The 57,188-nt window shown below is 64.2% G+C and carries 51 protein-coding genes (2 of these 51 cut by a window edge); 29 read left to right on the top strand and 22 right to left on the bottom strand.

Annotation, left to right across the window (positions count from 1 at the left end; translation table 11 throughout):
• Positions 1-1,005 carry the 3' portion of a zinc-binding dehydrogenase gene (locus tag AB7532_RS10175; RefSeq protein ID WP_441234660.1) on the top strand. 75 nt of this gene lie to the left of the window's left edge, so the window shows 1,005 of its 1,080 coding nt (coding positions 76-1,080); its start codon lies beyond the left edge, outside the window; its stop codon occupies positions 1,003-1,005.
• 16 nt (positions 1,006-1,021) lie between these two features.
• Here the strand turns inward: AB7532_RS10175 and AB7532_RS10180 are convergent, their stop codons facing one another.
• The 3 genes from AB7532_RS10180 to AB7532_RS10190 form a co-directional block, all read right to left on the bottom strand.
• Complete coding sequence (locus tag AB7532_RS10180) at positions 1,022-1,975, bottom strand: IS481 family transposase (RefSeq protein WP_441232939.1); 954 nt, start codon at positions 1,973-1,975, stop codon at positions 1,022-1,024.
• A gap of 175 nt (positions 1,976-2,150) precedes the next feature.
• The gene (gene ppk2 / locus AB7532_RS10185; RefSeq protein WP_441234661.1) at positions 2,151-3,071 is read right to left on the bottom strand and encodes a polyphosphate kinase 2; all 921 of its coding nucleotides are present in this window, start codon (positions 3,069-3,071) and stop codon (positions 2,151-2,153) included.
• A 77-nt stretch (positions 3,072-3,148) separates the two neighbouring features.
• Positions 3,149-3,610, bottom strand: a complete 462-nt coding sequence (locus AB7532_RS10190; protein WP_441234662.1) for an Lrp/AsnC family transcriptional regulator — start codon at positions 3,608-3,610, stop codon at positions 3,149-3,151.
• A 135-nt stretch (positions 3,611-3,745) separates the two neighbouring features.
• On the opposite strand from AB7532_RS10190, the gene AB7532_RS10195 reads away from it, so the two are divergent.
• Positions 3,746-6,109, top strand: a complete 2,364-nt coding sequence (locus tag AB7532_RS10195) for a transketolase (RefSeq protein ID WP_441234663.1) — start codon at positions 3,746-3,748, stop codon at positions 6,107-6,109.
• Positions 6,110-6,118: 9 nt separating this feature from the next.
• Here AB7532_RS10195 and AB7532_RS10200 read toward each other — a convergent pair whose 3' ends face one another.
• Positions 6,119-8,140, bottom strand: coding sequence for an FG-GAP-like repeat-containing protein (locus AB7532_RS10200; RefSeq protein WP_441234664.1), 2,022 nt, complete (start codon positions 8,138-8,140; stop codon positions 6,119-6,121).
• A 289-nt stretch (positions 8,141-8,429) separates the two neighbouring features.
• On the opposite strand from AB7532_RS10200, the gene AB7532_RS10205 reads away from it, so the two are divergent.
• Positions 8,430-9,860 (top strand): aldehyde dehydrogenase family protein, encoded by a 1,431-nt coding sequence (locus AB7532_RS10205; protein ID WP_441234665.1) that lies wholly within the window; start codon positions 8,430-8,432, stop codon positions 9,858-9,860.
• Positions 9,861-10,062: 202 nt separating this feature from the next.
• On the opposite strand, the gene AB7532_RS10210 is transcribed toward AB7532_RS10205, so the two are convergent.
• Positions 10,063-11,040: an SMP-30/gluconolactonase/LRE family protein gene (locus tag AB7532_RS10210; protein ID WP_441234666.1), complete on the bottom strand. Its 978-nt coding sequence runs from the start codon at positions 11,038-11,040 to the stop codon at positions 10,063-10,065.
• Positions 11,041-11,129: 89 nt separating this feature from the next.
• Between AB7532_RS10210 and AB7532_RS10215 the strand changes: the two genes are divergently transcribed.
• Complete coding sequence (locus tag AB7532_RS10215) at positions 11,130-11,954, top strand: NAD-dependent epimerase/dehydratase family protein (RefSeq protein ID WP_441234667.1); 825 nt, start codon at positions 11,130-11,132, stop codon at positions 11,952-11,954.
• Between the two features lie 178 nt (positions 11,955-12,132).
• Here the strand turns inward: AB7532_RS10215 and AB7532_RS10220 are convergent, their stop codons facing one another.
• Together AB7532_RS10220 and AB7532_RS10225 are read right to left on the bottom strand one after the other, a co-directional pair.
• Entirely contained in the window at positions 12,133-12,963 is an 831-nt protein-coding gene (locus tag AB7532_RS10220) for a potassium channel family protein (RefSeq protein WP_441239232.1), read from the bottom strand.
• A 33-nt stretch (positions 12,964-12,996) separates the two neighbouring features.
• Positions 12,997-13,902, bottom strand: coding sequence for a transglutaminase family protein (locus AB7532_RS10225; RefSeq protein ID WP_441234668.1), 906 nt, complete (start codon positions 13,900-13,902; stop codon positions 12,997-12,999).
• Between the two features lie 187 nt (positions 13,903-14,089).
• On the opposite strand from AB7532_RS10225, the gene AB7532_RS10230 reads away from it, so the two are divergent.
• Both AB7532_RS10230 and AB7532_RS10235 read left to right on the top strand, forming a co-directional pair.
• Positions 14,090-14,353, top strand: coding sequence for a GlsB/YeaQ/YmgE family stress response membrane protein (locus AB7532_RS10230; RefSeq protein ID WP_441234669.1), 264 nt, complete (start codon positions 14,090-14,092; stop codon positions 14,351-14,353).
• A 23-nt stretch (positions 14,354-14,376) separates the two neighbouring features.
• Positions 14,377-14,763, top strand: coding sequence for a hypothetical protein (locus AB7532_RS10235; RefSeq protein WP_441234670.1), 387 nt, complete (start codon positions 14,377-14,379; stop codon positions 14,761-14,763).
• Positions 14,764-14,885: 122 nt separating this feature from the next.
• Here the strand turns inward: AB7532_RS10235 and AB7532_RS10240 are convergent, their stop codons facing one another.
• The 3 genes from AB7532_RS10240 to AB7532_RS10250 form a co-directional block, all read right to left on the bottom strand.
• Positions 14,886-15,569, bottom strand: a complete 684-nt coding sequence (locus AB7532_RS10240; protein WP_441239233.1) for a nitroreductase — start codon at positions 15,567-15,569, stop codon at positions 14,886-14,888.
• A gap of 189 nt (positions 15,570-15,758) precedes the next feature.
• A complete protein-coding gene (locus AB7532_RS10245; RefSeq protein ID WP_441234671.1) occupies positions 15,759-16,175 on the bottom strand; it encodes a DUF1236 domain-containing protein in 417 nt (138 codons plus the stop codon).
• Between the two features lie 103 nt (positions 16,176-16,278).
• Positions 16,279-16,980 (bottom strand): GntR family transcriptional regulator, encoded by a 702-nt coding sequence (locus AB7532_RS10250; protein ID WP_441234672.1) that lies wholly within the window; start codon positions 16,978-16,980, stop codon positions 16,279-16,281.
• A gap of 174 nt (positions 16,981-17,154) precedes the next feature.
• On the opposite strand from AB7532_RS10250, the gene AB7532_RS10255 reads away from it, so the two are divergent.
• From AB7532_RS10255 to AB7532_RS10270, 4 genes are all read left to right on the top strand, one after another.
• Positions 17,155-18,873, top strand: a complete 1,719-nt coding sequence (locus AB7532_RS10255; protein WP_441239234.1) for an IlvD/Edd family dehydratase — start codon at positions 17,155-17,157, stop codon at positions 18,871-18,873.
• Between the two features lie 60 nt (positions 18,874-18,933).
• Positions 18,934-19,941, top strand: a complete 1,008-nt coding sequence (locus AB7532_RS10260) for a TRAP transporter substrate-binding protein (RefSeq protein WP_441234673.1) — start codon at positions 18,934-18,936, stop codon at positions 19,939-19,941.
• A gap of 195 nt (positions 19,942-20,136) precedes the next feature.
• A complete protein-coding gene (locus AB7532_RS10265) occupies positions 20,137-20,712 on the top strand; it encodes a TRAP transporter small permease (protein ID WP_441234674.1) in 576 nt (191 codons plus the stop codon).
• A complete protein-coding gene (locus AB7532_RS10270; protein WP_441234675.1) occupies positions 20,709-22,049 on the top strand; it encodes a TRAP transporter large permease in 1,341 nt (446 codons plus the stop codon). The genes AB7532_RS10265 and AB7532_RS10270 overlap by 4 nt, the downstream gene beginning before the upstream one ends.
• On the opposite strand, the gene AB7532_RS10275 is transcribed toward AB7532_RS10270, so the two are convergent.
• Positions 22,042-22,623: a histidine phosphatase family protein gene (locus tag AB7532_RS10275; RefSeq protein WP_441234676.1), complete on the bottom strand. Its 582-nt coding sequence runs from the start codon at positions 22,621-22,623 to the stop codon at positions 22,042-22,044. The two genes, AB7532_RS10270 and AB7532_RS10275, sit on opposite strands and share 8 nt — an antisense overlap.
• A complete protein-coding gene (locus AB7532_RS10280; RefSeq protein WP_441234677.1) occupies positions 22,620-23,414 on the bottom strand; it encodes an enoyl-CoA hydratase/isomerase family protein in 795 nt (264 codons plus the stop codon). The genes AB7532_RS10275 and AB7532_RS10280 overlap by 4 nt, the downstream gene beginning before the upstream one ends.
• A gap of 249 nt (positions 23,415-23,663) precedes the next feature.
• Here AB7532_RS10280 and AB7532_RS10285 point away from each other — a divergent pair, with 249 nt between their 5' ends.
• Positions 23,664-24,884 carry an NAD(P)/FAD-dependent oxidoreductase gene (locus tag AB7532_RS10285; protein ID WP_441234678.1) on the top strand — a complete coding sequence of 407 codons (1,221 nt, stop codon included), beginning with the start codon at positions 23,664-23,666 and terminating at the stop codon, positions 24,882-24,884.
• On the opposite strand, the gene AB7532_RS10290 is transcribed toward AB7532_RS10285, so the two are convergent.
• Both AB7532_RS10290 and AB7532_RS10295 read right to left on the bottom strand, forming a co-directional pair.
• The gene (locus AB7532_RS10290; protein ID WP_441234679.1) at positions 24,885-25,799 is read right to left on the bottom strand and encodes a ribokinase; all 915 of its coding nucleotides are present in this window, start codon (positions 25,797-25,799) and stop codon (positions 24,885-24,887) included.
• Between the two features lie 75 nt (positions 25,800-25,874).
• Positions 25,875-26,768 carry a sugar kinase gene (locus AB7532_RS10295; protein ID WP_441234680.1) on the bottom strand — a complete coding sequence of 298 codons (894 nt, stop codon included), beginning with the start codon at positions 26,766-26,768 and terminating at the stop codon, positions 25,875-25,877.
• Between the two features lie 209 nt (positions 26,769-26,977).
• Between AB7532_RS10295 and AB7532_RS10300 the strand changes: the two genes are divergently transcribed.
• The 9 genes from AB7532_RS10300 to AB7532_RS10340 all read left to right on the top strand — a co-directional run bounded on the left by AB7532_RS10300 (position 26,978) and on the right by AB7532_RS10340 (position 36,722).
• Positions 26,978-27,826: a VOC family protein gene (locus tag AB7532_RS10300; protein ID WP_441234681.1), complete on the top strand. Its 849-nt coding sequence runs from the start codon at positions 26,978-26,980 to the stop codon at positions 27,824-27,826.
• 209 nt (positions 27,827-28,035) lie between these two features.
• Entirely contained in the window at positions 28,036-28,743 is a 708-nt protein-coding gene (locus AB7532_RS10305) for a TetR family transcriptional regulator (protein ID WP_441234682.1), read from the top strand.
• 337 nt (positions 28,744-29,080) lie between these two features.
• Entirely contained in the window at positions 29,081-29,890 is an 810-nt protein-coding gene (locus tag AB7532_RS10310; RefSeq protein ID WP_441234683.1) for an ABC transporter permease, read from the top strand.
• Positions 29,891-29,947: 57 nt separating this feature from the next.
• Positions 29,948-30,940 (top strand): ABC transporter substrate-binding protein, encoded by a 993-nt coding sequence (locus AB7532_RS10315; RefSeq protein WP_441234684.1) that lies wholly within the window; start codon positions 29,948-29,950, stop codon positions 30,938-30,940.
• 151 nt (positions 30,941-31,091) lie between these two features.
• Complete coding sequence (locus tag AB7532_RS10320; protein ID WP_441234685.1) at positions 31,092-31,937, top strand: ABC transporter ATP-binding protein; 846 nt, start codon at positions 31,092-31,094, stop codon at positions 31,935-31,937.
• Positions 31,938-31,941: 4 nt separating this feature from the next.
• Positions 31,942-33,348: a hypothetical protein gene (locus tag AB7532_RS10325; protein WP_441234686.1), complete on the top strand. Its 1,407-nt coding sequence runs from the start codon at positions 31,942-31,944 to the stop codon at positions 33,346-33,348.
• Positions 33,345-34,496, top strand: coding sequence for a Gfo/Idh/MocA family protein (locus AB7532_RS10330; RefSeq protein WP_441234687.1), 1,152 nt, complete (start codon positions 33,345-33,347; stop codon positions 34,494-34,496). Before AB7532_RS10325 ends, AB7532_RS10330 begins: the two co-directional genes overlap by 4 nt.
• A gap of 172 nt (positions 34,497-34,668) precedes the next feature.
• Positions 34,669-35,859 (top strand): dihydrodipicolinate synthase family protein, encoded by a 1,191-nt coding sequence (locus AB7532_RS10335; protein ID WP_441234688.1) that lies wholly within the window; start codon positions 34,669-34,671, stop codon positions 35,857-35,859.
• Entirely contained in the window at positions 35,859-36,722 is an 864-nt protein-coding gene (locus tag AB7532_RS10340) for a sugar phosphate isomerase/epimerase family protein (RefSeq protein ID WP_441234689.1), read from the top strand. Before AB7532_RS10335 ends, AB7532_RS10340 begins: the two co-directional genes overlap by 1 nt.
• A gap of 137 nt (positions 36,723-36,859) precedes the next feature.
• On the opposite strand, the gene AB7532_RS10345 is transcribed toward AB7532_RS10340, so the two are convergent.
• Positions 36,860-38,092, bottom strand: a complete 1,233-nt coding sequence (locus AB7532_RS10345) for a cytochrome P450 (RefSeq protein ID WP_441234690.1) — start codon at positions 38,090-38,092, stop codon at positions 36,860-36,862.
• Positions 38,093-38,198: 106 nt separating this feature from the next.
• Between AB7532_RS10345 and AB7532_RS10350 the strand changes: the two genes are divergently transcribed.
• From AB7532_RS10350 to cnbZ, 9 genes are all read left to right on the top strand, one after another.
• Positions 38,199-38,741: a phosphonopyruvate decarboxylase gene (locus AB7532_RS10350; RefSeq protein WP_441234691.1), complete on the top strand. Its 543-nt coding sequence runs from the start codon at positions 38,199-38,201 to the stop codon at positions 38,739-38,741.
• Positions 38,738-39,328 carry a thiamine pyrophosphate-dependent enzyme gene (locus tag AB7532_RS10355; protein WP_441234692.1) on the top strand — a complete coding sequence of 197 codons (591 nt, stop codon included), beginning with the start codon at positions 38,738-38,740 and terminating at the stop codon, positions 39,326-39,328. Before AB7532_RS10350 ends, AB7532_RS10355 begins: the two co-directional genes overlap by 4 nt.
• Positions 39,329-39,470: 142 nt before the next feature.
• Entirely contained in the window at positions 39,471-40,172 is a 702-nt protein-coding gene (locus AB7532_RS10360) for a TetR/AcrR family transcriptional regulator (RefSeq protein ID WP_441239235.1), read from the top strand.
• A gap of 1 nt (position 40,173) precedes the next feature.
• Positions 40,174-41,367, top strand: coding sequence for an efflux RND transporter periplasmic adaptor subunit (locus AB7532_RS10365; protein ID WP_441234693.1), 1,194 nt, complete (start codon positions 40,174-40,176; stop codon positions 41,365-41,367).
• Positions 41,368-41,443: 76 nt separating this feature from the next.
• The gene (locus tag AB7532_RS10370; RefSeq protein WP_441239236.1) at positions 41,444-44,539 is read left to right on the top strand and encodes a MexW/MexI family multidrug efflux RND transporter permease subunit; all 3,096 of its coding nucleotides are present in this window, start codon (positions 41,444-41,446) and stop codon (positions 44,537-44,539) included.
• Positions 44,540-44,678: 139 nt separating this feature from the next.
• Complete coding sequence (locus AB7532_RS10375) at positions 44,679-46,724, top strand: sensor histidine kinase (protein ID WP_441234694.1); 2,046 nt, start codon at positions 44,679-44,681, stop codon at positions 46,722-46,724.
• Entirely contained in the window at positions 46,721-47,110 is a 390-nt protein-coding gene (locus AB7532_RS10380; RefSeq protein ID WP_441234695.1) for a response regulator, read from the top strand. The genes AB7532_RS10375 and AB7532_RS10380 overlap by 4 nt, the downstream gene beginning before the upstream one ends.
• The gene (locus AB7532_RS10385) at positions 47,107-48,357 is read left to right on the top strand and encodes an adenylate/guanylate cyclase domain-containing protein (RefSeq protein ID WP_441234696.1); all 1,251 of its coding nucleotides are present in this window, start codon (positions 47,107-47,109) and stop codon (positions 48,355-48,357) included. The genes AB7532_RS10380 and AB7532_RS10385 overlap by 4 nt, the downstream gene beginning before the upstream one ends.
• Before the next feature lie 9 nt (positions 48,358-48,366).
• Complete coding sequence (cnbZ, locus tag AB7532_RS10390; RefSeq protein ID WP_441234697.1) at positions 48,367-49,113, top strand: 2-amino-5-chloromuconate deaminase CnbZ; 747 nt, start codon at positions 48,367-48,369, stop codon at positions 49,111-49,113.
• On the opposite strand, the gene AB7532_RS10395 is transcribed toward cnbZ, so the two are convergent.
• The 7 genes from AB7532_RS10395 to AB7532_RS10425 form a co-directional block, all read right to left on the bottom strand.
• On the bottom strand, positions 49,110-49,997 hold the full coding sequence (locus AB7532_RS10395) for an ABC transporter permease (protein ID WP_441234698.1): 888 nt from the start codon (positions 49,995-49,997) through the stop codon (positions 49,110-49,112). The two genes, cnbZ and AB7532_RS10395, sit on opposite strands and share 4 nt — an antisense overlap.
• A 3-nt stretch (positions 49,998-50,000) precedes the next feature.
• A complete protein-coding gene (locus tag AB7532_RS10400; RefSeq protein WP_441234699.1) occupies positions 50,001-50,942 on the bottom strand; it encodes an ABC transporter permease in 942 nt (313 codons plus the stop codon).
• Positions 50,943-51,099: 157 nt separating this feature from the next.
• Positions 51,100-52,611, bottom strand: coding sequence for an ABC transporter substrate-binding protein (locus tag AB7532_RS10405; protein ID WP_441234700.1), 1,512 nt, complete (start codon positions 52,609-52,611; stop codon positions 51,100-51,102).
• 23 nt (positions 52,612-52,634) lie between these two features.
• Positions 52,635-53,738, bottom strand: coding sequence for an ABC transporter ATP-binding protein (locus AB7532_RS10410; protein ID WP_441234701.1), 1,104 nt, complete (start codon positions 53,736-53,738; stop codon positions 52,635-52,637).
• 175 nt (positions 53,739-53,913) lie between these two features.
• A complete protein-coding gene (locus AB7532_RS10415; RefSeq protein ID WP_441234702.1) occupies positions 53,914-54,903 on the bottom strand; it encodes an ABC transporter ATP-binding protein in 990 nt (329 codons plus the stop codon).
• The gene (locus AB7532_RS10420) at positions 54,900-55,610 is read right to left on the bottom strand and encodes a DUF1028 domain-containing protein (RefSeq protein WP_441234703.1); all 711 of its coding nucleotides are present in this window, start codon (positions 55,608-55,610) and stop codon (positions 54,900-54,902) included. Before AB7532_RS10420 ends, AB7532_RS10415 begins: the two co-directional genes overlap by 4 nt.
• A 9-nt stretch (positions 55,611-55,619) precedes the next feature.
• On the bottom strand, positions 55,620-57,188 hold the 3' portion of the coding sequence (locus tag AB7532_RS10425; protein ID WP_441234704.1) for a gamma-glutamyltransferase family protein. It continues 237 nt past the right edge of the window; 1,569 of the gene's 1,806 nt are visible here — the last part of the coding sequence; its start codon lies off the right edge, out of view; the stop codon is at positions 55,620-55,622.

Here is a 57,188-nt window from a genome sequence, read left to right on the forward strand (position 1 = left end):
GTGCTGGTCAAGACGCTCGCCTGCGGCATCTGCGGCTCCGATCTGCATGCGCGTCAGCACGCTCCTCGCATGGTGGAGATGGCCAAGAAGACCGGGCGCGCGCCAATGGACCTTTCGCGCGACGTTGTGTTCGGTCACGAATTCTGCTGCGAGATCGTCGATTACGGCCCCGGCACTGAACGCAAATTCAAGCCGGGGACGCATGTCTGCTCGCTGCCCGCGCTGGTGACGCCGGAGGGCATCAAGGGGATCGGCTATTCCAACGATTTCGTCGGCGGCTATGCAGAGCAGATGATTTTGAGCGAGCCGCTGCTGCTGGAAGTGCCCAACGGTCTTGCGCCGGAACATGCCGCACTGACCGAGCCGCTCGCGGTCGGCGTTCATGCCGTCGCAAAAGCCAATATCGGGGGCGGTGAGGTGCCGCTGGTGATCGGCTGCGGCCCGGTCGGGCTTGCGGTGATTGCCGCACTCAGGATCAAGGGCCTGCACCCGATCGTCGCTGCCGACTATTCGCCGGCGCGTCGCGCGCTCGCGGCCAAGCTCGGCGCAGACATCGTCGTCGATCCCAGGGTGTCGCAGCCCTATGCGACCTGGGCCGAGCACGCGCAGATGTCGGACTCCGAGAAAGCCGCGCGCCCGCCGTTCCAGGCCATGCTGCCGGCGCTCAAGCCCGCGATCATCTTCGAATGCGTCGGCGTGCCCGGCCTGTTGCAGCAGGTGTTCGAGGGCGCCCCGCGCGATGCGAAGGTCGTAGTGGTCGGCGTCTGCATGGAGAGCGACAGAAACGAGCCCATGCTCGGCATCATGAAGGAGCTCAACGTCCAGTATGTGCTCGGCTACACACCGGACGAATTCGCGGGCTCCCTGCGGCTGATCGCGGAAGGACAGGTGGATGCGGCTGCGATGGTGACGGCGGAGGTGGGGATCGACGGGGTGGCGAAGGCGTTTGCCGACTTGGCCAATCCGGAGGCGCACACTAAGATCATCGTGCAGCCTTGGCGGTAGGGATGCGTAGGGTGGGTTAGCTGTGGAATCTCAGGAGGTCGTCCATCGGTAGGCCGAGGCGGCTGATGGGTGGTTTGGCTTGCAGACTGCCGTGCGGGCGATGCCAGTTGTAGTGATGAAGCCAGATTGGCAGGTTTTTGGCGCGCTGATCTGAGGTGTCGTAGGCCCGAGCATAAGCCCACTCACGGAGCACTGTCTGGATGAAGCGCTCGGCCTTGCCGTTTGTTTGCGGTCTGTAGGGCCTGGTGAAGATGTGCTTGAGGCCGAGCTTGCTGCACGCTCTGGCAAAGGCCTTGGCGCGGTAGCAGGAGCCGTTGTCGGTCATGATGCCGGTGACCTTCATGCCGAGGCTGCGGTAGTAGGTGACGGCCTCCTTGAGGAAGGCGATGGCGCTCTCCTTTTTTTGATCTTGCCGGATCTGGGAGAAGGCCAGGCGCGATGCATCGTCGATGGCAACGTGGACGAACTCGTGGCCGGCGCCACGGCTTTCGCCCATCTGGCGATCGTGTGTGATGCGGTGGCCTGGTCTGACGAACCTGCCGAGCTTCTTGATGTCGATATGGATGAGTTCGCCGGGCTGCTCGCGTTCGTACCTGCGCACCGGTTCGGCGGGCTCCAGATCGCGTATCCGGCTTAATCCCAAGTGACGAAGGATGCGGCTGACAGTGGCCGGCGACACCTTAACCTCGGCTGCGATCTGCTTGCCGGTGTGGCGCTGCCGGCGCAACGTCTCGACGGCGGCGCGCGTGGCTGGCGGGGTTTGGCTTGGCGATGAAAGAGGCCTCGAGGAGCGATCCCGCAACCCTTCGACACCCTCCGCGCGGAACCGCTTGACCCATTTGGCAACGGTCTTCGCTGTCGTGTTGAACTGGTGGGCCGCGTCGGCTGGGCTCAGCCCGCCCTCGACGACGCTGCGCACCATCGCCTCTCGACCTTTGGGCGTCAAAGGCGCATTCTTGTGGACGTTCATCTGGTCTTTCCTTGGAATACTGAAGCTTCGCAACCTCAGCTTCCTCGGTTCAGACCAGATGGACAACCTCCTGAGAGACCAAAGTTAGCCGAAGGCGTAACCCACCTCGTCTGCCTCCGCGGATATTGACAGCGGTGGGTTACGCCTTCGGCTAACCCACCCTACGAGACCTCCTTCAATATTTCGACGGCACATACATCTCCGGCGGGATCGGACCGCGGTGATAGTCGGGATTTCGCACGCGGGGCGGCAGCACGACCGGCACGCGCGCGACCTCCTGGTACGGCATCTGGCTGAGCAGATGCGCGATGCAGTTGAGCCGGGCGCGCTTCTTGTCCACGGCATCGACGATCCACCACGGACTGTCAGGCAGATGCGTGTGCTCCAGCATCGTCTCCTTGGCCTTGGTGTACTGCTCCCAGCGGCTGCGGGCCTCGACGTCCATCGGGCTCAGCTTCCACTGCTTCAAGGGATCCTTGATGCGCATAGTGAAGCGGAGCTGCTGCGCGTCGTCGGTGATCGAGAACCAGTATTTGATGAGGATGGTGCCGGATCGGATCAGCATCCGCTCGAACTCCGGCACCGACTGGAAGAACTCCTGGTACTGCTCGTCGGTGCAGAAGCCCATCACGCGCTCGACGCCGGCGCGGTTGTACCAGCTGCGGTCAAACAGCACCATTTCGCCGCCGGCCGGCAGATGCGCGACATAGCGCTGGAAGTACCACTGCGTCCGCTCGCGCTCGTTCGGCGCCGGGAGCGCCGCGACACGGCAAATGCGGGGATTGAGACGCTGGGTGATCCGCTTGATGACGCCGCCCTTGCCGGCGGAGTCGCGGCCCTCAAAGAGTACGACGACCTTCTTCTTCTCGCTCTGCACCCAGTCCTGGAGCTTGACCAGCTCGCCCTGAAGCCGTAGCAGTTCCCGGAAGTAGAGCCTGCGGTCGACCGCCGGGTTCAGCGTGCCGGTTTCGTCCAGCAGCTCGTCGAGACGGGCGTCATCCAGCTCCATCTCCAGCTCTTCGTCGAGATCGTCGGCCATTTCCTGAAGGATGCGCTCGCGCTTGGCGGTTTCGGAGGTGCGGTCGGCGTCGGTCATGGCTAGGGCTCTCACGTGGGGACGATTGTCAAATGACCATCCCCGGCGTTTGTTTCATCCATGTGACACGATCGCCGTCAGACCGGCAGCGCGATCGAGTATTTCACCTGGCTGAGCGCAAAGCTCGACTCGATCGAGGCGATGCCGTCGAGCCGGGTCAGCTTGGTCTTGAGGAACGTCTCGTAGGAGGCGAGATCGGCGGCGACGACACGCAGCAGATAGTCGCGGTTGCCGGTCATCAGATAGCACTCCAGCACCTCGTCCCATTTCGAGATTGCGCGGGCGAAGCGGTTGAGATCCTCCTCCTTCTGCCGCGCCAGCTTGATCGAGATGAACACGCTGACAAGCAGGCCCAGCGCCTTCTGGTCCACGGTCGCGATGTAACGCGAGATGACGCCGCGCTCCTCCAGCAGCTTGACCCGGCGATGGCAGGGCGAGACGGAGAGCCCGACCTTGTCGGCGAGCTCCTGCATGGTCAGCCGGCTGTCGTTCTGGAGGTAGCTGAGGATTTTGCGGTCGATGGCATCGAGGTCGGGCATTGGGATGGAACCTATAATATTGGGCATTTCATTGGTAAATTATCCCAATATTCGGAAGTATGGCGCGAAAAATTGAGAAATTTGGCTTCGCCCGCAGGCGTATCATCGTGCGACCTGTTTCCGGGAGCATTTGCCATGCCCGTCGATTCCGCCCGTCTCGACATGTTGACCGCCCTGAGCCGCAAGGCCCTGTGGCTCTCGTCGTGGACCATCCACCACGCCAACCACGTGCGTCCGAACTCGGACGGCCTCAAGGTCGGGGGGCATCAGGCCTCGTCCGCTTCGCTGGCGACCATCCTGTCGGCGCTGTACTTCCATGTGTTGAAACCTGAGGATCGCGTCGCGGTGAAGCCGCATGCGAGCCCGGTGTTCCACGCCATCCAGTATCTGTTTGGCCGGCAGAGCCGCGAGAAGCTGGAGAATTTCCGCGGCTTCAAGGGCGCACAGTCCTATCCCTCGCGCACCAAGGACGTCGACGACGTCGATTTCTCGACCGGTTCGGTCGGCCTGGGCGTCGCGCAGACGCTGTTCTCGTCGCTGGTGCAGGATTACGTCAAGGCGCACGGTTGGATGAAAGATCGCCGCGAAGGGCGGATGATCGCGCTGGTCGGCGATGCCGAGATGGACGAGGGCAATATCTGGGAAGCGCTTGCCGAGGGCTGGAAGCACGGCCTGCGAAACACCTGGTGGGTGGTGGACTACAACCGCCAGTCGCTCGATGCCGTCGTGCGCGAAGGTCTCTGGGAAAAGTTCGAGACCATGTTCCGCAATTTCGGCTGGGACGTCGTCATCGTGAAATACGGTCGCCTGATGCGCGAAGCGTTTGCCGAGCCCGGCGGCGAGGCGCTGAAGCGCTGGATCGACAATTGCCCGAACGCGCTCTACGCCGCGCTGTGCTTCCAGGGTGGCGGCGCGTTCCGCAAATATCTGCATGACGAGATCGGCGACCAGGGGCCGATCACGAAGCTGATCGACAAGCGCAGCGACGAGGAGCTGCTGGCGCTGATGTCGAACCTCGGCGGCCACGACATGGCGAGCATGCTGGACGCCTTCGAGTCCATCGATCACGATCGCCCGGTCTGCTTCATCGCCTACACCATCAAGGGCGTCGGCCTGCCGTTCCAGGGCCACAAGGACAACCATGCCGGCCTGATGACGGTCGCGCAGATGGAGAAATATCGCGAGAGCCAGAATATCCGTCCCGGGCACGAATGGGACAAGTACGAGGGGCTGACGCAGGGTGCTGCCGAGCTCGATGCCTTTCTCGCGCGCGTGCCGTTCAACCAGAATGGTCGCCGGCTGACCGCACCTGTTATCGAGGTGCCGCAGCAGCTCGCCTTCAAGCCGTCGGCGCAGATGTCGACCCAGCAAGGCTTTGGCCTGGTGCTGAACGAGATCGCGCGCGGCGACAGCGAACTGGCCAGGCGCATCGTCACGACATCGCCCGACGTCACCGTCTCGACCAATCTCGGTCCGTGGGTGAACCGCCGCGGCCTGTTCGCACGCGCCGAGAAGGCGGATTTGTTCCGCAGCGAGAAAATTCCGTCCACCTTCAACTGGGACTTTTCGCCAAAAGGCCAGCATCTCGAGCTCGGCATTGCCGAGATGAACCTGTTCATCATGCTCTCGGCGCTCGGCCTGTCGCACCAGATCAACGGTGAGCGGCTGCTGCCGGTCGGCACGCTCTACGATCCCTTCATCGAGCGCGGCCTCGATGCGCTGAACTATGCCTGCTACCAGGATGCGCGCTTCATGGTGGCGGCGACGCCGTCCGGCATCACGCTCGCGCCTGAAGGCGGCGCGCATCAGTCGATCGCGACACCGCTGATCGGCATGGCGCAGGACGGGCTCGCCTCGTTCGAGCCGGCGTTCGTCGACGAACTCGCGGTGATCATGGCTTTCGGTTTCGAGCACATGCAGCGTGATCCGGGCGAGGGCGGTTCCGTGTATCTGCGTCTCTCGACGCGCAGCATCGAGCAGGCGCAGCGCATCATGACACCGGAACTGGTGCAGGGCATCACCGATGGCGCCTATTGGCTGCGCAAGCCGGGCCCGAATGCCGAGGTCGTGATCGCCTATACCGGCGCGCTGGCGCCCGAGGCGATCGAGGCGACCGGCTTCATCGGCGAGAGCCGCCGCGACGTCGGCCTGCTCGCGATCACCTCGGCCGACCGCCTTCATTCGGGCTGGACTGCGGCGCGAAAATTGCGGCGCGACCGGCGCGGCGTGCAGCATCTCAGCCATATCGAAAAGCTGCTGGCACCGTTGTCGCGCGACTGCGGCATCGTGACCGCGATCGACGGCCATCCCTCCGCGCTCGGCTGGCTCGGCAGCGTCCGCGGCCATCGCGTCGAGGCGCTCGGCGTCGAGCAGTTCGGCCAGACCGGCACCATCGCCGATCTCTATCGGCACTATGGTCTCGATGCCAATGCCATAATCGACGCGGCGGAAAGCCTCACCGCGGGCGCACCGATCGCCCATCGCAAGATGGCGGTGTGACACGCCAGCTCAGGTCACGAGATGCCAGTCGGCTGCGGCGTTGATCGTGCCAATCTGGGCGTCGGTCGTGACTTGCGTGCCGTTCAGCTCCCAGACCGACACCGCATGGGTGGTGTCGTTCGCGAACAACAGGTCGGACTTGCCGTCGCCATTGAAGTCGCCCTGGCCGACATAATGAAAGCCTGGGTCGAGGATGCCGATCTGCGGCGCGGCCGTAACCTGCGTCCCGTTCATCTGCCATATCGCCACGCCGTGAGTCGTGTCGTTCAGGAACAGCAGGTCTGATTTTCCATCGCCGTTGAAGTCGCCGGTATCGGCGAAGTGCCAACCGCCCGCTGCATTGATGGTGCCGATCTGCGGACCGGCCGTGATCTGCGTGCCGTCCATCTCCCAGACGGCCAAGCCATGGGTATTGTCGTTGAGGAACAACAGATCGGTCTTGCCGTCGCCGTTGAAGTCGCCGGTGGTCTGGAAGTGCCAGCCACCGGCGGTGTTGATGGTGCCGATCGTGGCATTGTCAGCGACCTCCGTGCCGTTCATTTCCCAGATCGCAGCGTCGTGCGTGGTGTCGTTGATCTCGAGCAAATCGCTCTTGCCGTCGCCGTTGAAATCCCCCGTCGTCGCAAAATGAAAGCCGGCCGCCATGGTGCCGATCTGAGGCGCGGCCGTAACCTGTGTTCCGTCGATCTGCCAGACCGCGACGCCTTCGGTGCTGGCGTTGAGAAACAACAGATCGGTTTTGCCGTCGCCATTGAAATCGCCGGTGCCCTGGAATGCCCAGCCACCGGCTGCGTTGATGGTGCCGATGGTGGCGTTTTGAGCTACTTGCGTGCCGTTCATCTCCCAGATCGTAACGTCGTGGGTGGTGTCGTCGATGCTGAGAAGATCGGTCTTGCCGTCGTCGTTGAAATCGCCCGTGCCCGCGAGGTGAAAGCCCGCAGCCTCCACGCCGACTTGCGGGCTCGCCAGCAATTGCGTGCCGTTGACTTCCCAGACTGCGACGCCGTGAGTGGTGTCGTTCTGGAACAGCAGGTCCGACTTGCCGTCGCCGTTGAAGTCCTGCAATTGAGGCGACGAGGGGGAAGGCGGAGATGCGGCCGGCGTGCCGACGAATCCGTGCTGGCCGCCGGCATCGTTGTAGTAGCCGAAGATCTCGCCGCTGTCGGTGACACCAAGGATGTTGGTATAGATGGAGCCGGCCACGTCGACCGTCGTCACGACGCCGGCGATATCCACGAAACTGTGAAGGTGGTTCGTGCCATCGATGTAGTTGCCGACGATTTCTCCGGATGCGTTGATGGCGGCAATGGTCGTATCGGTCGCGCCGGAAACATCGAAGGCTGTTGTCGTGCCGTTGGCTTCGATGAAGCCGTGCTGATGGTTGGCATAGTCCTGGTAGTTGCCGACCACCGTGCCGCCGGCGCTTACACCGACGACGCTGGTGGAATAGGCGCCAGGTGCGTCGAAGGTCGTGGTGACGCCGTTCTCGATCACAAACGCGTGCTGGATGTAATTGGCGTCGGAATAGGTGCCGACGATTTCGCCGGCGGCATTCATGCCGGCGACGGACGTGGCCTGGGATCCGGCAACGTCGATGACGGAAAACGTTCCGTTGATATCGACGAAGCCCTCGACCGAAAAGCCGCCGGAGAAGTCGCCGAACATGTTGCCGGCGTCGTCGAGACCGGCAAGGATGGTGTACTGGTTCGGAATGAAGTCGAAATTGGTCACATTGCCGGCGGCGTCGATGAAGCCGTGCTGCCTGTTGGCATAATCGACATAGTCGCCGTAGATTTCGCCGCCCGGCGTGATGTACATGCCGTTGGTATTGCTGGAGCCGGGCGGGTCGAAGGTGACCGCGGAGCCTGATCTGTTTGCGGTGAAGCCGTGAAAGGTCGAGTCGCCGTCGCCGTCCGAGGTGCCGTAATAGCCGACGATATCGCCGGCGGCATCGACGACCGAGACACCGATATAGGTGTAGGTGCCGGCCGCGGCGGGGACGTCGATCGAGCGGAAGCTGAAGGCTGGCATTGTCAACTCCTGATCTGTCGTCTCGACAGACAGTCGCTCGCAAATCCGCGTCGGTTCGAGTCCCAGCCGTGAACTCTTGGTAATGCCGGCTATGCGTCGGGCCGTTCCGCGTGGCGGACAGTTGCCCCGGGGCGCGACGACGTCTACCTTGCCGCGCTCGCAGGCCAGCCCCTATATTCGGGATGCGCTGTCGTGCTGCGCCCCGCATATGGCGGGTTCAATTGGACCCGCTTTCGTGCAAGGATGCCTGCCGAAACGCCCCACCATGCCCCCCAAGAAGAGGTTAACGATGGTCAATCGCATGCAATTCTACATCGACGGCGCCTGGGTCGATCCCGCCGTCAAGAAGTCCACCGCCGTTGTGAATCCGGCGACGGAAGAGGCGATGTACGAGATTGCGCTGGGCTCCAAGGCCGACGTGGACAAGGCCGTTGCCGCCGCCAAGCGCGCCTTTGCAACTTTCTCCCAGACCAGCCGTGACGAGCGCGTCGCGCTGCTCACCAAGGTGATCGAGATCTACAAGGGCCGTCTCAAGGAGATCGGCGCTTCCGTCTCCGACGAAATGGGCGCGCCGCTCCCGATGGCCGAAAAGCTGCAGGCCGGCGCCGGCCTCGGCCATCTCATGACCACGCTCGACGTGCTCAAGAACTATCATTTCGAGGAGCCGGTCGGCACCGCCATGGTGCTGCGCGAGCCGATCGGTGTGGTCGGCATGATCACGCCCTGGAACTGGCCGCTCAACCAGATCGCCTGCAAGGTCGCGCCCGCGCTCGCCGCCGGCTGCACCATGATCCTGAAGCCATCGGAGTTCACCCCGACCTCGGCGCTGATCTTCGCGGAAATCCTCCATGAAGCCGGCGTGCCCAAGGGCGTGTTCAACCTCGTCAACGGCCTCGGCCCCGAGGTCGGCGCCGCCATGAGCGAGCACCCCGACATCGACATGATCTCGTTCACCGGCTCGACCCGCGCCGGCATCGACGTCGCGAAGCGCGCAGCTCCCACCGTGAAGCGCGTCAGCCAGGAACTCGGCGGCAAGTCGCCGAACGTCATCCTCGAAGGCGCCGACCTCACGAAGGCGGTGACCGGCGGCGTGATGCACATGTTCAATAACTCCGGCCAGTCCTGCAACGCGCCCTCGCGCATGATCGTGCCGCTGTCGAAGATGAAGGAAGTCGCCGCGATCGCGAAGGCCGTCGCCGACAAGACCAAGGCGGGCGATCCGCGCGCGGAAGGCACCACCATCGGTCCGGTCGTCAACCGCGGCCAGTGGGACAAGATCCAGGGTCTGATCAAGAAGGGCATCGACGAGGGTGCAACGCTCGTGTCCGGCGGACCGGGCCTGCCCGAAGGTGTCAACAAGGGCTTCTACGTTCGCCCGACCATCTTCGCCGACGTGACGCCCGACATGACGATCGCCCGTGAAGAGATCTTCGGACCGGTGCTCACCATCATCGGCTCCAAGGACGAAGCCGACGCGGTGCAGATTGCCAACGACACGCCCTATGGCCTCGCCGGCTACGTCACCGGCGCTTCGGTCGAGGACGCCAAGCGCGTTGGCCGTCAGATCCGCGCCGGCAACGTCAACCTCCAGGGCGTGCCCAACGACCGCACCGCGCCGTTCGGCGGCTACAAGCAGTCGGGCAACGGCCGCGAGTGGGGCAAGTACGGCCTCGAGGACTTCCTTGAAGTGAAGGCCGTCGCAGGCTTCAACGCGGCGTAAGTTCTAGCACGTAGAACAAACATGACGCCGGAGCGGGAAACCGCTCCGGCGTTTTTGTTTTGGCTAACGTGTCGCGACAATGCGAGGTGCTGTAGGGTGGGCAAAGGAGCGAAGCGACGTGCCCACGATTTTGCGCGACAAGTAAGAGATGGTGGGCACGCTTCGCTTTGCCCACCCTACGAGACCGTCCGCTGCGGAGACCCTATCCCCCCACCGCGCCCTGCGTGTTCACATACAGCGCGTAGATCGACTGGCTCGCCGCCATGAACAGGCGGTTGCGCTGGACGCCGCCGAAGCAGAGATTGGCGCAGCGCTCGGGTAGCGCGATGCGGCCGATCATGACGCCGTCGGGCGCGAACACGACCACGCCGTCGAGCTCCGGATCGCCCATGCCCCAGCCGCACCAGAGATTGCCGTCGATGTCGCAGCGCATGCCGTCGGGCGTTCCCGGGCCTGCATCGATGTGGACGCGCTTGTTGGAAATCGTGGTGCCGTCCACTGATACGTCATAGGCGAGGATCTTGCGGTTCGGCACGCCGCGGGATTCCACGACATAGAGGATCTTCTCGTCGGGCGAGAAGCAAAGCCCGTTCGGCCCCAGCACGCCCTCGGCGACGATGGTCGACTTGCCGGTCGCGGGATCGAGCCGGTAGACGTTCGGCTCGATCTCCGGCTCGGCCTTGTAGCCCTCGTAATTGCCGAGCAGGCCGAAGGTCGGATCGGTGAACCAGATCGTGCCGTCGGACTTCACCACCACGTCGTTCGGCGAGTTCAGCCGCTTGCCGTTGAACTGGTCCATCAGCACGGTGATGCTGCCGTCATATTCGGTGCGGGTTACGCGGCGCCCGCCATGCTCGCAGGTGACCAGCCGGCCCTGCTGGTCACGCGTGTTGCCATTGGCGAAATTCGAAGGTTTGCGGAAGACCGAAACCGCGCCGGTCTCTTCCTCCCATTTGACGATGCGCTGGTTCGGGATGTCGCTGCACAGCAGATAGCGCCCGTCGCCGACCCACACCGGCCCCTCGGCCCAGCGCAGGCCCGTCGTCAGCCGCTCCACCGCCGATAGTTTCAGCCAGTATTTTTCGAAGCGGGGATCGAGCGCGTGAATGGCTGGATCGGGATAATAGGTCGCCGGCCGCCAGCCTGGCCGTTCCTGGGTGTGGGACGATGCATCATTCATGTCGGTTCTCTCGTTTCGTTCCCTCTGGACAATGCTGCTATCATTAGAGACACGTGACGGCAAATGGGTCACCAACGGCGAGGAAAGACATGGCGCGCATCTTGATGACGGGAGCTTCGGGCGGGATCGGAACGCGCCTGCGGAAACTGCTGCCGCCGATCTATCCGGACCTGCTGCTCTCCGACATTCGCAAGCCGGCCGATCTCGGCCCCAACGAGCATTTCAAGGCGGCGGACCTGTCCGACCTCGCGCAATGCGAGGCGCTCTGCGAGGGCGTCGACGGCATCATCCATTTCGGCGGCTATTCGGTCGAGGGTCCCTGGGACGACATCCTCCAGGCCAACATCATCGGCGGCTACAATCTGTTCGAGGCCGCGTACCGCAAGGGCGTCAAGCGCGTGGTGTTCGCGTCCTCGAACCATACGGTCGGCTTCTATCCGCGCCACCACAAGATCGGCACCGACGTCACCGTCCGTCCCGACGGACGCTACGGCGTCAGCAAGGTGTTCGGCGAAGCGGTAGGCTCCCTCTATGCCGACAAGCACGGGCTGAAGGTCACCTGCATCCGCATCGGCAATTGCGACGAGCGGCCGCTCGATCATCGCCGCATTGCGATGTGGCTGAAGCCGGAGGATTTGGTGCAGCTCTGCCAGATCGGGCTCGAGCATCCCGACATCCATTTCGAGGTGTTCTACGGCGTGTCCCTGAACGAGCGCGCCTGGTGGGACAACCACCGCGCCTACGAATTCGGCTATCGCCCCACCGGCCGCTCCGAGGATCACGTCGCGCACGCAATGGCCGAGCAGGCCAAGCTGAAGCCGGACCCGATCGGCGATCACTTCCAGGGCGGCGCGTTCTGCAGCAACGAGTTCGATGGCGACGCGAGCCGCATCATCGACTGGAATAAGCGCTAACGCTGACGTGTTGCTGCGGGGGCGATGAAAGTTGAACCCGCAGCAATTTACCACCGTCATTGCGAGCGCAGCGAAGCAATCCGGAATCTTTCCGCGGAAGCAGTCTGGATTGCTTCGCTGCGCTTGCAATAACGTATTGAGGGAGCGCCGCGCTCCGGCAGCATGCACCTCCCGGTGCCTAGCCCATCCCCTCATCCGGAATGTTCAGGACGGTTCCGCAGGCCTTGCAATGGACCGCATCGACGTCATGGCGTTGCAGAGCGCAGACCGGACAGGGGAAGCGAACCTTGGAGGGCGCGAGCAAGGACTTGGCGAGATTGAGGAACAGGGTTACGCCAAAAATCATGATGACGACGGTGATCAGGCGCCCGAGGGTGCCGGGCAAGGTGATGTCGCCGAAGCCGGTCGTCGTCAGCGCGGTGACCGTGAAGTAGAGCGCATCGGCATAGTTGGCGATCTGATGGTTGTGGGCGTGCTGGGTCTCGTAGACGATCCCGGTCATCACGAAAATGAACACGCCGAGATTCGCGACGGCAAAGACGACCTCCTCGTTCCGCCGGAAGAAGGAGCTGTCGATGCGCAGGCGCGCCACCATCTGATAGTCGCGCAGCAGTCGCAACGTTCGGAACGCGCGCAGGAAGCCGCCGGCCTCTCCGGCGAGCGGCGCAAGGAACGAGATGATGACGACGATGTCGGTCCAGGTCGACAGGCGCGTAAGGTCGCGCAGCGGCTTACGGCTGATGATCATCCGTGCGGAGAAATCCGCAAGGATCAAGACACCGAACACGACATCGAGCGTCTCGACGGCCCTGTTGCGCGGCAGGAACGACGTCGCGATGATGAACAGGACCGTGACGACATCGAGCACGAGCAGGGCGTATCGGAATTTGATGCAGCCGAACGTGTCGCCTTCGTAAAATTGCCGGATCCTGCCCTTCAGGACCTCGAACGGGCCGGCGATGGTTCCAGACAGCCGATGTCCCTTTGCGTTGTTGCGATAAACCATCATGGTCAACGGCCGCCGCTCTTCCTTCCCGGCAGTCTATTCCTCCGAAGGATCTAGCATTTCGCCGATCTTGTTGACAGCGACGTTGATGGACATGCCGAGATAGTCGCCGGGATCGCCGAACCACGAGCCGGCCAGCGGCACAGCCTGGCCCGGATGCCGTGCAATGGCAACCGGGATGAGGTCGAAGCCGGCGCTCAGGCTGTTGGTGGGGTCGTAGTCCAGCCAGCCGGCGCCGGGCAGGAACACCTGCACCCAGGCGTGGGTCGCGCCGGAGCCGGTCATGCCCACGGCGCCGCCATCGAGCGATGCGTCGTAGAGATAGCCGCTGACGAAGCGGGCGGCGAAGCCGAGCCGGCGCAACGTCTCGATCATCAGCCAGGCGAAGTCCCGGCAGGTGCCGGATTTGGTGCGCAGCGTTTCGCCGGGGGACTGGGTGCCTTCGGCGTCTCTTCCGCGATAGTTGAACTCGCTGCGAAACAGGCCGAGCATTCGGCGCAGCACGTCGGCGGTCCGGTCCTGATCGCCGGCAACGAAGCTCTTGGTCCAGGCCGCATGGCTGCCGTCCGCGTCGTCGGCATGCGGACGAAGGTAACCGGAAAGGTCCGTCCACTCGTCCGGCGTATATTGCACCGGGACGTGTTCGGCCCGGGACTCCAGCGGAAACGCTTCCAGACCCTTGATGCCGAAATAGACGCCGCGAACTTTGAACGTGAATGTCAGCTCGCTGCCGGGTTCGTTGAAGTCCATGACCGTGACGGCATTGGAGCGGGAGTCGGTGACCCAATGCACCTTCGATGGCAGGCTGGTGGAAGCGGACCAGCGAAGCAGCCGGTTGGAGGCACCGCGGCGCGGCAGGAACATGGCCCGGTGCGTGCCGAACCTCACCGGCTTGGCATAGCGGTAGGTCGTGGTGTGGGTGATCTCGCCGATGATCGCCATGCATCGATCCGCTTCGCGCTGCCGAACTCGAGCGCTTTCCTCGCGCAAGCAATGGACTCCAGCTTTCGGGCTGGCCGCGTTTGCCCATTGATCTAGATCAACGCCGGTCCGGGGATCGTCGGGCTCTTCAGGCGACACGCGTTCCGTCAGACGTCGATGCGCGAATAGGCCCAATGGAGCGATGGATATGGGTATCCTCTGGACGATCATCATCGGATTCATCGTCGGACTGGTCGCGAAGTTCGTCATGCCCGGCGACAAATCCGAGCCCAGGGGATTCATCCTGACAACGGTCCTGGGCATCGTCGGTGCGTTCGTTGCGACCTGGCTCGGTCAGGCCGTGGGATGGTATCGGTTCGGGGAGGGCGCCGGCTTCATCGGAAGCGTGGTCGGCGCGATCATTCTGCTCTTTCTGTATGGGCTTGTCGTCGGTCGTCAGGAGCGCGCTTGAAAGTCCAATTGCGAGCCGTCGCGATGCTCGCGATGATCGTGTCAGGACCGGCGCGAGCCGCAGCGCTGAGCGATGCCGAGGCGGCGTTTCTCGACCAGCTCGTCACCGCATCCGCGGTGCTGGAGCAGCGATGCGACGGTTACGAGGTCGATGGGGCCGGCGGTGTTCAACTCGGTGCCCGGCTGCTCGGCAGCCCCGATGCCGCGATGGCCATGATCGATGCCTATTCGGCGGCCATCAAAGCACGCAATGGCGAGAGCTACGACACCGGTAAATTCCGCCCTGAAGTGTCCGAGGTCGCTGGCAAAACATTCAGGCGGGTCCGGGCGGATCTGATCAAAGACCCGAAAGCGGCTTGCGCCGACTATGGCGATGCCGGTGTGGATCGCGGTCTGCTGCGACGGTATTGAATGAGTCCGGCCCACACGCGCACGCTGGCGCGTAGGATGGGTAGAGCGAAGCGAAACCCATCATCTCGTCCATGGCATGAACGATGGGTTTCGCTTCGCTCTACCCATCCTACTGCCTGCGTCTAAGCCCCACCCCCAAATCCAACGAACGTCGTCGCTTCATCGACCGACTTGCGCTCGGATATGACGGCGTTGGCGGGAAAATCGTGATCCGGCCAGCCCAGCGCGATGCTCTTCATGATCACCTGATCATCAGCGATTCCGGCATGCTCGCGCACGACGGGGGATTGCATGATCCCCTGGCTGTTGATCACGGCGCCAAGCCCGCGCGACCAGGCCGCATTGACCAGCGTGGTCGCCACCGCGCCGCAGTCGAAGGCCGTATCGTCACTGGAGGCAAGGCCGCGATCGTATGTGATGATCACGCAGACAGGCGCATCGAACTGGCGAAAGCCGCGCAGGACCCAGTCCTGCCGCTGCTGCTTGTCGTCCCGCGCAATTCCCATGGCGCTGAACAACTGCTTGGCAACGCCGATCTGGCGCTCGCGATGCACGCCCTCGAAGGCCTGGCCGGTTCGAAATTCGCGCGAGTGCGGCACGCCCGCCAGATTGCGCTCGGTATTGCCCTGACGGATCCGATCCAGCGGCTCTCCGGTGATGACGTAGAAATTCCACGGCTGGGTATTCATCGACGATGGCGCGCGCATCGCCAACGCCAGGATTTCCTTGATCAGCTCCGGCGCGACAGGCTCGGGCTTGTAACCGCGAATGCTTCGCCGGCCGAGAATGACATCATCAAATTCCATTGTGCGGCATCCTGAAATTGGCACGATGCCGCGTTCTCCCTCACGGTTTTGATCATGTCTATAGAATTTTGAAGAGCGGGCCGAGCTGAAACCCGACCCGATCGCGGGGCGACGCGTTCTGTTCAATGGTGACGCAAGCCGCATCAGCGGCAAAACGAAAGGGCCGTCTCGAAAGACGGCCCTTTGTTGTTATTCGACGATCTCGACGATCCGGCGTGTTCGCGGTTCGACCAGGACCGTACGCCCGTTGACCACTGTGTATCGATACTCACGGGCGCCATACTCGGACGGTACCTCGTAATAGGTCACGCCCTCTTCCGGAAGAACTGCCCCGACTCTCACATCCTCACGATACTGATACGAGGGGCGTCGCTGCTCGACGACGTAGGAGTGAAAGCGAGGACGCTGATCGACACCAAGGACTCCCGCGACGCCGCCAACGACGCCACCGACGACGCCACCCACAACCGCTCCAACTGGGCCTGCCGCTCGCTCACCGTCCCGCGCACCGCGTTCGACTCCGCCGGGGACGCCTTGCGCTTGGGTCGTTACGGGAAGCAAGACGGCGACGGCAACAGCAACAGCTCCGACAAAACGGCGAATCATGGCAGCTCCTATGGTGGGGGATTGGTGCAAGACCAAGTACCAAGCCGATCATAGGTTCCAGGACATTACGACATTCGTCACCACTGGCAGCGACATCTCACATCTATGAGCGCGCAGCTTGGCGTTCAGCGTCGTCCCCCGCAATCCTTGACAGATAATCCGACTTGCTGAACTGCATGTGATCCACACACAGCTGCGCCAGCGCCCAGCTGTCGCGGCCCCTCAGCAGCTCGATCATCAGCTCGTGCTGACGCCGCGATTGCGCCAGCCCATCGCGGTCGGCGAGGTTTTTCGCGCGCATCGGCAGCGTCAGGTTCATGTAGTCCTGGAGCGAGCCGACCAGATAGGGATTGCCGCAGGCCGAAAACAGCGCGAGGTGGAAAGCGTCGTTGGCCTCGTGGATGCCACGCAAATCTCGGATGTCGGCCTTCGCGCAATACTGCGCTTGCAGCGCGGTCAGTTCGTCGATCAGGCCTTGCGGCGCGGGCAGGGGGATCATCAGCGCGGCTTGCCGGGTCAGCATCTCCCGGACCTCATAGATCTGCCGGACTTCCTCCGCCGAATAGAACCGCACGGTGGCGCCGACATTCTTCTCGCGGCGGACGATGCCGCGGCGCTCGGCATCGACCAGCGCCTGCCGCACGAAATGCCGGGAGGTGCCGTAGCGCGACATCAGCGCGTCTTCGGTGAGGCGGGCGCCCGGTGGCAGGCGGCCGAAGATGATGTCCTCCTCCAGCCGCGCGACGACGTCGTCCGGGTCGTCGCGCCGGACTGGCACTGCCTCTGCGGTGTGAGTGTCGGACATACCCTCAGCCTTCCGGCGTCTCGCCGGTCCCCTCTGTGGAGCAGGGAAGGGTCAGATTGTCAATAATCTGGGGCATGGGCGACCGCGCAGGCAGGAAAGCGCGACAATATGGACCAATCTTATTGACAATCGGAGGGCAGCCTGTACCACAATGGCGACTTCAGGAGTGGCATGATGACGAGTGGTTTGCGCAAGGGTCTGACGAGCTATGGCGATGCCGGCTTCTCGCTGTTCCTGCGCAAGGCGTTCATCAAGGCCATGGGCTATTCCGACGACGCGCTGGAGCGCCCGATCGTCGGCATCACAAATACCTATAGCGACTACAATCCCTGCCACGGCAACGTCCCGCAGATCATCGAGGCCGCCAAGCGCGGCGTGATGCTGTCGGGCGCGATGCCGTTCGTGTTCCCCACCATCTCGATCGCCGAGAGCTTTGCGCATCCCACCTCGATGTATCTGCGCAACCTGATGGCAATGGACACCGAGGAGATGATCCGGGCCCAGCCGATGGATTCGGTGATCGTGATCGGCGGCTGCGACAAGACCCTGCCGGCGCAGGTGATGGCCGCGATCAGCGCCGACCTGCCGACCGTGGTCATTCCCGTGGGGCCGATGGTTGTCGGTCATCACAAGGGCGAGGTGCTCGGCGCCTGCACCGACTGCCGCCGTCTCTGGGGCAAGTACCGCGCCGGTGAGATCGACGACGTCGAGATCGAGGCTGTGAACGGCCGTCTCGCGCCATCGGTCGGCACCTGCATGGTGATGGGTACGGCCTCGACCATGGCCTGCATGATCGAAGCCATGGGGCTGTCGCTGCCGATGAGCGCGACGATTCCGGCGCCGCATGCCGAACGATTCCGTCTCGCCGAGGCCAGCGGCAAGGTGGCCGCCGAAATGGCGAAGACCAAGGGACCGAAGCCGAGCGAGTTTCTGACGCCGGCCTCGTTCAAGAACGCGCAGGTCGTGCTTCAGGCGATCGGCGGATCCACCAACGGCCTGATCCATCTGACCGCGATGGCGCACCGCTCGCCCCACCGCCTCGATCTCGGAGTGTTCGACCAGATCGGCCGCGAAGTGCCGGTGCTGATCGACCTCAAGCCGTCCGGCGAGCACTATATGGAGCATTTCCACCACGCCGGCGGCGTGCCGAAATTGCTGAAGCAGCTCGGGGACCTCGTCGATCTCGACGCCAGGACCATCAGCGGCCAGACGCTGCGCGACGTGGTCGCCAATGCCGAGGACGTGCCCGGCCAGGACGCGATCCGCCCGCGCGACAATCCGATCAAGAAGGAAGGCGGCCTTGCCGTCCTGCACGGTAATCTCGCGCCGCGCGGTGCCGTGATCAAGCAGTCGGCTGCGAGCCCCAAGCTGTTGAAGCATACGGGGCGCGCGGTGGTGTTCGAATCCGTCGAGGACATGACCTTGCGGGTGGACGATCCCGAGCTCGACGTCACGGCCGACGACGTGCTGGTGCTGCGCAATGCTGGCCCCAAGGGCGCTCCCGGCATGCCCGAGGCGGGCTATCTGCCGATCCCGAAGAAGCTTGCGCGTGGCGGCACCAAGGACATGGTGCGCATTTCCGACGCGCGCATGAGCGGCACCGCGTTCGGCACCATCGTGCTCCATATCACGCCGGAATCCGCCGTCGGCGGACCGCTGGCGCTGGTGAAGAACGGCGACATGATCAGCCTCGACGTGGCCAGGCGCAGCATCGAGCTGCTGGTCGATGCGGCCGAGCTCGAACGGCGCCGCGCTGCATCGAAGCCGGCTCCGGCGCCCGAGGAAGCGCGGCGCGGCTACGCCTGGCTGTTCAACGAGACCATCATGCAGGCCGACGAGGGCTGCGACTTCGATTTTATGCAGAGGACTGGGAAGAAGACCGAAACGGGCTGACAACTAAGCGATCGAACGCCCAGACCGCACAAGCGGCGGGCGATAAAACAGGGGGAAACGATGATTGCGCGATCCATGCCAAGATTCTTGCATGGCTTGGCGGCTGCGGCCGCTATGCTTTTCGTCACCGGGGCCGGGGCGCAGGAGGTGAAGCATTATCGCTTCGCCTACGATCAGCCGCGCAACACCGGCTATTCCATCGCAGGCGACCTCTTTGCCGAGAAGCTCAAGGAATTGAGCAAGGGCACCATGCTGATCGACCAGTATCCGGGCGCGCAGCTCGGCCAGGAGCCGCAATTGCTCCAGCTCGTGAAGGCCGGTGACATCGAATTCGCGATCATCTCCTCGGCCAACACCGCAACCATCTCGCCGCAGGCCGGCGTGATGTCGCTGCACTTCCTGTTCCGCGACGAGAACCACGTGATCAAGGGGCTCGCCGACCCCAAAGTGTTCGAAGCGCTCAAGAGCATGATCGACGAGACGACGCAGGGCCTGCATGTGATCGCGACGGGCTCGCAGGGCGTGCGCCACATGTACTCCAAGAAAGAGATCCACAACGTCGGCGACATCAAGGGCGCGAAGATCCGCGTCCAGGCAACCGCGACCGAGGACACCATGTTCCCGGCCTACGGCGCCCAGACCGTGCACATGCCGTTCGGGAGCGTCTATACGAGCTTGCAGACCGGCGTGATGGACGTCGCCGAGAACAGCATCAACGTCTACCTCGTCAACAAGCATTACGAGGTTGCGCCGGTGCTCAACATCACCGAGCACGAGGCCAACAACGCGCTGGTCTTCATCTCCGACAAGCTCTGGCAAAGCCTCTCGGCCGAGCAGAAGGGGTGGGTGCAGACCGCAGCCAACGAGATCAGCACCAGGGAGCCGGCGAAGGCCTTCGACCTCGAGCGCAGCGCGGCCGAGAAGCTGAAGAAGATGGGCGTCAAGATCGTCACGGACGTCGACAAGAAGACCTTCACGGCGATCGCCGATCCCTATCTCGACAAGCTCGCCAAGGATCTCGGGCCGCATGCCGAGAAGATCAAGAATCTGATCCGGTCGGTGAACTGAGGCGGTGCGCTCCCTCTCCCGCTTGCGGGAGAGGGTCGGGGAGAGGGTGCCTCCCCGGAGAGACTCCCCAAGAGGAGAGAGCCCTCACCCGCGCCTGCGGCGCGACCTCTCCCGCAAGCGGGAGAGGTGAAGACAACTCGCAATCATGTTCCACTTGAGTTCACCCCGCTACAGAGCGGGACGACGGGGGACTAAATGATCGCCGACAAACTGCTGGTGCAACGGCAACGTCACCTGAAATGGCGCGGGCTCGACTGGCTCGAGATTGCGCTGATGATCCTGTGCGGGGTGCTGTGCTTCGGCTTCTCGCTGTCGGTGACCGCCGACATCGTCACGCGCACCATCGGCCATCCCTGGCTGTGGCTCCAGGAGGTCACCTCGACGCTGTTCATCTACGCGATCTTCGTCGGAACGGCGGCGGCGACCCGGCGTAACGACCACCTCTATCTCACCGCGATCTCCGAGGCGATGCACGGGACGTCGCGGCTGATCGTCGAAGTCATCATCCGCGTCGTCGTCCTCGGGGTTGCGTTCTGCCTGATCTGGTACGGCTACCAGAACTATCTGCGCGGCTTCGGCAGTTTCCGCCTGCCGTCGGGCACGCCGATCGCTTCGCTCTATGCGATCATCCCGCTCTCTGGCGTGCTGATCGGCCTGTTCACCATCGAGCAGCTCGTCAACGGCCTGCGCAATGGTTTCGACCATCCAGAACCGCCCGAGGAGGATGGGGCGCCCGTCATCACCGACGCACAGATGAGGGCGCAGCCGTGAGCGCACCCATTGTCCTGGCATTGATGACGATCTTCTTCCTGTCGTTCGGCTATCTCGGCGTGCCGGTGCCGTTCTCGCTGATGGCCGGCGTCTTCATCGGCGCGCTGCTGTCGGACGTCTCGCTGGCCGCGATCATCCAGAAGATCTTTGACGGCGTGGACTCCGAAGCGCTGCTGGCGATCCCGTTCTTCCTGCTGGTCGGCGAGCTCATGAGTTCGGCGAATGTGGTGGTGCGAATAGCCAATCTTTCGGTGTCGCTGGTCGGACACATCAGGGGCGGGCTGTCGCAGGTCGTCGTCGTCTTCAGCATGTTCTTCTCGGAAATGTCGGGCTCGACCACGGCCGATGTCGCGGTGATGAGCCGCGCGCTCGGCGGCCCGATGAAGCGGGAGGGGTATGAGCCCGCGTTCATTGCCGCCATTATCGCGTCCGCCTCGACCATTGCGGCGCTGGTGCCACCGAGCATCACGGCGGTGGTCTACGGCGCGGTCGGCAACGTCTCGATCGCGGGTCTGTTCATGGCGGGCGTGGTGCCGGGCCTGATGATCGGCTTCGGCCTGATGATCTATTGCTACTTCTTCGGCCCCTCCGGCCTGCGCAAGCCGCGCGCGCCGTTGCGGCAGGTGGTGTTTGCCGCCGGCGATGCGGCGCTGCCGATGATGATCCCGGTGATCCTGCTCGGCGGCATTCTGACCGGCTGGTTCACGCCGACGGAAGCGGGGGTCGTCGCCGTGGTCTGGATCGTGCTGGTCGTGATCCCCGCGCTGAACCGCGGACACATCAAGAATATCCCCTACGATTTCTGCATTGCCGGCCTGATCTTCTCGCTGCCGCTGGTCACCATCGGCGCGGCCAACGCCTTTGGCTGGATGCTCGCTTATCTGCGCGGCGCGAGCTACATCGCCGACGTCATCACCTCGATGGCGGGTAATGATCCGCATCTGATCATGCTGCTGATGGTGCTGCTCTTCACCGTGGTCGGCGACTTCATCGAGCCGGTGCCGACCATCATCATCTTCATGCCGCTGGTCAACACGCTGACGGAGGCGGGCGACATCAATGCCGTGCATATGGGCGTGGTGCTGATCGCAACGCTCGCCTTCGGCCTGATCACGCCGCCTTACGGGCTGGTGTTGCTGATGGCGTCGAAATTCGTCGGTGTCAGTTTCGCAAAAGCCTTACGCGCCGCATTGCCGATCTATCTGGTGTTCCTGGGGACGATCGCATTCGCGATCTATTTCCCGAGCGTGGTGTTGTGGCTGCCGCAGAAGGTTCTGCCGGAATCGGTGGGCTGCTTCAAGTCGCCTGCGGGGACGGGTTACATCTGTCCTAAATAACGAATTGCTCGACGCGCCATTGCGCTGCGTCGCGGACATAGCGAAACGGTGTGCCGTGGCTGTTCTTGAAGTAGCTGCCGGTTAGCGCGTTGGCCATGCCCTGCATCACGGCGTCATGGCAGACGAACAGGAAATGGTCGGCAGGATGGCGCTCGAGCCAGCCTGAGACGCAGGCCAGCGACCGTTCGGTCATGGCCTCCCAGCTCTCGCCGTCGGCGGGCAGGATCGAGACCAGGCCAGTTGCGGAATTGACGCCGTGCTTGACCATGAGGTCGCGGACGGGAAGCCCCTCGAAGCTGCCGAAATCGAACTCGACGATGCCGTCGTCGATCGTGAGCGGCACCGAGATCGCGTCGGCGATAATCGCGGCCGTTCGCGCCGCGCGCACCAGCGGGCTTGCGACGATGCGGCTGATGCCGGCACCGCGCAACACGACCGCGGCCTCGTGCGCTTGCCGCAGGCCGTCTTCGTTCAGCGGGTTGTCGGTCCGTCCCTGAAAAAGTCCCTGCCGGTTCCAGTCAGTTGCGCCATGGCGGAGGCCGCAGAACGAGCGCGACGGCGTCAAGGCGCTCACTTGCCCTTGCTCGTGAATTTCTTCACGGCTGTGCGAAACTCCTCCGTGTTCATCGCCATGATGATCTTGTGCTCCTCGGCATCGAGCTGCTGTTTTACGGGCGTGGTGACGGCCTGGTAGACCAGTGACTTGGTGCCTGATATCGCCGCCGACGGGTTCTGCGCCAGCCGCTCGGCGAGTTGTCGCGTGGCTGCCTTCAGCTCGGCGGCGGGAACGGTCTTCGCAACCAAGCCCCATTCATAGGCCTGCTGCGCGGTAAAATTGTCCTCGGCCAGAAAGATCTGGAGCGCGCGGCGGGAGCCGACCGTGCCGACGATGCCGACCGTCGAGCCGCCGTCCGGCGACACCCCGATCTTGGCATAGGCCGGCGTGAACTTGGCGTCGTCAGCGGCGATGCAGAGATCGGTGACGAAGGCGAGGCCCATGCCGGCGCCGGCGGCCGAGCCGTGCACGCTGGACAGCGAGATTTTCGGCATGCGCCTGACCATCTCGATGAAGGCGTGATAGTGCTTCAGCAATTCGCCGACGACCGGCGTGACCGTGTTGGCTTCGGCGGCGGCGCCGATCGTCTGCAGATCGCCGCCGGCCGAGAATGCGCGGCCTTCGCCTTCGAGCACCACGACCTTGATGGCGTCATCGGCTTCGATGTAGGCCGCGAGCTGTTCGAGCTTCTGCGCGATCGCGAGGTTGATCGAGTTGAACGCGGCGGGGCGGTTGAGCGTGATGGTTGCGATCGGGCCGTCGATCCGCAGCAGCGCGGGATCATCGGGCTTTGAGACGGGAGCTGGCATCTGGAATATCCCCGGCATGAGAGGTGGTTGCTGCAACTAAATCGCAGAAGGCGGGGCGAGACAATCCCCGGCCGCCAGTGCCCCGCAGGCCGCTCTTGCGCAAGACGGAACGATAGGCTCAAATGGCGTCGCCTTGGTTGAGGGACGGACACGAGCGCCGGCTCCTCCCAAGGCAAGCAAAGCCAAGCCAGATTCAGCGAGAGGAGACGACATGGGTGACGCTCGTGTCTTGCGGAAATGGGCTGTCCAATGACGGACGGTCCGGTGATCATTGTCGGCGCCGGCCACGCCGGCTACCAGGTCGCGGCATCCCTGCGGCAGGCGGGTTTTGCCGATCGCATCTGTCTGATCAACGACGAGGCGCACCTGCCCTATCAGCGGCCGCCGCTGTCCAAGGCCTATATCAAGGGCTCGGCCGGGCCGGAGAGCCTGATGTTCCGGCCGGAGAAATTTTACCACGACCAGACCATCGAGCTGATCGCGGGCCGCGTGGTCTCGATCGACCGCGCCAAGCGTGCAGTCCTGCTCGCTGCGGGCGAGACGCTGCCTTACGGCCACCTTGTGCTGGCGACGGGCGCGCGCAACCGGCTGCTCGATCTGCCCAATGCCAATCTGCCCGACGTGAAATATTTGCGCATCCTCGACGACAGCGAGGCGCTGCGTCAGATCATGCCGTCGAAGACGCGCGTCGTGGTGATCGGCGCCGGCTTCATCGGCCTCGAATTCGCGGCCACCGCGCGCATCAAGGGCCTCGAGGTCGACGTGCTCGAACTCGCCCCGCGCGTGATGGCGCGCGCGGTGACGGCCGAAGTCTCCGAATATTTCCAGGCGCGGCATCGCGAGGCCGGAATCCGCATTCATCTGGGTGTGCAGGCCACCAGCATCGAGGCGGAGCGGGGCAAGGTCACCGGCGTCAGTCTCAGCGACGGCCGGCATTTGCCCGCCGACCTCGTCGTGGTCGGCGTCGGCGTGCTGCCGAACATCGAGCTCGCCGCGGAGGCGGGATTGCCGGTCGCCGCCGGCATCATCGTCGACGAATATCTTGCGACGGCTGACCCGAACATTTCAGCGATCGGCGATTGCGCGCTGTTCGCAAGTCCGCGCTTCGGCGGATCGCTGCGGCTGGAGTCCGTGCAGAACGCTACCGATCACGCCCGCTGCCTCGCCGCGCGGCTGACCGGCGACAGCAAGGCCTATGACGGCCATCCCTGGTTCTGGAGCGACCAGGGCGACGACAAGCTCCAGATGGCGGGGCTCACCACCGGCTACGACCGTGTCGTGCTGCGCGGCGACCCCGCGAAAAAAGCGTTCTCGGTGTTTTGCTACAAGGGCGACGAGCTGCTTGGCATCGAATCGGTCAACCGGGCCGGCGACCACATGTTCGGCCGCCGCCTGTTCGGCATGGACCGCGCGATCACGCCGGAGCAAGCCGCCGATGAGAGCTTCGATCTGAAGAGCGCGCTGGCGTGATCAGCCGGCCTTGACCACGGCTGCCACTTCCGCCGCCGTCGGCATCGACGGTCCGGCGCCCATCCGCTGCACGCTGATCGAGGCGGCGGCGTTGGCGAAGGCGAGGGCTGCGCGCAACGCGACACCGTCGGCCAGTTGCGAGGCGAGTGCGCCGACGAAGCAATCGCCGGCGCCGGTCGTGTCGACTGCCTTCACGGCGCGCCCCGGCACCGCAAATTCCTCGCTGGCCGCGAGCGCCAGCACGCCGCGCTTGCCGAGCGTGACGCAGATGGTCTGATCCGCGCGCGCCTGAAGTTGTCGCGCGACGTCGATGATCTTTGCGGCCTCGTCGCTGTCGGAGAGCTCGCTGCCGGCGAGAAAACCAAGCTCGGTCTCGTTCAGCACGAGGATGTCGACGAGCGCGAGCAGCTCGCCCGACATCTCTTGCGCCGGCGCCGGGTTGAGCACCGTGGTCGCGCCAGCGCTGCGCGCGCGCGCGAAGAACGCGGCAATCGTCGGCAGCGGGATCTCGAACTGGCTGACGGCAACGTCGCCCTTGGCGAGCGGAACGTCCGCGACGTCGTCCGCGCTGACCAGCGCATTGCTGCCGGGAATGACGACGATGGTATTGTCTGACTCAGCCACCGTGATGATCGCGGTGCCGCTATGGGTGTCGGCATCGCGGACCGAACCGAGATCGATGCCCTGAGCGCCGAGGAACGTTCGCAGCTCGGCCCCGAACGAATCCTTGCCCAGCCGTCCGATCAGCGTGGTCTTCACGCCGAGCCTCGACGACGCGACCGCCTGGTTCGCGCCCTTGCCGCCCGGGAAATACAGCACCTGCTTTCCCGCGACGGTCTCGCCGACCTTCGGGTGGCGATCGGCGGTCGCCACCACATCCATGTTGATGCTGCCGGCGATGAAGACGCGCCCCATGATAAATCCTCTAGAGCATGATCCGGAAAAGTGTGAAGCGGTTTTCCGAAAAGACCATGCTCAAACAAAGAGTCCCTAGACCCTGACTTCGAACTCGTGCCTGACTTTGGCGATGTCCACAAGGGTCGGCAGGCCGGCCTCGTTGCCAAGGCGCTGGATCTTGAAGGTCGAGGCGGCGCGGGCGAAATCGAAATGCTCGCGCCAGCTTTTGCCGGGATGGGCAAGGTAGGAATAGACATAGGCGCCATGGAAGACGTCGCCGGCACCGTTGGTGTCGATCACGCGCTCGCGCGGGATCGGCATCGCGGGCATGATCTCGACCGCGCCTGTCTCGTTGTACCAGAGCAGGCCCTTCTCACCCATGGTGATGCCGCCGATCTTGCAGCCGCGGCTCTTGAGGTAATCGAGCATTTTCTCCGGCGTCAAATCCATCTGCTCGCAGAGGCGCTCGGCGACGATGGCGACGTCGATGAATTCCAGCAGCTCATGCGTGTTGGTGCGCAGGCCGCCGCCGTCGAGCGAGGTCAGAATGCCGGCTTCGCGGCAGACCTTGGCGTAGTGGAGCGCGGCATCGGGCTGGTGGCCGTCGATATGCAGCGCGCGGCAGCCGCCGAGATTGAGCATCGGGAACGGGTGGATGTGCTCGTCGTCACGGCAGCGGACGATGGCGCGCTTGCCGTCCTTGGGCATGATGAAGGACAGCGAGGACTGGTTCACCTTCCGCCCGTGCAGGGAGATCGCGTATTTCGCGCACATGTCCATGAACATGCGGCCGAGCCAGTCATTGGCTGCGGTGGCGACGAGATCTGGCACGATACCGAGCTTGGCGCAGCAGAAGGCCGCCGTCACCGCATTGCCGCCGAAGGAAACCGCGTAATCGGTTGCCACGTGCTTTTCGTCGCCGGTCGGCATGTGGTCGGTGATGAAGACGACGTCGATATAGGTCTGTCCGATAAAGAGAGCCTGCATTGGTTGTCCGTGATGCGCTGGGTGGTCCCGGCCGGCGGGCTTACTCTAACACCGGTTCCGCTCCTGGGACGCTGAAATTATTCGCAAAACTGCCGCCCGAGCGCTTGAGGTCGGCATAGGGCCGGAATACGACCATGTCAGGCTCATGCCAAGCCCGGACAAACGCTGATTTTCGGCTTCTGGTTCCAGCTCGCTCAAAAGGGAAGAACATGATCACCGGCCTCGATCACGTCGTCGCTCTGGTCAGGGATATCGGTGCGGCCAAGGCGGCCTATCAGACGCTGCTCGGGCGCGCGCCGGCCTGGCAGAATTCCGGCGAGGGCGCGGACCGTGTGCTGTTCACGCTCCAGAACATGACGATCGAGCTGATGGCGCCGAGCGGCTTCAATGTTGCTGCGGACCGGATCCGTGCGCTGCTCGACGACCGCGAGGGCGTGCTCGCCAGCCTGTGCTTTCGTGTCGCGGACATGGGCAAGATGCACCGGCGGCTGGAGCGGGTGGCCCTGGGGCCGGATCCGGTCGCCGAGGTCGAAAGCAATGACGTCGAGAGCGGCGCGGTCCTGCACTGGAAGCGTACGCGCGCCGCCACCGAGCTGACGCGCGGCGTGCGCATGTTCTTCCTCGAACTCGCCGAGGAGCGGCCGTTGTCGGCGGTGACCGACATCGCGCCGATCGACGGGCTCGACCATGTCGTCATCACCACCGAAGAGTCCGACCGCGCCGCGGCGCTCTATGGCGCGCGGCTCGGCCTCGATCTCGCGCTCGACCGCTCGCACCATGATTGGGGCCAGCTGATGTTCTTCCGTTGCGGCGACCTCGTCGTCGAATTGGTGCGCCGTCCCGTGGCGGGCGGCGACGCCCTGCACGATCGCCTCTGGGGCCTGAGCTGGCGCGTCGCCGACATCGATGCCACCCGCGCCCGCCTGATTGCCGGCGGCCTCGACGTCACCGAGGTCCGCAACGGCCGCAAGCCGGGCACCCGGATCATGACGGTGCGGAACGGCACCTGCGGCATCCAGACGGTGCTGCTGGAGCGTTCGCCGAAGCCGGTGGATTGAGGGGCAGTGTCGTGTCCCGGACGCGCTGCGGCGCGTAGCGCTGCTGCGCAGAGCCGGGACCCAGAGGGCGGCGACCTCTTACTCGGAGACATGGGCCCCGGCTCTGCAGCGCATCACTTCGTGCTGCGCAGCGTCCGGGGCACGAGATCGTTCTCAAACGCCGGCCCACGTGTTACACGCATACCGAAAGCATCCAGCGAGCAACCGGTTTGGCGAAGGCAAAGCGAACTCTGAAATGGCAGCGCGATCCCGAGGGGATGCGGCTGCGCATTCTGGAAGCCGCCAAGCAGGAGTTCTCCGCACACGGGCTTGCCGGCGCGCGGGTCGACCGCATCGCGGCCGAGGCCGGCGCCAACAAGCGCATGCTGTACTACCACGTCGGCAACAAGGACGAGCTCTATCTGGCGGTGCTCGAAGGCGCCTATGACAAGATCCGCAGCGAGGAGCGGGGGCTCGATCTCGAGCATCTCGATCCGCCCGAGGCGATCCGGCGGCTGATCGAGTTCACCTGGGGCTACTTCCTGCGCAACCCGGAATTCCTGTCGCTGCTTCAGACCGAGAACCTCGCGCGGGCAAAGCACCTGAAGAAATCGACCAAGGTCAAGTCGATGCACTCGCCCTTCGTCGAGATGATCCGCACCGTGGTGCGGCGCGGCGTCGACAGCGGCGACTTCCAGGTCGCGGTCGATCCGGTGCAGCTCTACATCTCGATCGCGGGACTTTGCTTCTTCTATCTCTCGAATTCGGCGACGCTGAGCGTGATCTTCGGCCGCGATCTCCTGGACAAGAAAGCCAAGGACGAGCGGCTCTCGCACATGGTCGGCCTCGTGCTGGCCGCGCTGACGGGGCAGTCGACCGCGTTGTTCGAGACCGCGAAAGCGCCCAAGTCGCGCGCTGCGGTGGCGCAAACGGTTTAGCGCGCTTTTGTCGCTGGTCGTCGATCGGCCGCTGTTTCCCAGTTCTTCGCTGTCATCGCCCGACTTGATCGGGCGATCCAGTATTCCAGCGGCCGCGAGGGATACGGAGAAGCCGCGGCGTACTGGATTCCCCGCTTTCGCGGGGAATGACACCGAGGGTGGAGCGCTCTCATGCCCCGGACGCAGCAACGCTGCGCGCTGCAGCGCGTCCGGGACATGGAGGCGACAATCCCGCATCCCCGGGAACCGGCGCAAAACGTCACAGGGAAAGCTCTGGACAGTATTTATCCAACGGGTTAATTTCTCTTCCAACGAAGAAGACGACCGGGAGTGAGACGTGGCTGAATTGAAGCCGCAGAGTGCGGTGTCCAAGATATTGAATGCGGCCTGGGTACGACCGTTTCTGTTCCTGGTCTTCATCGTCGTTGCCTGGGATCTCGCGATCCGGCTGTTCAAGATCCCTGCCTACCAGATCCCGGCGCCTCTCGACGTCGTCGCCGTGCTGCGCACCGAATGGCCGGAATTGCTGCGCCAGTCCTGGCCGACCACCTATGCGACCGTCTGCGGCTTCCTGCTGTCGGCGCTGTTCGGCATTCCCGTCGCGATGCTGATCGCGGGCTCGAAGACGGTGGAGAGTTACGTCTATCCGCTGCTGGTGTTCTCGCAGTCCGTGCCGAAGATCGCGATCGCGCCGCTGTTCGTGGTGTGGTTCGGCTTCGGCATCATTCCTAAGGTGATTTCGGCGTTCCTGCTCGGCTTCTTCCCGGTGGTGGTCTCCGCCGTGCAGGGCTTCAAATCGGTCGATCCCGATATGGTCGATCTTGCCCGCGCCATGCAGGGCAGCCGCTTCCAGGTGTTCCGCGCGGTGAACCTGCCGCATGCGCTGCCCGCGATCTTCTCCGGCCTCAAGGTGTCGGTGACGCTCGCCGTGGTCGGCGCCGTCGTCGGCGAGTTCGTCGGCTCCAATTCCGGCATCGGCTATGTCATGCAGCGCTCGATCGGCACCTTCGACCTGCCGACGATGTTCGCGGCGCTGGTGATCCTGGCGCTGCTCGGCGTGATCCTGTTCTGGGTCGTGGACCGGATCGAGAAGCTGGTCATTCCCTGGCATGTCAGCCAGCGTGAGGATGTAATTTTTGCGGCCTGATTAAAGCAACGAACGGCCACCAACGGCCGACGTAACAAACGGCAAGGGAGAGTGACGATGAAGCGGTTGATTGGAGCTGTCGCAGCGGCGCTGATGGTGCTTGCGGCGATGCCGGCGCAGGCAGCCGACAAGGTCGTGCTGATGCTCAACTGGTACGTCTATGGAGAGCACGCGCCGTTCTATTACGGCAAGGCCAAGGGCATTTATGCCGCCGAGGGCATCGAGCTCGAAATCCAGGAAGGCCGCGGCTCGGCCGCGACCACGCAGGCCGTCGCCGCCAAGACCGCCGACTTCGGCTATGTCGACGTTCCCACCATGATGCGCGCCGCGATCAAGGGCGCGCCCGTGGTCGCGACCGGCGTGCTGCTGCAGACTTCACCGATGTCAGCCATGGGTTTCGCCGACAAGAACATCAGGAAGCCCGAGGACATCAAGGGCAAGACGGTGGCGATCACGCCGGCCGATTCCATGACCCAGATCTGGCCGCTATTCCTGAAGAAGAACGGGCTGAAGGAAAGCGATTTCCAGACTGTCGCCGGTGACGGCCAGACCAAGCTCAACGCCGTCATCAACGGCCAGGCTGATCTCTTGCTCGGCTACGTCATGGACCAGTCGATGAAGATCAAGGACGCCACCGGCAAGGACGTGTTCCCGATCAAGTTCGCCGACTACGGCATCAACATGGTCTCCTCCGGCATCATCGCCAACGCCGACTATGTGAAGGCCAACGCCGATCTCGTCCGCCGCTTCATGTCGGCGACCACCAAGGCCGTCGAAGCCGCCGAGAAGGAGCCGAAGGCGGCGGCGCAGTCGATCCTCGATGCCAACCCCAAGGGCGGCAAGATCGACACGCTGACGCAGGGCTTCGAGCTGACCATTCCGCTCTACCGGACCGCGGAGACCAAGAGCAAGCGGCCGTTCCAGGTCACCGATCAGAACATGACGGACTCCGTCAATCTGATGGTTGAATATGGCGGTCTCGACGCCAAGGCCAAGGACAATCCGAAGGCGTTCTACACCAACGACTACCTGCCGAAGAGTGGCTCGTGAGCGATCAACCTCCGCTGTCGTCCCTGCGAACGCAGGGACCCATAGCCGCCAGCCTTGATGGTTACGGAAGGTCTCCACCCGCGTGCCCGAACGCGCCTGCACGGCGTATGGGTCCCTGCGTTCGCAGGGACGACGGGTGGAGAGGGCTGTGATGAATCCTGCGACCAAGCCAGTCGATCTGCAACCGGCCGCGCATCTGAGACTGGTGAGCGACCGGGCTGCCGGCGATGCGTCGGGCATCAAACTGTCCGGCGTGTCGAAGACCTACCGGACGCGCGACGGCGACGTGCCGTCGCTGCGTCCGCTCGACTTCCATATCAACGAGGGCGAGTTCTTCGTCGTGGTCGGCCCGTCCGGCTGCGGCAAGTCCACCCTGCTCAAGCTGATCTCCGGTCTGCTGCCGCCGACATCGGGCGAAATCCTGGTCGAAGGCGAGAAGGTGACGAAGCCGCATGGCAATGTCGGCATCGTCTTCCAGAACGCGCTGCTGCTGCCGTGGCGGAACATCCTTGCCAACGTGATGCTGCCGATCGACATGAAGCGGCTGCCACGCGACAAATATCTCGCGCGTGCCAAGGCATTGTTGAAAATGGTCGGGCTCGAAGGCTTCGAGAAGAAGCTGCCCTGGCAGCTCTCCGGCGGCATGCAGCAGCGCGCCTCGATCTGCCGCGCTCTCGTGCACGATCCCAAGATCATGCTGATGGACGAGCCGTTCGGCGCGCTCGACGCGCTGACGCGCGAGCGCATGAATGTCGAACTGATGCGGATTCAGCGCGAGACCCGGAAGACGGTGCTGCTGATCACGCATTCGATTCCGGAGGCCGTGTTCCTCGCCGACCGCGTGCTGGTCATGACCGAGCGGCCCGGCGCGATCGCCGCAATCTACGACGTGCCGCTGCCGCGCCCGCGCTCGCTCGACGTGATGGCCGACCCCGTTTTCACCGAGCTCGTGCAGCGCATCCGCAAGCATTTCTTCTCGCAAGGTTCGCTGGATTAAAGTCATGGCGCCCCGCCTGAAGCTGCGAGACATCTCCTTCTTCGAACGTCCCGTGCAGTTCGCGCGGCCGTTCCGCTTTGGCGCAATCACGATCAACGCGACGCCGCAGCTGTTCGTGCGGGTCGAGATCGAGGTCGAGGGCAGGGGGGCGGCAGTTGGTGCCAGCGCCGAGCTGCTGGTGCCGAAATGGTTCGACAAGCGGCCGGAACTGACGCCGGCGCAGACGGTCGATGGGCTGCGCCGCTCGCTTGAGATCGCGCGCAGGCTCTATCTGGCACGAACCGGATTTCAGACGGCGTTCGATCTGCATGCCTCGTGCATCGGTGCCCAGGTCGCGACCTGCGCGAAGAAGAACATCCCCGCGCTTGCCGCGGCCTATGGCCCGGCCGAGATCGACAAGGCGATCCTCGATGCGTTGCTGCGCGGTGTTGCGACCAATTTCTTCGACGGAATGGCCGGCAACGTTGCGGGCATCGACGCGCGGTTGTCGCCTGACTTGAGTGACGGCGATATCACGCGATTTCTCGATCTCGCCAATCAGTATCGGTCGGAACGCGTTGCGCTTCGCCACACGGTCGGCCTCGACGACAAGGTCGAGGGAGATGGCGGCGTGGTCGACCCGAAGGAAAATGCTGGCGCACGCTATTTCAAGCTGAAGCTTGGCGGTGATCCCGAGGCGGATGCCGCCCGCCTGACCCGTATCGGGCGGGAGTTGGCGACGCTGTCTCATGACTACAAGGTCACGCTTGACGGCAATGAACAATATGCGGACCTGACGGCGCTCGGGTCGTTGGTCAATCGGCTGGAGCGCGACAGCGCCCTGGAGCCGATCTTTCGCAAGCTGCTCTATATCGAACAGCCGATGCCGCGCGATGTCACGCGTCAATCGCCGCTCGGTGAAGCCTTGCGTCGTCGCGACTTCATCATCGACGAGGCCGATGATTCTTATGATGCCTGGCCGGCCGCTCACAAGCTCGGTTACAGCGGCATCTCCTCGAAGTCCTGCAAAGGCATCTACAAGTCGATCGTGAACTTCACCCGCATCGCCAAGCTGGACGAGGACGGAGCGGAGTGTTTCGTCACGGGCGAAGACCTGACCTGTCAGCCCGGGCTCGCCCTGCAGCAGGATCTGGCGCTCGGCGCGCTGCTCGGCCTCGAACACGCCGAGCGCAACGGCCATCACTATGTCGACGGCTTTGGCGAGACGCCCGCCGCCGAAGCCCAAGCTTTCGCCGCAGCGCATCCCGATCTCTATGCCGATGCCGGGCAGGGCATCCGCCTTTCCATTCACAACGGCGATCTCCTGACGGGATCGCTTCACACAACGGGCTTTGCGACGTCGGTCCATCCGGACTGGTCGGCGCTCGCCCCGCTCGAACAGCCAAAATCACTTCAGGAGCAATTGGCATGACCACCCAACGCCTCGGCCTCATCATGAACGGCGTCACCGGCCGCATGGGGCTCAACCAGCATCTGATCCGCTCGATCGTCGCGATCCGCGAGCAGGGCGGCGTGAGACTGAAGAACGGCGACCGCATCATGCCCGATCCGATCCTGGTCGGCCGCAGCGCCGAAAAGGTCGAGGCGCTCGCCAGGCGCTTCAATATCACGCGCTGGACCACCGATCTCGACGCGGCGCTCGCCGACAAGAACGACACCATGTTCTTCGACGCCGCGACCACGCAGGCGCGCCCGGGTCTGCTGACCCAGGCCATCAATGCTGGCAAGCACGTCTATTGCGAGAAGCCGATCGCGACGAATTTCGAGGAGGCCCTCGAAGTCGTCAAGCTCGCCAATGCCAAGGGCGTCAAGCACGGCACGGTGCAGGACAAGCTGTTCCTGCCCGGCCTGAAGAAGATCGCGTTCCTGCGTGATTCCGGGTTCTTCGGCCGCATCCTCTCGGTGCGCGGCGAGTTCGGCTATTGGGTGTTCGAAGGCGGCTGGCAAGAAGCGCAGCGACCGTCATGGAATTACCGCGACGAGGACGGCGGCGGCATCATTCTCGACATGGTCTGCCACTGGCGCTACGTGCTCGACAACCTCTTCGGCAACGTCCAGAGCGTGGTCTGCATCGGCAACACCGACATCCCCGAGCGCTTTGACGAGCAGGGCAAGGCGTACAAGGCGACCGCGGACGATTCCGCCTACGCGACTTTCCAGCTCGAAGGCGGCGTCATCGCCCACATCAACATGTCCTGGGTCACGCGCGTCTATCGCGACGACCTCGTCACCTTCCAGGTCGACGGCACCCACGGCTCGGCGGTCGCAGGGCTCACCGACTGCATGATCCAGGCGCGGCAGGCAACGCCCAGGCCGGTTTGGAATCCGGACGAGAAGCGGCTGCACGATTTCTACGGCGACTGGCAGAAGCTGCCCGACAACGTCTCCTACGATAACGGCTTCAAGGAGCAGTGGGAGATGTTCATCCGCCACGTCTACGAGGATGCGCCCTACAAGTTCACGCTGCTCGAAGGCGTCAAGGGCGTGCAGCTCGCCGAATGTGCCCTGAAGAGCTGGAAGGAGCGGCGCTGGATCGACGTCGCCCCGATCAAGGCCTGAGTCCAGCGGATAAGCCCCCGATGTCCACCAAGCCGTCATTGCGAGCGAAGCGAAGCAATCCAGAATCTTTCCGCAGAGGAAGTCTGGATTGCTTCGTCGCGGAGTTTATCATCCGGCCGGCCGAAGGCCGGACCGGGTGGCTCCTCGCAATGACGGGGAGAGGTTCGAAGTCATGAACAAACCTGTATTGCCGATGTCGTCATTGTCGCTCAAGCTGCCCAAGGCCGATCGCTCGATCGAGACCTACCGGCTCGCGGCCTCGCGCACGTTCCCTGCAAAGCTCGAGGGACCGCTGAACCGCATCGCCTTCTCGGCCGTGCATACGGTCGTCGATCCCTTCGCGGACAACGATCCCTGGCTGTCGGCTGCCGTCGACTGGGACAAGACCATCGCCTTCCGCGAGCATGTCTGGGATCTTGGTCTCGGCGTCGCCGAAGCCATGGACACCGCGCAGCGCGGCATGGGGCTCGACTGGCCGACCTCGCTGGAGCTGATCACGCGTTCGGTCGGGGCCGCCAGGCGCCGCAACGCGCTGGTGTTTTCGGGCGCGGGCACCGACCATCTTGCGGTCGAGGATGCCAGGAGCCTCGATGACGTGATCCGCGCTTATGAGGAGCAGATATCGGCGGTCGAGAAGGTTGGTGGCCGCATCATCCTGATGGCGTCACGCGCGCTCGCAAAGCTCGGCCGCAATGCGGACGACTACGCCAAGGTCTATGACCGTGTGCTGTCGCAGGTCCGCGAGCCCGTGATCATCCACTGGCTCGGCGACATGTTTGACCCGGCCCTGACGGGATATTGGGGCACCAAGGATCTCGACAAGGCGATGGACACGGCTGTCGCGATCATCAACGGCAACGCCGCCAAGGTCGACGGCGTCAAGGTTTCGCTGCTCGATAAGCAGCGCGAGATCGACATGCGCCGCCGCCTCGACAAGCGCATCAAGATGTATACCGGCGACGATTTCAATTATGCGGAGCTGATCGCGGGCGACAGCGAAGGTTTTTCACACGCGCTGCTCGGCATCTTCGATGCGATCGCGCCGGCTGCGTCCTACGCGCTGTCGCGGCTGGCGGCGGGTGATGACGCCGGATTCCACGACGTGCTGGGGCCGACCGTGCCGCTGTCGCGTCACATCTTCAAGGCGCCGACGCGCTTCTACAAAACGGGTGTCGTGTTCATGGCGTATCTCAACGGCCACCAGGACCATTTCACCATGGTCGGCGGTCAGGAAAGCACGCGCTCGACGCTGCATCTGGCGGAGCTGTTCCGTCTCGCCGACAAGGCCGGCCTGCTCGCCAATCCCGAACTCGCGACGCAGCGGATGAAGATCGTGCTCGCCACCCACGGTATCGAATCCTGATGCGCGATTTCTCGTCCGACCATCGCTGGCTGTCGCTGAACACGGCGACAGTCCGCAAGCAGGGTGACCTCATCGAGATCATCGATGCCTGTGCCAGGCACGGCATCCGCGCCATCGATCCCTGGCGCGACCAAATTGCCGCCGTCGGACTCGATCGCGCCGCGCGCGCGGTGCGGGATGCTGGCCTCGATCTCTCCGGCTATTGCCGTGGCGGCATGTTCACCTCGGACTCGTCGCGCCGCGGCGAAGTGCGCGACGACAACCGGCGCTGCGTGGATGAAGCCAAGGCACTTGGCGCGCCCTGCATCGTGCTCGTCGTCGGCGGCCTGCCGCAGTATTCGCGGCCTGGCAGCGAGGCGTCGAAGGACATTGTCGGCGCGCGGACGCAAGTCGAGGAAGCCTTGGCCGAGATGCTCGACTACGCCAGACAGGCAAACCTGCCGCTGGCCATCGAGCCCTTGCACCCGGCCTACGCGGCCGACCGGGCCTGCGTGAACACGACAAAGCAGGCGCTCGACATCTGCGATCGGCTCGACCCCAGCCGCAGCGGCATGCTCGGCGTCGCGCTCGACGTCTATCACATCTGGTGGGACCCGGATCTGATGGGCCAGATCGCGCGCGCCGGCAAGGATCGCCTGCTCGCATTCCATGTCTGCGACTGGCTGGTGCCGACAAAAGACATCCTCAACGACCGCGGGATGATGGGCGACGGCATCATCGACATCAAATCGGTGCGCTCGGCCGTCGAGGCGCAGGGCTATGCCGGCTATTCGGAGATCGAGATCTTCTCCAATGATTGGTGGGGCACGCCGATGGACGAGGTGCTGCGCACCTGCATCGCGCGGCACAAGACGGTGGTTTGAGGCAATTGGCATCCGTTGCGCGTCTCGCGACGGATGACCTGACGTATCAAGCGGTTGCGCGGATCCACGGCGGCACGTCGCGAAGTCGGCCGTCTACTGTGCATGGGGTTGTTTTCGACCTTTTTGTTTTTGACCCCTCAGCGGATCGCGCAGGGCACGCTCAAAAACCCGCGGAACCGCACCCGTCCGCCGCGCCGCGGCTGTCCGCTCACGGCATAGTTCGGGAAGCGCGCCAGAAAGCGCGAGATCGCCACGGCGCCTTCGAGCCGCGCCAGCGCCATGCCGGCGCATTGATGCGCTCCGGTGGCGAAGGCGAGATGCCGGTTCGGTGTGCGCGCGACGTCGAAGCGTTCCGGGTCCGGAAACTGCGCGGGGTCGCGGTTGGCAGCGCCAATGCAGAGCGTGATCGACGTGCCCGCCTCGAGCGTGACGCCACCGAGCTCGACGCGCTCGGTGGTCATCCGGTTGCCGAGCTGGTTCGAGCTCTCGTAGCGCAGCATCTCTTCCACCGCGGTCTTGATCAGCTCCGGATTGCCGATCAGCCGCTGCTTCTGATCCGGATTCCGGTGCAGTGCGACGAGGCCGTTGCCGATCAGGTTGGTCGTGGTCTCGTGTCCGGCGTTGAGCAGGAAGATGCAATTGTGCAGCAGCTCCTTCTCGGTCAGCCGCTCGCCATTCTCCTCGCCGTTACCTTCTCCCTGGATCAGCCGCGTCAGCACGTCGCGTTCGGGATTGCCGGGTGACTGCCGCCGGCGCGCGACCAGCGTTTCGAGGTAGCCAAGAAAATCCGTCACGGCCTTGTTGCCGCGCGCGGCCACCTCGGACGACACCACGGGCTCGAGCGCGCCGAGGATCGCCAGCGACCAGTCGCGCAGCGGCTCGCGCTCGTCATGAGGCACATCGAGCAGATTGCCGATCACCTCGATGGGGATCGATGCGGCGAAATCCTCGATCAGCTCGCACTCGCCCTTGGCGGCGATGGCGTCGAGCAGGCCGTCGACCAGCTTGACGATATCGCCCTCCATGCCGGCGATCGCGCGCGGCGACAGCGCGCCCATGATCAGGCGCCGCACGCGGGTATGTGCCGGCGGATCGTTAAAGACGAGGCTGGTGGTGTGGTGCTCGTAGAGCGGCGTGTTGCCGTATTTCGGCGCGAACTCGCGCTTCTTGTCCGAGCTGAACGATTTCGTGTTCTTGTAGGTGGTGACGAGGTCGTCATAGCGGGTCAGGAACACGGTGCCGTTCGGCAGCCGCTTGACAGGCTCGTTCTCCCGCAGTGCACGGTAGGTCGGATAGGGATCGTCGTAGAACGCGGGCGTCAGTTTCTCCAGGTTGAAATTCGCGGCCAGTTCTTTCGCACTTGCGTTCATCCGCCATACTCACCGGTTGAGACCGATATGCTGTTTCCGCTCTATCGAGCAGTTAGGGCCACCGTCTACAGTCGTGCCGTGATTTGCAAGCCGACCGGACAGGAAAATGCACGCCCGCGCTGATGCCGCCGACACAGGGCCAACTTGGCCCGACGATATTTTCACAACCTTGCAACGCTACGACGTTCGGCAGGTGCCTTACGTGCCCGATGCCGGCCATTCAAAACTGATCCAGCGCGTGCTGGGCTCGTCCACGATGCGCGGCATTCCGCTGACCACGGAGGAGGAGGGCGTCGCGCTTTTGGCCGGCGCCTGGACCGGAGGACAGCGCGGCGTGCTGTTGATGCAGTCGAGCGGCGTCGGCAATTGCATCAACATGCTGTCGCTGATCCCGATCCTGCGTTTTCCGTTTCTCACGCTGGTGACCATGCGCGGCGAGTGGGGCGAGTTCAATCCGTGGCAGGTGCCGATGGGATCGACCACGCAGGGTGTGTTCGAGCTCTCGGGGGTCCAGGTGCTGCGCGCCTCGAACGCTGCTGAAGTGCCGGCCGTGTTGGAAGCGGCCGCAGCGCAGGCCTACAACGCGCTCACGCCGACCGCCGTTCTGTTGTCGCAGCGCCTGATCGGCGCCAAGGTTTTCACCAAATGAGCAAGGCCAATCTTCTCGACCGCCGTCAGGTGGTCTCGACGCTGCTGGCGAACCGCAAGGATGTCGTCGCGATCGGCGGCCTCGGGGCCTCCACCAACGACATGTGCGCCGCCGGCGACCACGCCCGCAATTTCTACCTCTGGGGTGGCATGGGGGGCGCCGCGATGATCGGCCTCGGCCTCGCGCTGGCGCAGCCAAAGCTGCCGGTGCTGGTCATCACCGGCGACGGCGAGATGCTGATGGGCATGGGCAGCCTTGCCACCATCGGCCTCCAGAAGCCGTCCAACCTCTCGATCGTGGTGCTCGACAACGAGGCGTATGGGGAGACCGGCGGCCAGACCAGCCACACCTCCGTGGCCGCCGACCTCGTCGGCGTCGCCAGGGCCTGCGGCATCGCGGACAGCCAGACGATCTCGACCCTCGCCGAGGTGGAGGCCTTTGCCAAAGCCGTCCATGACGTCTCGGCCGGTCCGCGCTTCGCCAATGTGAAGATCGACAACGCCAGCCTAGAGCGGATCCTGCCGACCCGGGACGGCACCTACATCGTCAACCGGATCCGCGGCGACCTCGGCTTCCAGCCGATCTAGCCCCGTCCGGCCCACACTTGAACCTGTCGCCTCCGCCCTTTGGGCGGGGAGGTGTGGCCAATTTTCAACGGGTCCGCACCCATTTAGGTTGCGACGCAGCATCCTGCTTGACTTTTACGTGGGTGAGTGCTTACTCACTAACATGAGCTCACTGCGAATGACGAGCGACCTGAGGCGTCAATTGATCCTCGGCGCCGCGAAACGTTGCTTTGCCCGACACGGCTATACCGGCACCACGACCAAGAGCGTGGCGGCCGCCGCTGCCATTTCCGAGGCGCTGCTGTTCAAGCACTTCCCGTCCAAGGCGGCGCTCTATGCCGAAATCCTCAGCGACGAATGCGAGGCGGACCCTGCCTTCACCGAGCTGCTGGAGCGGGAGCCGTCGACGGCGACGCTGGTCGAGCTGATCCGCGGCATGGTCGAGCATTTCCTCGACATTGCCGACGGTCCCGACCAGGAAGAGGCGCAGCGCCTGCGACTGATGGCCACCAGCCATTTGGATGACGGCGAGTTCGCCCGTTTGCTATACGCCAAGATCGAGAAGCTGATCGGCGCGGTCTTCGTCGCCTCGCTCGAGCGGGCGGTGGCCGCCGGGGACGCGCGGCCATGCGGGATCGAGCCGCTCAATCTGTTCTGGTTTGCGCATCATTCGGTGATGACGGCTGCGTTGACCAGGCTGCCGGCCACGCCTTGCCTCGCCTACGGCAAGGCTGACCACCTCGAACGGCAGCTGTGTGAGTTTCTCCTGAGGGGTATCGGACTTAACGACGCCGCAATTGCTTCGCATTTGGGCCGCGATCAGGCCGCGGATGCGGGCAAGACGGCGATTGCAGAAAGCGCATGACATGAACATCGTAACCGAACACAAGATTTCGGGCGAACCGATCGACACCAAGGCTCCCAAGCGTCCGGTCCGGCCGGTGCTGTGGTTCATCATCGTGGGCGCGCTGCTGGCAGCGCTCGTCGGTGGCCTCGTCTGGTTCAATTATTTCCGCGGCCAGATGATCAAGCAGTTCTTCGCCAACAACAAGCCGCCGCCGACCGCCGTCAGCGCGGCCGAGGCGAAGTCGGAGGTGGTACCGAACCTGCTCACCGCGGTCGGCGGCCTCTTCGCCGTGCATCAGGTCGATGTCAGCGCCGACGTCAACGGCCGCATCACCGAGATCAAGTTCGAGCCGGGCGCGCATGTCGAGGCCGGCGTGCCGCTGGCGCAGTTGTTCGACGCGCCGGAGCAGGGCGATCTTGCCAACTACAAGGCGCAGTCAACGGTCGCGCAGCTCTCGCTCGATCGCGCCAAGCAACTGGCCTCGCGTCAGTTCGGCCCGCAAGCGACCGTCGATTCCGCCCAGGCCGCTTACGACCAGGCGCTGGCCGGCATCGCCAAGACCGAGGCGTTGATCTCGCAGAAGCTGGTGCGCGCACCGTTCTCCGGCGATCTCGGCGTCCGCAAGGTCGAGGTCGGTCAATATCTGACGGCCGGCACGGCGATCGTTTCGCTGACCGATCTGTCGCAGCTGTGGGCGAACTTCACGGTGACGGAAAAGGACTCGGGCAATCTCAAGGTCGGCCAGGTCGTCAGGTTGAAGGTCGACGCCTATCCGGGCCGCACCTTCGACGGCAAGATCACCACGATCGAGCCGCAGATCGCGACCGACACGCGCAACATCCGCGTGCAGGCGACGATCGCCAATCCGGAGAAGATCCTGAAGCCCGGCATGTTCGTGACCACCACGGTGGTGCTGCCGGACAAGCCGGCCGTCGTCACGGTGCCGGAGACTTCGGTCGACTACACGCTGTACGGCGACTCCGTCTTCGTGATCACCGAGAAGAAGGGAGAGGACGGCAAGACCAGTCTCTCCGCGGTGCGCACCTTCGTGCAGACCGGCAGCCGGGTCGACGGTCGCGTCGAAATCGTCAAGGGCCTGAAGGCAGGCGACAAGGTGGTCGCCGTCGGCCAGCTCAAGCTGCAATCGGGCTCGGCAGTGTCGATCTCGACCGACCCGGCTCCGCAGATTCCGGCGCAGCCGCCGCGTTACTGACACCGCATACGTCGCAGCATGATCCGGCCCGGCCGGGTCATGCGCATTGCAAGTCAACGAAATCGAGATCGCCGCGATGCGCTTTACTGATATTTTCATCAAACGACCGGTTCTGTCGGTCGTCGTCAGTCTGTTGATCCTGCTGATCGGACTGCGCGCAGCAATGGTGCTGCCGATCCGGCAGTATCCGAAGCTGTCGAACACGGTCATCAACATCACGACCGTCTATCCCGGCGCGTCCGCGGACCTGATCCAGGGCTTCATCACCACGCCGATCGAGCAGGCCGTCGCCTCCGCCGAAGGCGTCGACTACATGACCTCGTCCTCGGTGCTCGGCACCTCGACGATCCAAGTCTACATCAAGCTGAATTTCGATCCGAACCAGGCGCTGACCGAGGTGCTGGCCAAGACGAACTCGGTCAAATATCTGATTCCGAAGGAATCCAACGACCCGATCGTCACCAAGACCACCGGCCAGACCACGGCTGTGATGTATCTCGGCTTCTCGTCCGAGGAGCTGTCGGGCTCGGCGATCTCCGATTATCTGACGCGCGTGGTGCAGCCGGTGCTGTCGACCGTCGACGGCGTGGCCTCGGCCGACATCCTCGGCGGCCAGACCTTTGCGATGCGGTTGTGGCTCGATCCCGTCAAGATGGCCGGACGCAACGTGTCACCAGCCGATGTCGCGACCGCGATCACAGCGAACAACTTCCAGTCCGCGGCGGGACAGACCAAGGGCTATCTCATCGTTTCCAACGTCTCGACGAACACCAGCCTGACCGACGTCAACCAGTTCAGGAAGATGATCGTGAAGGCCAAGGACGGCGGTTTCGTGCGGATGGAGGACATCGCCACCGTCGAGCTTGCGGCGCAAAGCACCGATGCGAGCGTCGCCTTCAACGGCGAGCATGCGATCTTCATCGGTGTGACCGCGACGCCGCAAGGCAACCCGCTGACGCTGGTCAAGGGTGTGCGCGCGCTGTTCCCGGAACTCGAACGCAACCTGCCGCCGTCGATGAAGATGAAGGTCGCCTACGACTCGACCAAATTCATTCAGTCTTCGATCGACGAGGTCGAGAAGACGCTGGGCGAAGCGGTGATCATCGTGATTGTGGTCATCTTCCTGTTCCTGGCCTCGCTGCGTTCGGTCATCATCCCCGTCGTCACAATTCCCCTGTCCATGATCGGTGTCTGCACCCTGATGCTGGCGCTGGGCTTCAGCTTCAATCTGCTGACCCTGCTCGCGATGGTGCTCGCGATCGGCCTCGTGGTCGACGACGCCATCGTGGTCGTGGAGAATATCCATCGACATCTGGAGGAAGGGAAAACGCCCGTCCAGGCGTCGCTGGAAGGCGCGCGCGAAATCGTCGGCCCCATTATCTCGATGACCATCACGCTGGCCGCCGTGTACGCGCCGATCGGCTTCCTGGGCGGCCTCACCGGTTCGCTGTTCCGCGAATTCGCCTTCACGCTCGCCGGCTCGGTGATCGTGTCAGGCGTGATTGCGTTGACGTTGTCTCCGATGATGTGCTCGGTGCTGCTCAAGAACACCGAGGAAGGCCGCTTTGCCAAGATGGTCAACAAGGTGTTCGGCGCGCTGACGCGGTGGTACGGCCGCAGGCTCGATCGCTCGCTCGACTACAAGGCGATTACCGGCCTGTTCGCAGTGACCATCCTCGGGCTCGTCGGCTTCCTCTATATGCACACCTCGAAGGAGCTGGCGCCGGAGGAGGATCAGGGCATCGTGTTCGCGGTGACCAAGGCGCCGAAATACGCCAACATCGACTATGTCGATTTCTACGGCGAGAAGCTCGACCATGAATTCCAGAAATTCCCCGAGACCGACCTGCGGTTCGTGCTGAACGGCATCAATGGTCCGCAAGGCGGCATCGCGGGCATGCTCTTGAAGCCGTGGGACGAGCGGAAGCGTTCTTCGATCCAGTTGAAGCCGCTGGTCCAGGCCGAGCTCTCCAAGATCGAGGGCGTGCAGGCGTTCGCGTTCAACCTGCCGCCGCTGCCGGGTGGTCCGGGCGGCCTGCCGGTGCAGATGGTGATCAACTCCACCGCCGGCTTCCAGACCGTCTATGAGCAGATGGAGAAGCTGAAGGACGCGGCCCGCAAGAGCGGCATGTTCATCGTCTCCGACAGCGACCTTGCCTACAACCAGCCCAACGTGAAGGTGACGATCAATCGCACCAAGGCCCAGGATCTCGGCGTCAGCATGCAGAACCTCGGCTCTACGCTCGCGGTGCTGCTCGGCGGCAACTACATCAACCGCTTCAACCTCGAGGGCCGTTCCTACCAGGTCATCCCGCAAGTGCCGCGCGGACAGCGGCTCTCGCCGGAATCGCTCGGCGGTTATTATGTGACGACCAACACCGGCCAGCAGCTTCCGCTGTCGACGGTGGTATCGATCGAGACCAAGACCGACCCGAACTCGCTGACCCACTACAATCAGCTCAATTCGGCGACCTTCTCGGCCGTGCCGATGCCGGGCGTGACCGTCGGTGCGGCGGTCGACTTCCTCGAAGGCGAGGCCAAGAAGCTGCCTGCGGGCTTCAGCCACGACTATCTCGCCGACTCCAGGCAGTATGTGCAGGAAGGTAACCAGCTTGCAGTCACCTTCGGCTTCGCGCTGATCATCATCTTCCTGGTGCTGGCCGCGCAATTCGAGAGTCTTCGCGATCCGCTGGTGATCATGATCTCGGTGCCGATGGCGATCGTTGGTGCGCTGATCCCGCTGTTCTTCGGCGTGGCGACCATGAACATCTACACCCAGGTCGGTCTGCTCACCCTGGTCGGCCTGATCACCAAGCACGGCATCCTGATGGTGGAGTTCGCCAACGAGCTCCAGGTCAACGAGCGGCTCGATCGCCGCTCGGCCATCGAAATGTCGGCCCGCATTCGTCTGCGCCCGATTCTGATGACCACGGCCGCGATGGTGACGGGCCTGATCCCGCTCCTCACCGCGACCGGCGCGGGCGCGGCCAGCCGCTTCTCGATCGGTCTGGTCGTCGTCGCCGGCATGTCGATCGGCACGCTGTTCACGCTGTTCGTGCTGCCGGCGGTCTATGTGGTGCTGGCGACCGACCATCGTGCGGCGGCGGATTCCGAGCGAAACAAGCAGGTCAACGAGATCGACCTCGACGCCAAGGCGCTGCGGCCCACCTGAGGCGGCTACAATCGGACAGGAAGGGCGGCAGCGGCCAATCCGTTGCCGCCCTTTTTCTTTGCCTCGGAAGCCGTGAGGCGGCGAGTCGTTCCCGCGCTGAGAAGAGACAAGGTCCGGCCTTCTTGCTAGGCTTGGCGGGATGAGCATCTCCCTCCACCCCGACACCCCGCGAGCCAGGACGCTGCCGACCGCAGCCTCGGGCGGCGCCGTGTCCAGCGGTACGATAGGGCGGGGGATCAGGATGCGGCTGTTCACCAAATATGTGGCGCTGTTCGTGGCCGTCGTCGCCATCGCACTGCTCGCCAACGGCCTGTTCGAGGTCTTCTTTTACTATCGCGAACACAAGGCCGCGCTGATCCGGGTCCAGCATGAACAGGCCGAGGCGGCGGCGGCCAAGATCGGTCAGTTCGTCAAGGAGATCGAGAGCCAGCTCGGCTGGACCACGCAGCTGCCCTGGTCGGCGAGCTCGATCGAGCAGCGCCGGTTCGACGCGCTGCGGCTGCTGCGCCAAGTGCCCGCGATCACCGAGCTTGCCCAGGTCGATGCGACCGGCCGGGAGCGGCTGCGGGTCTCGCGGCTCGCGATGGACGCGATCGACAGCGGCATCGACCTGTCCGACGATCCCAAGTTCACCGAGGCGGTCGCGCACAAGGTCTTTTACGGACCGGTCTATTTTCGCAGGGAATCCGAGCCCTACATGACGCTGGCGCAGGCCGGTGCGCGCAAGGATGCCGGCGTCAGCATCGCGGAGGTCAATCTCAAGCTGATCTGGGACGTCGTGTCCCAGATCAAGGTCGGCCAGCATGGGCACGCTTACGTGGTCGGCCCGGAGGGGCGCCTGATCGCGCATCCCGATATCAGCCTGGTCCTGCGCAACACCGACATGTCCGGTCTTGCGCAGGTGCGCGCCGCGCTGGCAGGGGGTGCTGCGACCGACGCGCTTCCCGAAGCGCGCAACATTCAGGGGCAAAAGGTGCTGACCGCATCGGCCCCGATCGCGCCGCTGCGTTGGACCATGTTCGTCGAGCTGCCGGTCGAGGAGGCCTATGCGGCGCTCTATGCCGCTTTGGAACGACTGGCGCTGGTGTTGCTTGCGGCGTCGATCTTTGCGGTGCTGGCGGGGATCTTTCTGGCGCGCCGCATGGTCGGCCCGATCCAGGCGCTGCGCGTCGGCGCCGAGCGGATCGGCGGCGGCGACTTCGGCCAGCGAATCTCGATCAAGACCGGAGACGAGCTCGAGGAGCTCGCGGACCAGTTCAACCACATGGGCGAGCGCTTGCAGGAATCCTACGCCGACCTCGAGAACAAGGTCGAGCAGCGGACCGCAGAGTTGAGGCAATCCCTGAACGATCTGCGCGCCGCCCAGGACCGCCTGATCCAGACCGAGAAGCTCGCGTCCCTCGGCCAGCTCACGGCGGGGATCGCGCATGAGATCAAGAACCCGCTCAACTTCGTCAACAATTTCTCCGCGGTGTCGACCGAGTTGATCGACGAGCTCAACGAAGCCCTGCAATCGGCCTCGCTCGACGGCAAGACGAAGGAGGAGGTCGACGAGCTGACCGGCATGCTCAAGAGCAATCTGGACAAGGTGGTGCAGCACGGCAAGCGCGCCGATTCCATCGTCAGGAACATGCTGCTGCATTCGCGCGAGGGCTCGGGCGAGCACCGCTCCAGCGACATCAACGCCGTCGTCGAAGAGAGCCTCAATCTCGCCTATCACGGTGCGCGCGCCGAACAGCCTGCTTTCAACGTCACGCTCGAACGCGATTTCGATCCGGCCGCCGACATGGTCGATATCTATCCGCAGGAGATCGCGCGCGTTTTCCTCAACCTGATCTCGAACGGCTTCTATGCCGCTGCCAAGCGCAAGGAGAGCGTCACAGGCGCTTTCGAGCCGACCTTGCGTGCGACGACGAAAGACCTCGGCGGCCGCGTCGAGATCCGGATCCGCGACAATGGCACCGGAATTCCGCCTGACGTGAAGGAGAAGATGTTCAATCCCTTCTTCACGACCAAGCCGGCCGGCGAGGGCACCGGCCTCGGCCTGTCCATGAGCCATGACATCGTCGTGAAACAGCACGGCGGCACGATCGACGTGAACACCGAGCCCGGTGTATTCACCGAGTTCATCATTACGCTGCCGCGCATGATGGCGGCAGGCGGAACTTCCGGAGGCAAGACTTGAACGTTTACATCCTGGTCGTCGACGACGAGCCCGATGTCGAGGCGCTGTTCCGGCAGCAGTTCCGGCGTGACCTGCGTGCCGGCCGCTTCCAGATGGAGTTCGCGGCCTCCGCGCCCGACGCCTTGAGGCTCGCCGCGGAGGTGCGCGACCCCTCGCTGATCCTGATCCTGTCCGACATCAACATGCCCGGCATGAGCGGGCTCGACATGCTGCCCAAGGTGCGCGCCGAGCATCCGGACGTTCCGGTCATCATGATCACGGCCTATGGCGATGCCGAGACGCGCCGCAAGGCGATCGAGCGCGGCGCCGTCGGGCTGCTGACCAAGCCGATCGACTTCGCGTTGTTGCGGCAGCAAATCGACACGAGGCTCGAGCAAGCCGCATGACTTCGACCATCCTCTTCGTCGACGACGAGCCTGATCTCGAGGCGCTGATCCTGCAAAAATTCCGCAGGCAGATTCGGGACGGGGACGTCGCCATCATGTTCGCGCGCGACGGGCTCGAGGCGCTGCAGTCGCTCGAGCTGAACCCGCATGTCGACATGGTGGTCTCCGACATCAACATGCCCAGGATGGACGGGCTGTCGCTGCTCCAGAAGCTCCAGGAGGCCGAGGACAAGAAGTCGACCATCATCGTCTCGGCCTATGGCGACATGAGCAACATCCGCACCGCCATGAACCGCGGAGCGTTCGACTTCCTCACCAAGCCGATCGATTTCGCCGATCTGGAAGCCACGATCCAGAAGACCATCCGCCACATCGAGATGCTGCGCGAGGTGCGGCGCCGTCAAATGGAGGCGGAGCGGGCGCATGCCGCGCTGTCGCGTCATTTCTCGCCCGAGCTTGCCAAGCGTCTGGCGGCAAGCGGCGAGGGAGAGGAAATCGAGGTGCAGTGGCGCGATGTCGCGGCCATCTTTACCGATATCACCAGCTTTACTTCGCTGGTCGAGAGCGCGCCGCCCGAGACGCTGGGCGAGCTTCTCAACGAATATGTCGGCGGAATGACCGAGGTCGTCTTCGCGCATGAGGGGACGGTCGCAAAGATCATCGGCGATGCGATCCAGGTGCTGTTCAACGCGCCGGGCGATCAGCCGGACTATGCGACGCGGGCCGTTGCCTGCGCACATGATCTCGATGCCTGGGCGCAGGATTTTTGCGTGCGCCAGAAGGCCAAAGGCGTGGATTTCGGCACCACCCGCATCGGCATTCACGTCGGGCCGGCACTGGTCGGCAATTTCGGCGGCAATCGCTTCTTCGACTACACCGCCTACGGAGACTCGATCAACATTGCGGCGCGGCTGGAGGCCGCCAACAAGCAGCTGGGCACGCGCATTTGCGTCAGTGCCAGCGTCGCCCGGGCCGCTGAGAATTTTCAGGGCCGCCCCGTGGGCGAGCTGATGCTGCGCGGACGCAGCGAACCGCTCCCCGCCTTCGAGCCGTTGACGCAGGCAAAATTCGAGGCGCCGGAGATGGCGCTTTATTCCGAGGCTTTTGCCAAGATGGAGGCCGGCGACGTCGCCGCCATGCCGGCCTTTGCCGCGCTGGTCGGGATGCACGCCGACGATCCGCTGGCCGGCTTTCACCTGAAGCGCCTGCTCAACGGCGCCAAGGGCATTCGCATGCAACTGGAATAGGGGTTCGACATGGTCAGTGACTTCTCCGCCGGCAATTATCGTTTCATTCCGTCCGTGTTCCAGTATTCGGCCGGCGCCGCCGCCGATGACGGCTATGAGATCGAGCGCGTTCGCTTCGATCGCCTGGTGCCGCTCGCCGAGGGATTTGCGCTGGCCGCAAAGTACATCCAGGAGGCAGGCCGGCCATTGACGGCCTTTTGTGCCTGCGAGCTGCGCTCGCCGGCCGCCTTCAGCGAAGAAGGCTTTCGCGCGTTCAACCTGCACTATGTGAAGACGCTGTCCGAATGGGGCATCTTCGACGGCACCACCAATCCGGTGGCGCGCAGCAATGTCTGTCCCGAGATCGATCCGCCGTCCGAGCCGTCGTTCTATGCGTTCTCGTTCACGCGCCCGACGACGTCAAAGACTCCGTCCTTCGTCATCGCAGGCGGCGCCGAGGCGCGTGAGGGCGGCGGCAGCTATGTCGAGCGCACCGTGCGCTACCGCGACCTGAGCCCCGAAGGCTTGCGCGAGAAGGTGCGCTTCACCACGACGTCGCAGATGGAAAACCGGATGACGGCGTTCGGCTTCGGCTGGAAGGACACGACCGGCGTGCAGGCCTATTCCGTGCACGATTTCCACCACGCGCTGGTCGACGAACTGGTCCGCCGCGGCGCGCTGCGTTCCGGCCTGACCTGGCATTTCGCCCGGCCGCCGGTGGTCGATCTCGAATACGAGATGGACTGCCGGAGGGTGTTGCGGGAGACGGTGATCTAGCGCTGGCGCGGGTCGAGCGCGTCGCGCAGGCCGTCGCCGAGCAGGTTCAACGACAGCACGACCAGGAAGATCGCAAGCCCGGGCCAGATCGCCATCCACGGCGCCTGGGTCAGGAAGCGCTGGGCTGAATTGAGCATGCTGCCCCAGGATGGTGCCGGCGGCTGCTGGCCCAGGCCGAGGAAGGACAGCGCCGCTTTGGCGATGATCGCGGCGGCGATCGAGAGCGTCGCCTGCACCAGAAGTGAGGGCAGGATGTTCGGCAGGATGTGCGAGAACGCGATCCGCCACGGCGGATTGCCGAGCGCGCGGGCGGCCTCGACATAGTCCTCGGCCTTGACGCTCAGCACTTGTCCGCGGGTCAAGCGGATGAAGATTGGCGCTGCGGAGATGCCGATCGCGATCATGGCGTTGCCGAGGCTGGGGCCGAGGAACGCGGCGAGCGCAATCGCCAGGATCAGGAAAGGGCAGGCCAGCATGGCATCCGTAATGCGGCTGATCAGCGCGTCGACGAATCCGCCGCGGTAGCCGGCGAGCAGGCCGAGCGGCACGCCGATTCCGAGCGCGATCGCGACCGAGATGAGGCCGGCCATCAGCGAGGCCCGCGCGCCATAGATGATGCGGCTCAGGATATCGCGGCCGAGATCGTCGGTGCCGAACCAGTGCGCCGTGGTGGGCGGCTTGCGCACCAGGCTCCAGCTGGTCGCGATGGGATCGTAGGGCACGACCAGCGGCGCGAGGGCCGCAAGCAGGATAAATGCCGTGATCACGACGAGCCCGAACACCGCGGCCTTGCGCTTGAACAGCCGCCGCCGCGCACGGCGTGCCGGGCTGTCGAGCTCGTCGGCTTGGGCGGCGGGACCGGCTGGCAGCGCGGCGTCGGTCATCGCTCAGCCCCTCAGCCGCGGATTGACGAGGATATAGGCGACATCGGCCACGAGGTTCAGTGTGATGTAGACGGTGGCCGTCACCAGAACCACGCCCTGCACCACGGCGTAGTCGCGGTTGAACACGGCGTCCACGATCAACTTGCCGAAGCCGGGGATGGAGAAGATCTGCTCGGTCAGTACCGCGCCCGACAGCAACGTGCCGAGCTCGAGTGCGCCAAGGGTGATGATCGGGGTGAGCGCGTTGCGCATGGCGTGCTTGAGGATCACCGAGCGTTCCGACAGCCCCTTCGCGCGCGCGGTGCGGACATAATCGCTCTCCAGCACCTGAAGCATGGCACTGCGGGTGTGCCGCATCAGGATCGCGGAGATCGCGTTGCCGAGCACGAAGGCCGGCATCACGGTCGCCGCCAGGCTGGCGCGCCAGTTTTCTGTGAGCGGCACGTAACCGGAAGCGGGCAGCCAGCCCAGGTGGATCGAGAACAGGAAGATCATGAGAATTCCGAGCCAGAAATTCGGCGTCGAGATGCCCCAGAGCGCGAACAGGTTGGCGCCATAGTCCCAGGCCGTGCCCTTTTTCACCGCGGAGACGATGCCGGCGGGAATGCCGATGAAGAACGCGATCAGGATCGCCATCGATCCCAGCTGGAGCGTCACCGGCAGCTTCTGGGCGATCAACTCGCGCACCGGCATCTTGTTACGCAGGGACTCACCGAAATCGCCCGATAGAACGCCCTTGAGCCAATAGACGTACTGTATGGGAATCGGTTGATCGAGCCGGTGCAGCTTGCGGATCTGCTCGATTACCGCGGGATCGCGTTCCTCGCCGGCCATCACCAGCGCGGGATCGCCCGGCAGCAATTGCTGGAGCGAGAAGATCAGCACCGACACGAAGAACAGTGTCGGCACGATCTGCGCGATGCGACGGGCAAGGAAGTTCAGCATGGCGCGACGCGCGTCCCGGGCGCAGCGCAACATGCAATGTTGCGCTGCTGAACCGGGACCCATCTAGCCCGGTGGGATGTCGCCGTGGGTCCCGGCTCTGCGGAGCAGCGCTTGCGCGCTGCACCGCGTCCGGGACACACATTCATGGTCAGATTTGTCACTTGAACTTCAACCCGACCACGCGCACGAGGCCATCGGGCATCTGCCTGTAGCCATCGAGCTTCTTGGTGTGCGCAATCAGAAGCGTGCGGTGATAGATGTAGATGATCGGCAGATCGTCGAGCAGGATTTTGGTCAGCTTTGCATAGATCGCCTTGCGCTCGCCGACGTCAGCGGTCAGCCGGCCATCTTCCATCAGCTTGTCGGCCTCGGGGTTGGCGTAGACGCCGTCGTTCTGCGGTGCTTTGCTGCGCATGAAGATGTAGGAGTTGCCGTCGGGATCGATGCGGCCGCTCCAGTTGATCTGGAAGACCTGGAATTCGCCGGCCTGGGCCTGCTTGAAGGTGGTCGCGAATTCGACCGCGCGGATCTTGATGTCGAAGCCCGCTTCCGCAGCCATCGACTGGACGACCTGGGCGACGGCCTCGTTTTCTGCGCCCTTGGGGATCATGTAATCCACCGTCACGGGCGCGGTGACGCCGGCTTCCTTCAACAGAGCCTTCGCCTTCGCAATGTCGCGGCCGCGGACCGGGAATGCCTTCTGGTAATAGGGATGTGTCGGGCTGACCCACTGGTTGCCCGGTGTGAACTCGCCGTTGAAGACGACCTGGTTGAGGGCTTCACGGTCGATCGACAGATCGAGCGCCTGTCGGACTTTTGCGGATTGGCTCAGCGGCCCCTTGGTCTTGTCGTTGCCGATATTGACGGTCAGGCCGAGATAGCCGAGTTCCGGCGCTGTCGACAGGACGAGCCGGGAATCGGCGCGGACGTCCTTGATATCGGTGGCGAGCACGCGCTCGATCAGATCGAGCCCGCCGGACTTCAAATTGGCGAGGCGGACGGTGGCGTCGACGATCGGCAGGAACACGACGCGATCGATATGGATGTTATCCTTGTTCCAGTAGTCGGCGAATTTCTCGAACACCATGCGGTCCTGCTGGACGCGCTCGACGAATTTGTAGGGACCGGCGCAGACCGGATGCAGGCCGAACTTGTCGCCGGCCTCCTTTGCCGCCTTGGGCGACACCATCATGCCGGAACGGTCGGTGAGCTGGGCGATCAGTGGCGAGTAGGGCGTCTTCAGCACCAGCTTGATGGTCAGGGGATCGACCACCTCGACGTGGTCGACGCTGGCAAGCTCGGACTTCCGGAACGAGGTCGGCAGCGTCATGTGACGCTCGATCGAGAACTTTGCGGCCTCCGCGTCCAGCGGCTCGCCGTCGTGGAATTTGACGTTGGGCCGGAGCTTGATCGTCATCGCCTTGCCGTCGGCCGAAGTCTCGTAGGACAGCGCGAGTTGCGGCACGATGTTGAGCTTCTCGTCGATGTCGAACAGCTTGTCGCAGAAGGCGGAGAAGACGATGCGGCCGACATAGGTGCGGCCGATGCTGGGATCAAGGATATCGGGGTCTTCGGCGATGCCGATGCGAAGGGTGGTTTGGGCTTGGGCTGCGCCCGCGAGCGACGTCAGCAGGGCCGACGCCAGGATTGTCAAACGCATGAAACTCATCGCTCTCAACCTCTTTTTGACGGCTATGCGGGATCGGTCCCCAAAGGGCTAACCCCGCTGCCGCGGACTGCTTCCGGGCCTCCGCTGAAGGCGGCGACCAATTTTTCAAGGACCGGCGAAAAGCCGCCGTCGGACGGGACGATCGCCGCGGAGGACGGCAGTTCCGACGTACGATGGCAGGCCGTTGCATGTCCGATGCCATCCGGTACGAGCTGTGGCATTTCGCTGCGGCAGCGGTCGACCACGTAGGGACAGCGGGTGTGGAAGCGGCAGCCGGCAGGCGGATTGAGCGCGCTAGGGATCTCTCCCTGCAGCACAATCCGGCTGCGTTTTGCCCGCGGTTTAGGCACGGGGATCGCGGACAGCAACGCCCGGCTATAGGGATGGCGGGGTGCCGCGAACAGCGCATCCGCCTCCGCGGTCTCGACGATCTGGCCGAGATTCATCACGGCGACATGGTCGGCGATGTGCTTGACCACGGCGAGATCGTGCGAGACGAAAATGTAGGCGAGCCCAAGCCGGTCCTGGAGCTCGCGCAGCAGATTGAGGATCTGCGAGCGGATCGAGACGTCGAGCGCCGAGACCGGCTCGTCGCAGATGATCAGCTTCGGCTCGACCGCGAGCGCGCGGGCAATCGCAATGCGCTGGCGCTGCCCGCCGGAGAATTCGTGCGGATAGCGCCGCTCGAGCCGCGGTTCCAGCCCGACCAGCCGCAGGATTTCGGCGACGCGCTCGCGCCGTTGCGCCGGGGGCACGAGATCATGCAGCGCCAGCGGCTCGGTCAGGATCTGGCCGACGGTCATCCGTGGATTGAGCGAGGCGTAGGGGTCCTGGAAGATGATCTGCGCCTCGCGGCGGAATTTTCGCAGCGCGGCGGCGTCCAGCGAGAGCAGGTCGCGGCCGGCGAAACGCACCGCGCCGGCATCCGGTTCGATCAGTCGGAGGACGAGACGGCTGACGGTGGACTTACCGCAGCCGGATTCGCCGACCAGCGCCAGCGTTTTGCCGGCTTCGAGAGAGAAGGAGACGCCATCGACCGCTTTGACATGCGCCAATGCTCGGCCGAACAGGGTGCGCTCGGCGACGAAATGCTTGACCAGGCCTTCGACCTCGAGGAGCGCGGTCATCGTTCCCACCCCCCGCGACATCCGGTCTCGTGTCCCGGGCGCGGCGCAACGCGGAGTGTTGCGACGCTGAACCGGGACCCAGATTGCCGCCGCATGGGCCCCGGTTCAGCAGCGCACCACTGCGCTTTGCTTGTGCTGCGCTGCGCCCGGGGCAAGAGGGAGGAAAGCAACGCCATCACGACACCAGCAGTTCGAGCGGCGCGCGGATGCAGCGCGAGAGGTGGCCGGGGCTGATTTCGACCAGCGGCGGCGGCGCCTCGGTGCAGGCGTCCAGCACGAAGGGGCAGCGCGCGGCGAAGCGGCAGCCGGCGGGTGGCTGCATCATGTTCGGCACCATGCCTTCGATGGTCGCGAGCTGGTCCGCGCGATGGTCGAGCCGCGGGATCGAGCCGAGCAGGCCGACGGTGTAGGGATGCTGCGGCATGGAGAACAGCTCATCCACCGGTGCGCGCTCGACGATCTCGCCGGCATACATCACGGCGACCTCGTCGCAGACTTCGGCGACCACGCCGAGGTCGTGCGTGATCAGGATGATGGCGGCGCCGCTCGCCGCCTTCAACTCGCGCATCAGCTCCAAAATCTGAGCCTGAAGCGTGACGTCCAGCGCGGTCGTCGGCTCGTCCGCGATCAGCAGGCGAGGATCGCAGGCGAGCGCCATCGCGATCATCACGCGCTGGCGCATGCCGCCGGAGAGCTTGTGCGGATATTCGTCGATCCGCCGCTCGGGCGAGGGGATGTGGACGCGGCGCAGGAGCTCGATTGCCCGCTCGCGCGCGCTGCGGCGTGAGCCGCCGCGATGGCGCAGAATGGTCTCGGTGATCTGGTCGCCGATGGTGAGGCTCGGATTGAGCGACGTCATCGGCTCCTGAAAGATCATCGCCAGCCGGTTGCCGCGCAGGTCGCGCAGCGTCTGGTCCGAGGTCTTCAGCAGGTCAAAACCGTCGAAGCGGATCGCGCCTGATATTTCCGCGCTCTGCTTCGGCAGCAAGCCCATGATCGCCAGCGACGTGACGCTTTTACCGCAGCCGGATTCGCCGACGAGGCCGAGCGTGGCGCCATTGGCGACGCTGAGATCGACACTGTCGACCGCGTGGGTGACGCGTCCGTCGTCGCCGTGGAATCGGATGCGAAGATCCCTGATCTCGATGAGAGGGCTCGTGTTCATGCGCGCCTTGCGCGTGCCGCGGCGATGCTGGCGTCGATGATCTTGCGATCGGTGTTGCCCGCAGGGTTCTGCCGGGTCGGCATCGAGCCGCGGAAATGCACCCAGAGCTCGTGGCTGACGCGTTCGAGCCGCTCAAGTTCGCCAATTGGGTCCGCATGGTCGTCGGCACGAATGTCCAGGGCCGGCCATTCCTCCTCGCCGTGGATCAGGAGCGCCGCCGACTGCTTGCCGCGCTTGTCGCCGCCGGCGGCTTCGCCCGCCCGCATTGCGGCGAGCAGGCGGCGCGGGAAGGGCAGGCTGTCATTGGCGATGTAGGTCTTTGCAGTCTCGTCGAGTACGTCGGCGCCTGCGAGCATATTGCCGGCGATCGAAAAACCGCTGCCCGCGACGTGCCCGCACCAGTCGACGCAGTCGCGCCCGGTATGCGCGGCGATCTCGCCGCTGGCATCCATGATGTGGATCTGCCGGCTCTCGCGGCCGTCGTCGGTCGCAAGCTGTGCGGCGAGAACGTCGTGTGCATTCAAGCCTTCACGGAGCAGCTTGACGCCGTCGATGCCGTAATAGGGATTGACGAAGGCCTGGGTCGCGATGGCGCCGAGGCCGGCCGCGATGTAGGGCACCCGCGCGCCGACGGCGAAGAAGCGGGTTGCGACCGCAATGCCGAACTGGCCGGTGGCAGGATCGCGCGCGATGATCGACCAGGTCATGTGCTGCCTCTAGCGTCCTGCCGCGTAGCCCTGCATGCCGCGCGGGTTGGCGGCGGCGCGGCGGCGGCGACCTACGCGCGAGGCCGCGGTGAGGCGTCCTTCGGACCAGTCGGGGCCGACCTCCACGATGTGCCCGCGCTCGCGCAAATTCTCGATCGTCGCCTTGGGCACGCGATTCTCGACCACGAGCACGCCGGGACGCGCGGTGCGCGGCCAGAACGAGATCGGGAAATGTTCGGAGTGCCAAGCCGGCGCGTCGATCGCCTCCTGGAGATTGTGACCGCAATGAACGTGACGCAGGAAAAACTGTGTGATCCACTGGTCCTGCTGGTCGCCGCCGGGCGAGCCCCAGGCGAGATACGGTTCACCGTCGCGCAGCGCCATGGTCGGCGACAGCGTCGTGCGCGGACGCTTGCCCGGCGCGAGTGAACCGGGTTGGTTCTCCTCCAGATCGAACATTTGTGCGCGGCTGCCGAGGCAGAAACCGAGCTCCGGAATGACAGGCGAGGATTGCAGCCAGCCGCCCGACGGCGTCGAGGACACCATGTTGCCGGCCTTGTCGATGATGTCGAAATGCACGGTGTCGCCGCGCACCTCGCCGAAGCGCCCTACGGTTGGTTCGCCGGCGCCGAGCGCGCCAACAGCCTCGCGTTGGCCTTCAGCGCGACGCAGCTTGACCACGCCGCCAAGGCCCTCGACCTCGCCAGGCCGGAGATCGAGCGAAGCCTTCTCGGTCACGAGCTTGCGGCGTTCGTCATTATAGGCATCCGACAGCAACGTCGTGATCGGGATCTCGCTGAACTTGGGATCGCCGTAGAATTTTTCGCGGTCGGCGAACGCCAGCTTGGCGCATTCGATCTGGAGATGGATGAATTCGGGACCGGTGGGATCGAGACCGTCGAGCGCAAAACCTTTCAGCAATGCGAGCTGTTGCAGCGTCACAGGACCCTGGCTCCAGACGCCGGCCTTGCAGACGGTGTAGCGGCCGTAATCGTAGGTCAGCGGCGCCTCGATGGTCGGCTGCCAGCGCGCCATGTCGTCGGCCGAGAGCACGCCGCGATGCGGCGAGCCGCTGACGTCCATCACCTCTTGTGTCCGGCAGAACTTGTCGATGGCTTCGGCAACGAAGCCCTGCGACCAGGACTTTCGCGCGCGCTCGATCTCGGCATCGCGACCGCCCCCGCCGCTCTCGGCTTCGTTGAGGATCCGTGTGTAGGTTGCGGCCAGCGTCTTGTTGGTGAAGAGCGTGCCGGGCTTCGGGACCTCGCCGTTCGGCAGATAGATCGCAGCCGAAGTCGGCCAGTGCTTGCGGAACAATTGCTCCACGGTCTGGATCGTGGCGCAGGCGCGCTCGACCAGCGGATAGCCGTCGCGCGCGTAGGAAATCGCGGGCTCCAGCACGTCGCGCACGCGCATCGTGCCGTAGTCGCGCAGCAGCATCATCCAGGATTCGAACGTGCCGGGGACGCAAGCCGCGAGCAGGCCGGTGCCGGGCACCATGTCGAGGCCTTCGCTCTTGTAGTGCGCGATGGTGGCGCGCGCCGGGGCGGGGCCCTGGCCGCAGATCACCTCGGTGCG

Source organism: Bradyrhizobium sp. 930_D9_N1_4 (genome assembly GCF_052076015.1).
Taxonomy (GTDB): Bacteria; Pseudomonadota; Alphaproteobacteria; order Rhizobiales; family Xanthobacteraceae; genus Bradyrhizobium.

Coding starts and splice junctions, on each gene's coding strand:
- AB7532_RS10420 (WP_441234703.1), bottom strand. CDS start 55,610: ATGACCTGGTCGATCATCGCGCGCGATCCTGCCACCGGCCAGTTCGGC.
- AB7532_RS10335 (WP_441234688.1), top strand. CDS start 34,669: ATGAACAAACCTGTATTGCCGATGTCGTCATTGTCGCTCAAGCTGCCC.
- AB7532_RS10360 (WP_441239235.1), top strand. CDS start 39,471: ATGAGCTCACTGCGAATGACGAGCGACCTGAGGCGTCAATTGATCCTC.
- AB7532_RS10385 (WP_441234696.1), top strand. CDS start 47,107: ATGACTTCGACCATCCTCTTCGTCGACGACGAGCCTGATCTCGAGGCG.
- AB7532_RS10355 (WP_441234692.1), top strand. CDS start 38,738: ATGAGCAAGGCCAATCTTCTCGACCGCCGTCAGGTGGTCTCGACGCTG.
- AB7532_RS10245 (WP_441234671.1), bottom strand. CDS start 16,175: ATGATTCGCCGTTTTGTCGGAGCTGTTGCTGTTGCCGTCGCCGTCTTG.
- AB7532_RS10315 (WP_441234684.1), top strand. CDS start 29,948: ATGAAGCGGTTGATTGGAGCTGTCGCAGCGGCGCTGATGGTGCTTGCG.
- AB7532_RS10265 (WP_441234674.1), top strand. CDS start 20,137: ATGATCGCCGACAAACTGCTGGTGCAACGGCAACGTCACCTGAAATGG.
- AB7532_RS10225 (WP_441234668.1), bottom strand. CDS start 13,902: ATGGCGATCATCGGCGAGATCACCCACACCACGACCTACCGCTATGCC.
- AB7532_RS10365 (WP_441234693.1), top strand. CDS start 40,174: ATGAACATCGTAACCGAACACAAGATTTCGGGCGAACCGATCGACACC.
- AB7532_RS10260 (WP_441234673.1), top strand. CDS start 18,934: ATGATTGCGCGATCCATGCCAAGATTCTTGCATGGCTTGGCGGCTGCG.
- AB7532_RS10340 (WP_441234689.1), top strand. CDS start 35,859: ATGCGCGATTTCTCGTCCGACCATCGCTGGCTGTCGCTGAACACGGCG.
- AB7532_RS10230 (WP_441234669.1), top strand. CDS start 14,090: ATGGGTATCCTCTGGACGATCATCATCGGATTCATCGTCGGACTGGTC.
- AB7532_RS10250 (WP_441234672.1), bottom strand. CDS start 16,980: ATGTCCGACACTCACACCGCAGAGGCAGTGCCAGTCCGGCGCGACGAC.
- AB7532_RS10235 (WP_441234670.1), top strand. CDS start 14,377: ATGCTCGCGATGATCGTGTCAGGACCGGCGCGAGCCGCAGCGCTGAGC.
- AB7532_RS10395 (WP_441234698.1), bottom strand. CDS start 49,997: ATGACCGACGCCGCGCTGCCAGCCGGTCCCGCCGCCCAAGCCGACGAG.
- AB7532_RS10210 (WP_441234666.1), bottom strand. CDS start 11,040: ATGAATGATGCATCGTCCCACACCCAGGAACGGCCAGGCTGGCGGCCG.
- AB7532_RS10370 (WP_441239236.1), top strand. CDS start 41,444: ATGCGCTTTACTGATATTTTCATCAAACGACCGGTTCTGTCGGTCGTC.
- AB7532_RS10180 (WP_441232939.1), bottom strand. CDS start 1,975: ATGAACGTCCACAAGAATGCGCCTTTGACGCCCAAAGGTCGAGAGGCG.
- AB7532_RS10325 (WP_441234686.1), top strand. CDS start 31,942: ATGGCGCCCCGCCTGAAGCTGCGAGACATCTCCTTCTTCGAACGTCCC.
- AB7532_RS10400 (WP_441234699.1), bottom strand. CDS start 50,942: ATGCTGAACTTCCTTGCCCGTCGCATCGCGCAGATCGTGCCGACACTG.
- AB7532_RS10200 (WP_441234664.1), bottom strand. CDS start 8,140: ATGCCAGCCTTCAGCTTCCGCTCGATCGACGTCCCCGCCGCGGCCGGC.
- ppk2 (WP_441234661.1), bottom strand. CDS start 3,071: ATGACCGACGCCGACCGCACCTCCGAAACCGCCAAGCGCGAGCGCATC.
- AB7532_RS10290 (WP_441234679.1), bottom strand. CDS start 25,799: ATGGGGCGCGTCTTCATCGCCGGCAGCATCAACATGGATGTGGTGGCG.
- AB7532_RS10300 (WP_441234681.1), top strand. CDS start 26,978: ATGATCACCGGCCTCGATCACGTCGTCGCTCTGGTCAGGGATATCGGT.
- AB7532_RS10295 (WP_441234680.1), bottom strand. CDS start 26,768: ATGCAGGCTCTCTTTATCGGACAGACCTATATCGACGTCGTCTTCATC.
- AB7532_RS10280 (WP_441234677.1), bottom strand. CDS start 23,414: ATGCCAGCTCCCGTCTCAAAGCCCGATGATCCCGCGCTGCTGCGGATC.
- AB7532_RS10350 (WP_441234691.1), top strand. CDS start 38,199: ATGCACGCCCGCGCTGATGCCGCCGACACAGGGCCAACTTGGCCCGAC.
- AB7532_RS10285 (WP_441234678.1), top strand. CDS start 23,664: ATGACGGACGGTCCGGTGATCATTGTCGGCGCCGGCCACGCCGGCTAC.
- AB7532_RS10240 (WP_441239233.1), bottom strand. CDS start 15,569: ATGGAATTTGATGATGTCATTCTCGGCCGGCGAAGCATTCGCGGTTAC.
- AB7532_RS10215 (WP_441234667.1), top strand. CDS start 11,130: ATGGCGCGCATCTTGATGACGGGAGCTTCGGGCGGGATCGGAACGCGC.
- AB7532_RS10255 (WP_441239234.1), top strand. CDS start 17,155: ATGACGAGTGGTTTGCGCAAGGGTCTGACGAGCTATGGCGATGCCGGC.
- AB7532_RS10205 (WP_441234665.1), top strand. CDS start 8,430: ATGGTCAATCGCATGCAATTCTACATCGACGGCGCCTGGGTCGATCCC.
- AB7532_RS10195 (WP_441234663.1), top strand. CDS start 3,746: ATGCCCGTCGATTCCGCCCGTCTCGACATGTTGACCGCCCTGAGCCGC.
- AB7532_RS10375 (WP_441234694.1), top strand. CDS start 44,679: ATGAGCATCTCCCTCCACCCCGACACCCCGCGAGCCAGGACGCTGCCG.
- AB7532_RS10320 (WP_441234685.1), top strand. CDS start 31,092: ATGAATCCTGCGACCAAGCCAGTCGATCTGCAACCGGCCGCGCATCTG.
- cnbZ (WP_441234697.1), top strand. CDS start 48,367: ATGGTCAGTGACTTCTCCGCCGGCAATTATCGTTTCATTCCGTCCGTG.
- AB7532_RS10190 (WP_441234662.1), bottom strand. CDS start 3,610: ATGCCCGACCTCGATGCCATCGACCGCAAAATCCTCAGCTACCTCCAG.
- AB7532_RS10220 (WP_441239232.1), bottom strand. CDS start 12,963: ATGATGGTTTATCGCAACAACGCAAAGGGACATCGGCTGTCTGGAACC.
- AB7532_RS10345 (WP_441234690.1), bottom strand. CDS start 38,092: ATGAACGCAAGTGCGAAAGAACTGGCCGCGAATTTCAACCTGGAGAAA.
- AB7532_RS10330 (WP_441234687.1), top strand. CDS start 33,345: ATGACCACCCAACGCCTCGGCCTCATCATGAACGGCGTCACCGGCCGC.
- AB7532_RS10415 (WP_441234702.1), bottom strand. CDS start 54,903: ATGAACACGAGCCCTCTCATCGAGATCAGGGATCTTCGCATCCGATTC.
- AB7532_RS10410 (WP_441234701.1), bottom strand. CDS start 53,738: ATGACCGCGCTCCTCGAGGTCGAAGGCCTGGTCAAGCATTTCGTCGCC.
- AB7532_RS10405 (WP_441234700.1), bottom strand. CDS start 52,611: ATGAGTTTCATGCGTTTGACAATCCTGGCGTCGGCCCTGCTGACGTCG.